Raw genomic sequence first — 44,638 nt, forward strand, 5'->3', positions numbered from 1 at the left:
TCTTTAATAATGATCGGCTATCTAATCCGAATTATGATATTCCACCGGTAACAAGTTTTGAACGACAAACCCATTTATTCTCAAATGGGTTCTATATTACTGTCACAGTCATCGCACTTGTCGCATTATTTTCATTTAAACTATATAAACATTATTATTACCGCTTGTTTGCGATCATGACTTGGATCATGTTAGTCGGTGCGCTCACACCTTACTTTGACAGTATGTTTAATGGCTTTTCTGTACCGCAAAAACGTTGGATATACATATTTGCACTCTCAACGGCAGTACTCGTTGCGTTGATGATACAACATTTAGCAGAACTGTCACTCAAATCCTATGTTTTGGCATGTCTACCAGCACTTTTCATCATGATCATCGCAAATCTCTTTGTAACAGAAGAAAAACTCACTTGGATGATCCCGTGCTTTATTCTAATGATCATTATCGGATTCATGCTCTGTGAAAAATCTCTATTTCGTGAAACGTGGACTTGGGTGGTACTCGTCGGATTATTTATCGTTCAACAATTCGTCTTATTAGAAGATTATCACTATAATAATCTCATTAAATATGAGTCTACCCGACAAGCGATGGATGAAGCAGATTATCGCAGCCCTGCGTTACAAAATAAAATAGATGATATTCAGTCTACCCATAGAGATGACCCATTATCCAGAATCGATTATATGTCTACATATGGATTGAATAGTCCAATGCTTTATCATTTTAATGGCATCGCACTCTATTCAAGCATTTTCGATGGCCATATCATGAAATACTATGATGATCTCATGCAAATTAATATGCATACAGATAAAAATAGCACCTATAGACTCTTATCCAATCGTGCCAATTTACTAGCCTTGTGGAATGTGCAAGATCGGATTCGAGAACAGCCAGATGACAATCAGCCCTATGGATTTAATGAGGCTGATCAAGTCAATCATGGGGACAGTCATACATTTATACATGAAGAAAATACGGCAGATTATCCAGCGGCACATTTTACCGATCGCGTATATAATAGTGAAGATTTAAAATCACCTTTAGATAGAGAACAAGCGATGTTACAAGGGGTTGTGCTTGAAGATAACAAGCATGCCAATCAAACTTTCAAATCTAATCCGAACTTGAAATCAGTAGCTTCTGTGAAATTGAACGATGCACATGTGACGAACAATGACTATTTAAAAGTGACTCAAAATGAGGGTGGCGTACAGTATCGCTTACCGAAAAATATCGCCGACCAATTCGAAGATCTATATGTAGAAATGGATTTAGAACTACTGACACCAGACAAAGAACACAACGTCAGCGTAAATGAATACACACAAGAACGTAATAAGTTAACCTATAAATACCGCCGTTTTGTTACGCCCGTGACCTATAGAGTGTCAGCAGATGAACGCTTGAACTTGAAGTTAGATAAGGGACTTTACCGCTTCAAACTCAAAGGCATATACGGTGAAAATTATCAAACGCTAAAACAAGCTTCACAAGAAGTCGACAATGTTAAAGTTACGCAACAAGATAATGGACAATATCGCATCACGAACCTGCCTCATAAAGATGGGTATGTCGTTTTACCAATGGCTTATCGAGATGGCATGAAAGCGACGAGTGGCGGTGAATCACTGGACGTACAACGTGGTAATGGTGTGATGACCGTCGTACCTGTCAACGCTGATACTTCAGAAATTAAACTCAGCTATACGCCACCACACTTTTGGTTACTAGCCATATTGTCACTCATTGGCATTATTTTAAGTATGGTATTTAGCTGGTGGATTCGGCGTAAAAGTAAATAATAAATGCATATATAGAGGACCTTGAGCCGTAACTGGAGGTCCTCTATTTCGTTCTGCAGAAAATGCGTACGCGATAATAACCCTTGAATATGTAATCAAATAAAAAAGCCAACTTCTAACCTACTCAGGTCAGAAATTGGCTTTTTCTTTTTACACTGAAACTGTGGAATCTCAGCGTCTACATTGCTTTGTTCATTATATTTACGGTTCTCAAACTGCTGATTAGCGAGCTTCTTGGATACGAGCAGCTTTACCACGTAAACTACGTAAGTAATATAATTTAGCACGACGTACTTTACCGCGACGTTTAACTTCGATTTTTTCAATTTTAGGTGTGTGTACAGGGAATGTACGTTCAACGCCTACACCTGAAGAAATTTTACGTACAGTGAAAGTTTCTGAAATACCTGCACCACGGCGTTTGATTACAACACCTTCGAAGACTTGGACACGTTCACGTGAACCTTCGACGATACGTACGTGTACACGTAAAGTATCTCCTGGACGGAATGTTGGAATATCATCACGTAGTTGAGATTTTGTTACTGCTTCGATTAATTTGTGATTACTCATAATTTATTCTCTCCTTCGACCTATGTTCTTGCCTAGACAAATATATAGCAGAGGACCATAGTGATTGTTCGTGCATTGCACATTTAATTATATTAGCATATCAGTCTTTACTTTTCAATTGCTTTTTGTATGTTTTCAATATTTGTTGATCTTTTTCTGATAAGGGATATCTTTCTAATAAATCGGGTCGTTTTTCGTACGTACGTATCAATTTTTGTTCATGTCGCCATGCTTCGATCTTCGCATGATTCCCTGACAATAAAACATCCGGAACTTTTAAATCGCCGTATTCTCGTGGTCGCGTATATTGGGGGAATTCTAGCAAACCATCTTGAAATGAGTCATCTTCGTGGGATTGTTGATTACCTAGCACACCAGGTACTAAACGAACGATCGCATCTGTCATCGTCATTGCAGGTAATTCGCCACCGGTTAACACATAATCGCCAATTGAAATTTCGTCAGTGACTAATTGTTCACGAATACGTTCATCATAACCTTCGTAATGGCCGCAGATAAACACAATATGTTCTGACTCACTTAACGACTGAGCAAGCTGTTGATCAAACGGTTTCCCTTGCGGACACATCAACACCACACGTGTATCCGGTGTCTTCTCAATCGCTTGCATAGCATTGAATATCGGTTCAGGTTTTAACACCATACCTTGGCCTCCACCAAACGGATAATCATCGACTTGATTATGTTTATTTTCGGCATAATCACGAAAATTGATTGTTCTCACTGATAACATGTCTTTATCTTGAGCTCGCTTTAAAATAGAGCTATTCAACACCCCATCGAACATCTCTGGAAATAACGTTAAATAATCAATACGCATTAATCTAACAGTCCTTCCATCGGTGTAATCTGGATGCGACGTCCTGCCACATCGATATCAGTTACGACGTCTTCAATATAAGGGATTAAATACTCTTTCTCACCTTTAACGACCCATACATCATTAGCACCTGTTTCAAAGATTTCATTTACACGTCCAAGGGGTTCATCCTCCACAAACGCAGTACAACCAATAATATCTGAATAATAATATTCATGCTCTGTAAGCTCAATATCACTATGTTCTTGCTTTTGTAACAACGTTTCGCCTTTAAGATATTCGATGTCATTGATATTGTTAATACCTTCAAACGTTAACATGTGAAAACCTTTATGCATGCGATAAGAAGCAATAGTCAGCTCAAGTGGTGATTTCCCTTTAGGCTCAACTTCTAATATCTCACCCGGTTGAAAACGTACATCTGTAAAATCAGAGTTTGATTTTACCTTTACCTCACCTTTGATTCCGTGTGTATTAACAATTGTACCTACTTCCACTTTCATGATATCCTCAAATCCTTTATAACTATTTTAATGAGATGATTCACGTTTCTTACATATAATATAAGTGCGCTCATTTATATCCTAACAACTCAGGATTGTTGTAGATATAAAAAAGGTCAGGACAATGGCGGTGATGCTTCAACAGTAAAGGATAATCGTCAACGTGTGAGCTGACCATTATTTATGCTTATAATTGCTGCTGAAAACAACTGGTTAGAAAAGCATGTAAGCTTTTCTATTTAACCAAACGTACAATGTCCTGACCCTGATCATCGTTATTTAACGATTATTTTTGTTCATCAAATTTTTTCAAAATACCTTCTCTTGATAAGATATTGTGAACAGTGTCTGTAGGTTTAGCACCATTTTTCAACCATTTAAGTGCTAATTCTTCATCGATTTTAACTTCTGGTGCATTGACGTGACCAGGGTTGTAAGTACCGATTTGTTCGATGCTGCGACCATCACGAGGTGCACGTGCATCTGCTGCTACGATACGGTAGAATGGATTTCTTTTAGAACCTAGACGTGTTAAACGTAATTTAACTGCCATTTATATTCTCTCCTTTATATACATTGTTTTATTTTCTACAAGAATTAATAATAACAGCTTACTGATATTTTGTAAAGAGTTTATTCTTTACCTTTTAGAAAAATTTAAATGATCACCGTAGACTTCTCATATTGAGTGTGGCTGCAAACAAAAAAGAAGCAGCACAGCGCTCCTTCCGGAAAACCACTATGCTACTCCTCTATCACTTTTTATTTTAAATTAATAAACAATTAGTCGTCTAAATTATATCTTAAATGCATCAGATACATGCCTTTTTCTACTAATGCACCGAGTGCTTCAGTTGACCGTTTCATGTAGATATCAGCCAGCTGTTGATTCTGTTGTTCTAAATATTTTTCTACATCCGTTTGATGATCGATTTGGTCATCTGTATCCATTTGCACACGTAAACACTGACTTGTCACATCATCTTCATAATGGTCCCGAATATCTAGATAGCTGCTGTAGTTAGCATCGCTGATTGTAGATAATGTACGGCTTAACCAATATGCATGATTCGGTGAATACGTCGTTGTCGTATCTTTAAATGCTGCAGGTGTATCATTCACATTCGCGTAGAACGGAACGAGCGCATTAAAGGTATTAGGCCCATATGCAAGCCAGTGAATACCCGCAACTGCATCTGAGACATCGTTACGTATTTGTAGCACATGTACTTCCTGGTTGCGATTGATACCGATAGGACGATATTTTCCTTGTCCTTCACTATCGAAGTCATACATGTCATACGGTGTGTTTTGATAGTGTGAACTGAGCACAAACTTGATATCTGCGACTGATATTTTGAAATCTGCACGGCGGATAAACGGAAAATCACTGTACTCTGGATCATTTACAGTATCTTGATTGAAATAACGTTGGCCATACCATGTTCTTGCATTGTTATACAACGTATCTTTCACCGTATCACTACCAAAAATATGTCTTAAATTCACACGGTTATAATCTGGATTTAAATGATAACGTTCAATCAATGATTTCAAATCATTAGAACAATGAGTATCCTCAGATTCGAAATCAAAATCATCGATATTAAAACGATTGGGAGCAACGACATAACTATCATCTGGAATACGTACTGCGGCCCAATGGTGACCACCTATTGTTTCCAAATACCAAACGCTATCTTTATCTGAAAAAGCGATGCCGTTGAGTTCATATGTGCCATATTGTTCAAGCAACTGACCTAACCGTAAGACCCCTTCTTCAGCAGAATGTATATACGGTAACACAATTGTCAGCATATCTTCTTCACCAATGCCATCTTTAACTAATGGGTCAATGGCATGCGTCATCGCATTGGAAGTGATTGTTTCACAAGCAGTCATCGCAATATTTTCTTCATTAATACCTGATCCTCCCCAGATTCCTTGTCCTTGATCAAAATCAGGAGTAGATGTGTAGCGTAGAGGGTGTTTCGGTAACTCTATCTTCACGCCAGAAATTTTAGATTGATAGGTTTTCGGTTGATCTTCAGGTTGCACAACTACAAAACGTTGCGGGTTCGATTGTTCTCCCCCGTCTTCATTACGTGCAATCATCGTAGAACCATCTATCGTGGCATCTTTTCCGGCAAGTATGGTTGTACATGTTTTAATTGGTTTTTGTGTCATAGAAACATCCTTTCAAAATGAGTTTATTTGTATCAATGTCACCACTTTTATAGTTGGATGCATAACAAACCTTTCACTTATCATAACACAAGTATATACCTAAAGATGCTCCCACGATTTTAATGAACTATTGCTCGACAAATATATTAGTAACTTTGCTAAAAACGCAAAAACCACTAGAAATTTATAAATACATTTTAATCATAATACAAGATAAATATATCCCTTTTAAATAAAGGGGAGTTAAATAATGTTAATCGATCAACATGTTCATTGTCATTTATCATACGATTGCTTAGAAATACCAGAAAGTTATTTGAATTACAGTAATGATTGACATATATAAACTTATATCAATTTAATTGAAAACCTATACCTTAATCTTTGACAAAAAATTATAGTTAAAATTGAAATAAAGTCAGAAAAAATCAATGTTGATATAATACTATACTTCATATTCAGTGTATTTCTCAATTTCAAAATTAACATGTTTTTCTTGAAAATATCGAAGTCCTCTGCATTATTAAACGTAATTATAAACCCACGATCGTCATACAAATAAAACAAAATCCCTTTATCTACATTAATGAAGTAAATAGATGAAAACGTTTCTTTTTGGTTAATATTAGGCACTAAATTAGGAAAGTCTTGATTACAGATTGCCTTTATCAACTTTCGGTATTTAATATCATTCTTTGTGCATTGATATTCAAATACATTAACTATCCTAAATATATCATCATCTCTAATGATTTGATTATATTTATACGATGAAGCAATTTGCTTAGATAGAAATTTTTCAGAAAATCTACTTTTGCGGGGAGTGACATAGTTTGTAGAGATTGAATGAATAAGCCTAATATGATCTTTTGAATCAAATATTTCATTAAAAATGCCAATCGCTTTGCGATAGACAATTTCGAAATAAACGTTATTCGTATTTATGCCATCCTCTTCTATTTGAGACAATTCATTTTCTAAGTATACATTGTAAGTGTTTTTTAAATTATTAAAATTAATATCTTTAATACTATTTATATGGGTCACTTTATTCATTTTTAAATCTACTTTCTTAATATTTTCCACGTTGAGTTAAAATTGCTATTCTTTTTCCTCTTCTATTTATCAATTTATAATAGCTTCACCGTGTTCGTTACCACTATATTACATTATTATCCAACCAGCATTCGGATCTTTTCAATTTTTTGTCCTATAATTTTTGAGTTAATACATTCTTATTAATATCTTTAACTATAACATGCTTATTTGATCTCATAGCTTTTTCACCATATTTTTAGCTCTTTTTATACCAAATCAAGCAGTCATTACTGCCATGACAACTAAAGATACTGCTGAACCTTTAGAAAAAGGACTCAAAGTTTCTTATCACTTTGAGTCCTTAGTTCGTTATATTCATTTAAAACGGTAAGTTCATACCTTTTAACATGTTTTGCATTTGTTGACGTTTGCCTTTTTTACCTTTGCCGCCGCCAGTGAATTGTTTCATCATTTTTTTCATTTCATTAAATTGTTTCATCAAGCGATTGACTTCTTGTAAGGAACGTCCAGAACCCAAGGCAATCCGTTTCTTCCGTGACACATTGAGTTTATCTGGATCACGTCGTTCTAACGGTGTCATAGATTGGATAATCGCTTTAATATGATCGATTTGTTTCTCGCTCATATTAAGCTTATCTAAGCCTTTCATTCGATTCATACCTGGAATCATTTTCATGATATCATCTAACGGACCTAAGTTTTTCACTTGGTCGAGTTGTTCTAAGAAATCATCTAACGTAAAGGATGACGTACGCATTTTTTGTTCTAAATCTTTCGCTTTGTCAGCATCAACATCTTGTTGCGCTTTTTCAATTAAGCTCAATACGTCACCCATACCGAGAATACGAGACGCCATACGTTCAGGATGGAATAATTCTAAACCGTCTAGTTTTTCACTCATCCCAACGAATTTAATTGGTTTTTCAGTGACCGCTCTGATAGAAAGTGCAACACCACCACGTGTATCACCATCTAATTTAGTGAGCGTCACCCCGGTAATATCTAATTGATTATCAAATGATTCGGCCACATTCACCGCATCTTGCCCTGTCATCGCATCTACGACGAGCATAATTTCATTTGGTTTAGTGATTTCTTTTACATCACTGAGTTCTTCCATCAACGCTTCATCGACATGTAGACGACCTGCTGTATCGATAATGACGAAATCTAAATGTTCTTCCTTCGCATGTTGAATCGCATGTTCAACGATTTCTTGCGGTTTAACTTGATCACCTTCAGTATAAACAGGCACATCTAGTTGTTTACCGACTGTTTGTAATTGATTAATGGCAGCTGGACGATAAATATCGGCAGCTACAAGTAATGGCTTTTTATTATATTTTTTACGCATGAGGAGCGCTAATTTACCTGCAGTTGTGGTTTTACCTGCACCTTGTAGCCCCACCATCATCACGACAGTAGGTGGTTTATTTGCCATATTAATCGTTGAATTGTCTCCACCCATCAATTGAGTGAGCTCTTCTTGAACGATCTTGATGACTTGTTGACCTGGTGTTAGTGATTTCATGACGTCTGACCCTAAAGCGCGATCAGAAACTGTTTTAATGAAATTTTTAACTACTTTAAAGTTTACGTCGGCTTCTAGTAAAGCGAGCCTTACTTCACGCATCATCGCTTTGATATCGGCTTCAGTTACTTTACCTTTACCGCGGATTTTCTGCATCGTTTCTTGTAAGCGATCCGATAATCCTTCAAATGCCATACGCAATCACCCTCCTTTATTCATTTCCTATTCGAGTTCTTCGAGTTCATCGATATATTTTTCAATTTGTTTTGCATCGTCTACATGATCACGCATTGCGTTATATATCTCTCGACGCTTCTCAAAATTTTTATATAATCCTAATTTTTGTTCATAATCTTCAACTAAATCGCCAGTTCTTCTTATATTATCATAAACTGCTTGACGACTCACATCAAATGTATCTGCAATCTCACTTAATGAGTAATCTTGTAAATAAAATAACTCTAAGTAATTGCGTTGTTTTTTCGTTAATAAGGATTGATAAAAATCAAACAAGTAATTCATGCGTAACGTTTTAACTAAATCATCTTGGGCCATGGTCATTACCTTCGTTTTCTACGGTATCCACTGTTTCTGGTTCATCATTTGCGTCTGCGTCAATCTCATCGACATCGACGTTTTTCTCAATCATGTCTGCAAAGAGACCATAAACATAACTTTCAGGGTTAAATGGTTGAAGGTCATCTAGTTTTTCACCTAAACCAACGTATTTAACTGGAATGTGAAGTTCGTTACGTATCGCAAGCACGATACCACCTTTAGCCGTACCATCGAGTTTTGTTAATACGATACCTGTCACATTTGTCACTTCTTTAAATGATCTTGCTTGAGATAACGCATTTTGACCTGTCGTTGCATCTAAGCATAAGAGTACTTCATGTGGTGCATCTGGAACTGCACGACCAATGACGCGTTTCACTTTTTCTAACTCATTCATTAAGTTAGCTTTATTTTGTAAACGTCCTGCGGTATCACAGATCAGGATATCTACGCCTTTATTTTTCGCTGCATTAATCGCATCATACATGACCGCTGCAGGGTCTGATCCTTCACTTTGGCTCACGACATCGACGCCGACACGTTCACCCCATACTTGCAATTGTTCAATAGCACCTGCTCTAAATGTATCACCAGCTGCAAGCATGACTTTTTTACCTTCTGATTGGTAGCGATGTGCGAGTTTACCAATTGTAGTGGTTTTACCGACACCATTTACACCAACCATCAAGATGACATTCAAACGATCTTCTTGAATATCGACAGCTTCAGAATTTTCATCGTCTTGATGATATATTTCTACGATTTTTTCAACAATGACTTCTCTTAAGTCTTCTGTTTCTTGAATGTTTTGACGACGTGCTTCGTCTCTTAACTCATCGACAAGTTCCATCACAGTATTGAAACCAACATCTGCAGTAATCAACATTTCTTCAAGTGCTTCAAAGAAATCTTCGTCGACTTTACGATAACGAGCAATTAAATTATTTAACTGTTCTTGGAAATTTTGACGTGATTTTTCTAAACCAGCTTTGAATTTAGCACCGAGTTTTTGAGCTTCGATTTCTTCAAAGTCTTCGATAGAAATTAATCCATCTTCATCAAAATCTGCTTCACTTAATTTTTTAGGTTTCTTCTTCGGCGCCTCTTCTTCCGACTTAGCCTCTGTCGCATCACTTTCTTCGTCTTCTAAAGGCTCAAGCGTCTCTTCTTGTTCAGATTTATCTTCAGTTTGACCCGTGAATTTTTCTTTTAAACGTTTAAAAAAGCTCATTCAGTTACTCCTCCTTCATCACTTCATCTACCGTATTCAGGTTGACACTTACCAAACGTGATACCCCAGATTCTTGCATCGTTACACCATAAAGTCGATCAGAATATTCCATCGTACCTTTGCGGTGGGTAATCACGATAAATTGCGTTTGATCCGATAAAGCTTTTAAGTATTGTGCATAGCGAATCACATTGGCTTCATCTAACGCTGCCTCTACCTCATCTAGTATAACAAATGGTGCAGATCTTACTTTTAATATAGCAAATAATAATGCAATCGCACTTAATGCACGCTCGCCACCACTTAACAGTGATAAATGTTGTAATTTCTTACCGGGCGGTTGGACGATGATATCCACCCCTGCAGAGAGATAATCGTCATTCGTGAGTTGTAATTCAGCTTTACCACCGCCAAACAGCTGTTTAAATACTTCAGTAAAATGACTTTGAACTTCGTGGAACGTGGTTTTAAAACGATCTTTCACTTCTTGATCCATCTCATCAATGATTTGTTCAAGCGTAGCCTTCGCATCGCGTAAATCTGTCCGTTGTTCATTTAAGAATGTGTAACGTTCATTGATTTCCTCAAATTGCTCTATCGCATTTAAATTGACTGGACCTAATTCTTCAATAGACATTTTCGTCAGTTTAACCTTTTTACGTAAATTGTCAATCTCATCATCTAATTCATATCGTTCTTGTGCACGTTCAAATGTGAGATGGTAGTCCTCACTTAAGTGATCAATCGCATGATTAATGAGCACATCTAAACGTGATTGTTGCGTTTTAATATCTTGATATCGATTCTCTATCGATAGTATATCACGATGTGTTTCTTGAAGTTGGGCGTCTTTTTGTTCAATCGTCTCATTGACTTCCGTACGACGTGCTTTGTGTGTTTCTAAATCAGCCGCATAACTCGCTTTATTATTTTGATGTGTATCGATTTGTTGCTGGATTTGGTCGTACGCACTTTGTCCCGTCACTTCATCTGAGTTAAATAATTCAATTTGATCCGCCACTTTTTGTTGTTGTTGTTTTGTATCGTCAATTTGACGTTCAGTCCGTTCGAGAGATTGGCGATTCGTTTTCAACCGTTCTTTAATCACTGCTAAGTCTGATTGTTTTTGGTGCAATTGTTGTTGAACAGCTTGGGAATTAGCTTGTCCTTCTTTAGATAGTTGTGTATACGTTTCAATATCTTTTTCTAATTGTGTCAGTTGCTGTTGGATACGCTGTTGATCTTGTTGTTTTTCTTCAAGTGTGTGCTTACTTTTATCACTTTGATAGCCATCGTTTTTCTCGAATTCAAACTCTTCGTGTTCGTCTTTAATGCGTGACTCATTATCGCGCAATCGATCGAGTTCAAGTGATTGTTCATGAGCTTGTTGTTTCACTTGGTTATACGTTTGACTTTGATTGAAGTAATCATCACTTAATTGATCGACTTGTTCTTTCACCGCTTTATAATCTGCTTCAAATGTCCGTGTTTGCTGTTCATAGGAAGCGAGCTGTTCTTTCATCTTAGTCAATTCATCTTTTTGTGACAAAATGCTTTTCGTTTTACGTTGGCCGCCACCTGACATGGATCCACCCGGATTAACGACATCGCCTTCTAACGTTACAATGCGTGTGCAGTAGCGTATTTGTCTGGCTAGCGCATTGGCATGTTTAAGGTCGTCCACAATAATCGTATTGCCTAATAAATTATCAATAATATGTTGATATGTACTAGACACTTGTACTGCTTCAGACGCAATATTGATAAAACCTTCTGCTTGTTGTGCAGTTTGTTTAATATCCGAAGCTAAGTATCTCGGTTTAATGACATGAAGGGGTAAAAATGTTGCTCTGCCTAAGCCATTCTGTTTTAAATATTGAATGGCTTGTCTACCATCCTTTTCGGTTTCTACAATGACGTGTTGAAGAGAGGCCCCGAGTGCAGTCTCAACTGCTTGAGTCAACTCAGAAGGCACGTCCATCACTTCTGCCACTGCACCATGAATACCTGATAATTGCTGATTTTTTGCTTGGAGTATGTGTTTCACACCATTAAAAAAGTAACTATAATCTTCTTGCTGTGTTTCTAAACTATCGATACGTGATTTTAACTTTTCATTATAACGATAAGCTTGGTGTAGTTTTGACTCATGCTCATTTTGTGAAGCTTTCGCTTGTGTTAATTGACGTTCATATTGTTTCAATTGTGCATTCAACGCATCAAGTTGTTGCTCTGTCTCTTGATATGCTGTTTCAGTATCGTTGATTTGTGACTGAATCGATTTTAATTGTTCATAAGCTTCAACAAGTCGTGAATCTAAACGAGATTGTTTGGATTCATTTTCTTCAATAGAATGTTCTAAAAACCGAATATCGTTATTCACATCAGATAGTTGAGATCTCAACGTATAATATTCATCTCTGATTGACTCAAGTTTTTCTGCATGCGTATCGCCATCCATATTGAGTTGTTGTTCAAGCTCATGGATTTGTTGTGTTAACGTTTGTTGTTGTGCTTTCAATTTATCAATCGTTTCTTGGGTCTCACGTTTTTCAGACTCTAATGTATCAAGTTGGTGAGCTAAATTAGCTTGATCTTCTTCAAAACGCGCATTGGTTTTAGATTGATTTTTCTTACGTTCTTCTAACACATTAAGTTGTCCTGTATATTTTTCTACAGCTTCTGTCGCTTCAACTAACTGTTGATTTAACTGTTCAACTTGTTGATCTAGCTGGTTACGTTCATTTTTATATTTAACTAAAGCTTGATTGAGTTGCGTTTTTTCTGCATCTTTATTTTCCTGTTGGCTCTTCAATTCATTTAACTCGTTATCATGCGATTGGATTTGTTCATTATATGTCTCAATATCATGAACGGTAACAAGCACATCACTTTTTTCCATTTCTTTGGAAAGGGTTTGATATTCTTTCGCTATCGCCGCTTCTTCTCTTAGTGGTTCGACGCGACCTTCTAAATCATACAAGATATCTTCGACACGGGTTAAATTATCTTCAGTTTGATCTAACTTTTCCACCGATGTCGCTTTACGCTTTTTATATTTTAAAACGCCAGCAGATTCTTCAATAATTTGTCTTCGGTCCACCGGTTTCGCGTTCAATATTTCATCCACGCGTCCTTGAGAAATAATGCTAAACGCTTCTTTGCCCAAACCTGAGTCTAAAAATAACTCAATGATATCTTTTAACCGAGCACGTTCATTATTTAAATAATATTCACTGTCCCCATTACGATATAAACGTCGAGTCACAGTGACGGTTGTAGCATCGACTTGTAAATCACCGGATTCATTATCTAATGTCAATTTAACTTCTGCATAGTTTTGTGCATGTCGATGTTCGGCACCAGAAAAAATGATGTCTTGCATTTTTGAGCCTCTTAATGATTTCGCAGACTGTTCACCGAGCACCCACTTGATCGCATCTGTGATATTACTTTTACCACTGCCATTAGGACCGACGATTGCCGTGACACCTTTATCAAATTGCACCTCTGTATGGTCCGCAAATGATTTAAAGCCAAATGCGTCAATCGATTTCAAATAAACCATGATTTACTCCTTCGTATTCCTATATAACTGGTGTAGTTGATTAAATCTGCATTTGAACTACTGCTTCATAGATTTATAAGCACGTTCAGCTGCTTTTTGCTCTGATTCTTTCTTCGTTTTCCCTTGACCTGTCGCTACAGGTTGATCGTCTAGCATCACTTCTGATGTAAATAAACGATGATGTGCAGGTCCTTCTTGTTTCACTAAACGATAGGACACTTCGCCGCTATTTTGACGATGCACAAACTCTTGAAATTGGGTTTTAAAATCAACCACGCCTTCAAGTTCGTCTTCTTCGACAAATGGGAAAATCACTTTTTCAGAAAAGCGTTGAACGGCTTCAAGACCTTGATCTAAATAAAGTGCACCAACAAAGGCTTCAAACGCATCTGATACGAGTGAAGGTCTCGTACGTCCTCCTGTTTTTTCTTCACCTTTTCCTAATAAAATGAGTTCGTTCAAATTAATTTTATTCGCAAATATTACAAGTGAGGGTTCACAAACAATTGCTGCTCTCATTTTAGTTAAATTACCTTCTGGTAAATTAGGATATTTATCAAACAAATAGCGTGATACCGTCAATTCTAATACTGCGTCTCCTAAAAATTCTAATCGCTCGTTATGATCCAAACGATTCATATTAAAATCATTGATAAAACTAGAGTGGGAAAAAGCTTGTTGGTATAACTCAATATCATCTGCTTGCAATGACAATTCTTCCATTTTTTTGGCGAATTGCGCTCTGAATTGGGTTACCATTTCACTTTTCTTATGTTGACTCACTCCATCTCCTCCTTACTTTCGATATGTGATTTGTGCATACGGGCACATAGTCTATATTTTACGTGAATTTAAGATAAAACTAAAGCGAAAAAGTGAAAGCTTTCGTTAAAAATGCAAAAAAACTGAGCCGTTATCAAGCGACTCAGTTTATCGGTTTTATTATTTTTCAAGGCTGTTGATATATTTAACAGCGTCACCAACAGTATTGATTTTTTCTGCTTCTTCATCAGGAATTTCTGTACCAAATTCGTCTTCTAATTCCATAACTAATTCAGCAATATCAAGTGAATCAGCGCCTAGATCATCTTTGAAAGATGCGTCTTCAGTTACTTTGTCAGCATCTACACCTAAACGGTCAACGATGATATCTTTTACTTTATCGAAGTTTTCCACGTCGAGTCACCTCCTTTAAAAGTATTTTATATTAGAGACTTTTATATTTTCCCATTTTCTTAATTGAAATACAAGCCATATTTGAACTCATCAGTGTTGATATAACTCAAATCATCACAAATTACACATTTGATCAGAGTTGAGGCCCTTACATGAACATACCGCCGTTTACATTGATGACTTGTCCTGTAATATATTTCGCTCTATCAGAAGCTAGGAATGAAACTGTATTAGCGATATCTGTATCTTCACCTAGACGACTAAGTGGAATATTTTGTAACATTTGGTCTTTTACTTCATCGCTAAGTGCATCTGTCATGTCAGAGACAATGAAGCCAGGCGCAACAGCATTCACTGTGATATTTCTAGAAGCAAGTTCTTTCGCAGCTGATTTTGTTAATCCAATCACACCTGCTTTAGACGCAACATAGTTCGCTTGACCTGGATTACCAATTTCACCGACGATGCTTGTTAAGTTGACGATAGAACCTTGTTTTTGTCTCAACATGTGAGGTGTAACTTTTTGGATACAGTTGAAAGTACCTTTAAGGTTGGTATTGATGACTGCATCCCAGTCTTTTTCTTTCATGCGCATAAGTAAGTTATCACGTACTATACCTGCATTGTTAACTAAGGTATCAATTGTACCGAATTGTTCAACCACTTCTTTAATCATGCTTTTAACTGCATCACTATCTGATACGTCAGCTTGAATTGCAAAGCTTTCAACGCCTTGTGCTTTGATTTCTTCTACAACTGCTTCTGCTTTATCTTTACTGCCTGCATAGTTTACTGCAACGTTGAAACCATCTTCAGCAAGTTGTAAAGCAATTCTACGACCGATACCTCTAGAAGCACCTGTTACTAATGCATTTTTAGTCATTTTCATTCCATCCTTTCACATCTTCAAGCGTTTGAATTGATGTCACAGTGACATCTCGATTTATTTTTCTAATCAAACCTGCTAAAACTTTTCCTGGACCAATCTCAATGAAATGATAGACACCTTGTTCGATGAGCCATTCAGTAGAAGCAATAAATTCAACAGGTGAATACAACTGTTTAATCATGTTCTGTTTAATCGCTTGGGCTTCGGTTTCGCCTTTTGCGTTAAAGTTTTGTACGACAGGGAATGCAGCATCGTGCCATTCAAACTGATCGATAAATTCAGCAAAGTCTGTTTCAATGACTTGCATCATAGAAGAGTGGAATGGACCAGATACAGCAAGTGGTTTCGCTCTTCGCGCACCATAGGCTTTAGGATCTTCTACTAATTTGTCGATTAAACTTTTATGACCTGACACTACAATTTGTCCTGGCGCATTGATGTTGGCAGGCTCTATTTTTTCATCGTCAGTAGATAGTTTTTGGCAAAGTTCATCTACTTCTTCATAGTCTAAACCAAGTACGGCTGCCATACTACCGACACCATCAGGAAACGCAGCTGCCATCAATTGACCACGTTTACGTACAATTTTGACTGCATCTTCGAAAGAAAGTACGCCTGCTGCAACTAAGCTGGAATATTCTCCTAAACTATGCCCCATTGTATAATCAGGGTTAATCTCTTTCATCGCTTTAAATAGTGCCACACTATGTGTTAACAGTGCAGGTTGCGTATTTTCAGTTTGTCCTAAGATCTCATTGGGATCGTTGAACATTGTATCTAACAAATCAAAATCTACTGCGTTTTGCGCTTGATCTAAAACTTGAGTAGCTTGTTCGTCTTGTTGATATAAATCTTGCGCCATACCTACTTTTTGGGAACCTTGTCCCGGAAAAATAATTGCTGTTTTACCCATTAAGATTCACCAACCGTTTCTTTCATTGTTTCTACTACTTTTTCTTCAGAAGCAATTTTCGCTTGTCTAATTGCCGAGTAAAAAGCTTTCGCATTGGAACTACCATGCGCTTTAACGACGATACCATCTAAACCTAGTAAAACTGAGCCACCATATTCAGCATAATCCATTTTTGCCATTAACATCGTTAAATCTCTTCTGATCAATAATGCGGCAACTTTATTTTTCATACCTCTTAGTAAAGTGGTTTTTAACATTTTACCAATTGATTTAGCGGTACCTTCAAGGTTTTTCAAAATCATATTGCCTGTATAACCGTCAGTAACGACGACATCAGAAGCGTCTTGCATTAAGGCTTTCGCTTCGACGTTACCAGCGAAGTTAAAGTCATTTTGTGCTGCCATAAGTTGATATGCTTTTTTCGTTAGCGCATTCCCTTTGGCAGGTTCTGTACCGATGTTTAATAAACCAACGGATGGTTCTTTTATACCACGTAATTTCTGTGCATATACATTACCGAGTTGTGCATATTGTAATAAGTGTTCAGCCTTCGCATCTGCATTCGCACCCACATCCATGAAGACGAAGCCTTTACCTGAAATGGTAGGTAATGTAACTACAAGCGCTGGGCGTACAACACCTTTAATACGTCCGACGATAAAGAGTCCTGCAGACATGAGCGCTCCTGTATTACCTGCGGATACACAACTATCCGCTTCACCATTTTTAACGGCTTCAGCTGCGCGAACCATAGAGCTATCTTTTTTACGTTTAATCGCTCTAACAGGTTCGTCTTCCATCGTAATTTGTTCTTCACAATGTCTAAAATCAATACGTGGATGATCTAATGTATATTGAGATTGATCTCCAAATAATATGATTTCTAAATCACTGAAATCATTCACTGCTCTTTCAACAGCTTCAAGCACAATTGCTGGTGCGTCATCGCCACCCATCATATCTACAGCTACTTTAACCATTTTCTGTTTCATCCTCACTTGTATAATACATTTTGAATGTGCCTTCAAAAACTTGTGTTTGTTGCACATAAGATTTAACTTCAATATAAAAATATTTGTCATTCACTTCTAAAACGCGTGCCTTCGCATGTACATTATCATGCAATTTCACTTGTTTCACAAATTTAACGCGGCTTTCTCGGGTCAACACAACAGGTTTATGTATCAGTGCCACACAAAGCGAGTTCGCTTGGGCAAATAACACGTGTCCACGCGCAATTTGATTTCGCGTAAACACGGAATCTTCATTGATTTGTATGACCGATGTTGCTGTCTCATTCGGCACGATATCAATCACGTAACCGATGATTTCGTTCGCTTCAATGGATTGAATGCGTTCATGATTCTGTTGTGCCACCATTTTAATGCGCGTTCTTAATTCCGGAATGTTTAACTGAGACCGATCAAGTCTAATCGTTTGGATACTCACATGAAAGCGTTGACTGAGTTCATTATCGGTAACAAAGGGATTCGCTTCGATTTCATTTTCGATCGCAGCTTGTCGATCTTGTTTTTTCATCTTCATGCATTTCATTCTCCCTTTTTAGTACCTAGTCTTAAATATCCTTAACATATCATAACATTTTCTAAAACAGATACTCAACAAATAACGCAATGGACGCATTGGCATTTGGGTAACATTGTAACCTGATGGATACATTTTCTGAGATCCTTTCTTAAAGGTGACTCACGATTTATCTTTAATCAGTCAAAGCTTGTATAGAGTAAGTGTTCTTCGATAAATGTGCGCAATCTCGTATAAGTCTCGCTGAAAAATTCACCAGATTGAATTAATTCACCTGCTTCATTTCTCGCAACTTCTAACATTTTGTAATCTTCTACAACATCTGCAACTAAGAAATCAGGTAAGCCGCTTTGTTTCACACCGAAGAAATCCCCAGGGCCTCGCATTTCGAGATCTCGTTCACTCAGTTCAAAACCATCTGTGGTTTGCGTCATAATAGTCATCCGTTCAATGCCTGTTTCTGTTTTAGGAGAAGCGATGAGCACACAATAACTTTGATGTTCGCTACGTCCTACACGTCCCCGTAATTGGTGAAGTTGTGACAATCCAAAGCGATCCGCATCATAGATAATCATGAATGTCGCATTTGGCACATTGACCCCAACTTCTACAACCGTAGTAGCGACGAGTATATCTATTTCCTTATCACTAAACTGAGCCATAACATTGTCCTTGTCTTCTGAACTTAACTTACCATGAAGTAAGCCGACATTGTAATTAGGATAACGCATTTTCAATGACTCAAATAACGCGATGACGTTTTGCACATCTTCGAGATGTTCAGAACTCTCAATTAATGGACAAATGACATAGGCTTGTCGTCCCTTTTCTAACTCTGACGTCATTTGATTAAGCACTTGATCATAAGACTCATGTTTCGCCCATTCTGTAATGATTGGTTTTCGACCCTTAGGTAATTGCTTAATAGAAGAAACGTCCATTTCTCCGAAGACAGAGATTGCGAGTGTTCTTGGTATTGGGGTTGCCGTCATGAATAACACATTCGTCATAGCCCCTTTTTCTCTTAATTTCTGACGTTGTTCAACGCCAAAACGGTGTTGTTCATCCGTGATAACTAAGCCGATTTGATCAAAATAAACATCATCTTGTATGAGCGCATGAGTTCCTACTAAGCAATCAATTTCGCCATTTTGTAGCTGTTCTAACAGTACTTTTCTCTTCTTACCTTTTACTGAACCAGTGAGCAGTGCGACGTTCATTCTATCGCCAAATAATTCTGCTAAACTTTCAGCATGTTGTTCAGCTAAAATTTCTGTCGGAACCATCAAAGCAGATTGATAGCCGGCCGTTTTTAAAGCATACATACATATAGCAGCAACTACCGTTTTACCAGAACCTACATCACCCTGTAACAGACGGTGCATGCGAATCGGTGCTTTTAAATCTCGGAAGATTTCATTCACACTTTGTTTTTGGGCATCAGTCAATTCGAAAGGTAATGAATCAATAAACGCTTTGACTAATGATAAATCATAGTCGACCTCGATGGAATCATCGGATGATTTCTCAAGACGGTTTAACCATTGCATGCGCAATTCGAACATGAAGAGCTCTGTAAACGCATAAGTTCTTCTTGCCTTTAATAACGATGTTTTATCTGGCGCATAATGCAAAGTGCGAATCGTATCTTCCAATGATTCTAGTTTATATTTGGATTTCAATTCTTCTGAAAGCCATTCATGAATTTCTACTTTTTCTAAGACTTGTCGTATCATATCGCGTAACGGCTTTTGTTTAATGCCTTCTTTAATACGATAGACCGGTTCTAGCTGGGTTTCACCATTATTTTCTACATTAAAAAACATGCGTTGACCGGTAATCTCTTGCTTTCTTCGGTGCCATTTCCCTTTGATTGTTACCATTTCGTTGAGCTGAATTTTATTTTTTAAATAGGGTTGATTGAAAAACACACATTTAACCGCAATTTGATTCACCATAATATGTACAGTCAATTTAGACTTATTTCGTCCAAAAAAAGCGACAGATGGAGAAGTATAGACTTCACCCACTACTGTCACAGTTGATTCGTCTTCAGCTTGGTTCAAATCCACCACGGTATTGTCTTCATAACGGGTTGGAAAATATAACACCAAGTCTTCAATTGTATGAATATTAAGTTCGTTTAACACTGCAAGTCGTTTGGGCCCCAAACCTTTAACATCAGAGAGCGGAAACGGATTTTCAATCAAGTTTACTTTTGACATTTTTTAATCACCAAATATTTGTTGTTTTAAACGCTGACCCGTAGGCGTACCTGCCAAACCACCTCGTCCCGTTTCACGTAAGGCAGAAGGCATCGTTTGTCCGATTTTGTACATAGCCTCAATCACTTCATCCGTTGGTATCCGCGATGTGACACCTGCTAGCGCCATATCAGCGGAAACAATCGCATTAGAAGCTCCAGCTGCATTCCGCTTCACACAAGGCACCTCTACGAGTACAGCGACTGGATCACATACTAAACCTAGCATATTTTTCAAACAAATTGCAAAAGCTTCAGCTGATTGTTGTGGCGTACCACCTGCGAGCTCAACCGTTGCGGCAGCAGCCATCGCAGCTGCAGAACCTACTTCCGCCTGACAACCTCCAGCTGCTCCAGAAATAGAAGCATTGTTCGCTACGACAAAACCAAACGCACCAGCTGTTAACAGAAAGTTCAACATATCTCGTCGCGTTGGATGTAGCCTCGGTTCTAATCCGAAAAGCACACCTGGCACAACACCTGCCGATCCTGCTGTAGGCGTAGCGCAAATTTTACCCATTGCTGCATTGACTTCATTCGTCGCCACTGCTTTACTCACTGCATCTAGTAATGTCACGCCAGATAAAGCTTGTCCTGTGGCTAAATAACGTTTGATAAGGACTGCATCACCACCTGTTAATCCTGTTTTAGAAGAGACCCCGTTTAACCCTTCTTCTAACGCGTGTTCCATGGTTTGTAAGTTCTTATCCATATATGCATAAACTTCGTCACGTGTTAATCCAGACACGGACATTTCTTGTTCTAGCATCACTTCATGAATCGCTTTATGTTCGTTGTCGCATTTCTCGATTAGTTCTTTCACATTCTTAAACATTGTCATCCCCCTTGGTTATGCATCACCCATCATCGTCACTGTAACAACACCTTCTACTTGTCTTATTTTTTCTAAAATCGAAGGATTGATTTTCTCATCCAGTTCACAGGTCATGAGCGCATCGTCACCCTTTTCTTTTCGCGACATCTGCATGCTACCGACATTGATACTCGCTTCTCCTAATATATTCGCGACGCGCCCAATCGTGCCAAATATGTCCTTATGAAATACAAGTAGCGCAGGATAATTGCCACTCACTGCGATTTTAAAGCCATTAATTGCCACAATTTCAATCTTTCCGTCACCGATAGATACACCTTCTACAGATAACGACCGATCACCTTTACGCATGTCTATCATCGCTGTATTTGGATGTGACCGTGTTTCTTGCATTTCGATAAATCTGACTCTCATACCAACCGCTTCTGCAGTCGTCAAACTATTTTGAATTCGATCATCATCTGTATCATAACCTAATAAGCCTCCAACTAATGCCACATCCGTTCCATGTCCTTTATACGTTTCCATAAACGAACCATAGAGATAGATATCAACTTGATCAGGTTGTATTTTAAATAAGTCTCTTGCGACTAGACCAATCCGTACCGCACCTGCAGTGTGAGACGAAGATGGCCCAACCATTGTAGGACCGATAATATCGAATACACTTTTATATTTCATTGTCATTACCCCATTGTTTTATTGTTTGTAAATGCGCTTACATAGTGAATCTCACTCATTATAACAGATTAAAATTTTATTTGAACAATTTTACCCGTAGAACAATTTTTTAAAATTTTGATTGATTTTCCTAAGAATGTAGGTGAGAAAATAAGGCGCTTACACATAAAAAAGAGTCGAGATAATCGCTTGAGGTTATGACACCTCATAGCTGATCTCTCAACTCTTTCACTCAATAACGTTTTATTCCACTGCAAATAAATAATGGTACACCGGTTGTTGACCTTCATGTTGATCGATTTCTACATCTTCGTAGTTTTCTTCTAGCCATTCAACCACAGCATCGGTCACTGAATCGGTAGCATCTTCGCCAGTGATCATTGTGACAATTTCACTATCGTCATCTAACATGTCTGTAAGGAGTGCTTTTATGGTATCTAGTTGTTCTGGATGACTTGCGATAATTTTATCTTCTTTCAGACCCATGAAAGCATCTTTTTTAATTTCAACATCATCTATCGTCGTATCTCTGACCGCATATGTGATAGCTCCAGAAGTCACCATTTCTATCGCTTCAACCATACGAGCTTTATTGTCCGCCAGAGAATCAGAAACATCAAAATTGAATAATGAACTAATCCCTTGTGGAATCGAACGCGTTGGAATGACAACGACTTCTGCATCTACAATTTCAGCAGCTTGTTCACTTGCCATTAAAATATTCTTGTTATTTGGTAAAATAATCGCGCGTTTACATTGTGATTTTTCAATGACATCCACAATATCTTGTGTAGATGGGTTCATCGTTTGACCCCCACTAATCACGTGTGTAGCACCCATTGATTTAAACAATTCTGAAATGCCATCTCCCATTGAAATCGTAACAACGGCAGTTTCAACTGTTTCTGGTGTTTGTTGCATAGATTGTTGCTCTTTACGTACAACTTCTCTGTGTTGTTCACGCATGTTTTCTGATTTCAGTTTAATCAATTCACCGTATTGTTGACCGTAATTGAACACTTCTCCTGGTGTTTCCGTATGCACATGTACTTTGACAACTTCATCATCACTGATGACGAGGAGGGAATCACCGAATGCACTGACATCTTCTCTAAATTGTTGTTCATCAAATGGTTTTTTCTGTTTATCAAAACGAACCATCATTTCAGTACAATAACCATAGATAATATCTTCAGTACTGATTACGCCATGGAAATCATGCTCATCATTCACGAAGTTTTCAGTATCGACTTTACTACTTTCTTTATTATCAGCAATCGTTTCCCCTTTTAACGCAGCTAAAAATCCTTCATAAACGAGAGTCAATCCTTTACCCCCACTGTCTACTACACCGACTTCTTTCAGCACTGGAAGTTGATTCGGTGTATTGTCTAATGATTGTTTTGCAGCTTCGATCGTTTGTGCCATTAATTCGATGCAATCTGTTGTTGATTGAGCGATTTTGACTGCTGCTTTTGCTGCATCTCTCGCAACGGTTAAAATTGTCCCCTCTACTGGTTTCATGATCGCTTTATAAGCCGTCTCCACACCGGCTTCTAAGCCTTTTGCAAATTGCGCTGCATCGATTTCCTCAAATGTTTCTATGTATTTACAAAAACCACGGAATAATTGAGAAAGGATGACCCCTGAATTACCACGTGCTCCCATCAATAACCCTTTTGAAAATGTTTGACCTAAGGCACCGATGGCATGTGACACATTACTTTCAACTGCTTCTCTACCAGAGGTCATCGTAAGATTCATATTTGTCCCTGTATCGCCGTCTGGCACGGGATACACATTGAGAGAATCTACTAATTCTGCATTATTCGATAAATTCTGCGCGCCTTGTATGATCATGTTGGAAAAAATCTGACCATTTATTTTGCTAACCATTCAAGTTGTCCTCCTAGCTTTTGTTGCCGTTATTTACACGTACACCTTGTACAAATATATTTATGGAACTCACCTTAATCTTCAACGTTTGTTCGAGTGTGTATTTCACAGTGGATTGTACATTATTTGCTACTTCAGTAATTTTAGTACCGTAGCTCACGATGATGTACATATCGACATCGATAACACCTTTATCTTCACGTACGATGATTCCTTTGGCAAAATTTTCATGACCTAATATTTCAGCGATGCCGTCACGTACTTGTTGTCTTGAAGCCATGCCAACAATCCCATAACATTCTACTGCTTTACTCCCAACAACAGATGCTATCACATCATTTGAAATATCTATATGACCGTAGTCATTTTTAATTTTTAAAGTCATAGTGTGACCTCCACCTCATCATAAAATTATTATTCTCTTACATTTAGTGCATATCTAATCTATAACTACTTCTACTGAGTTTGGATATGGTTTAGTTTGTTGTGAATTCTAGCTCATTAATTTAAACTGTATGTTATTAATACGATGCAATCGATTTTTCTGATGATACCTAGCTCATTGTAGTTACATTAAAATGAAAGATTCAAAATAATTTTACATAGACGCATATAAAAATTTAGGATCTGATCATTTATTTTACTTGCCATTCAATATAACTACTCGGCTCAAAGCAATATTATAACATAATAATCACATAACTAAAGTATAAACACAAACGAAATAAGAAATATGTATTGCTATGAAGGTACGAATATGGTACATTATTTGAGTATATAGTAGTTAAGTGTATTTATATTTATTAAAGGAGGTACTTTTCATGGGTAAACAATGTTACGTTACAGGACGTAAAGCTTCAACAGGTAACAAACGTTCTCACGCATTAAACTCAACTAAACGTCGTTGGAATGCTAACCTTCATAAAGTTAGAATTCTTGTAGACGGCAAACCTAAAAAAGTTTGGGTTTCAGCTCGTGCTTTAAAATCTGGTAAAGTTACAAGAGTTTAATAAATATAATGCACTAAAGGCTCATCCTTATGTGGAGGAAGAGCCTTTTTTTATGCCTTCTTTTAATCCCTACTGCGGAACATTAACAAATGTCCTTCATTGATAGTCACTTCGCCGTCACGATCTGTCAGTTCATTAGAAATCGTTAACGTCGAACCTAGAGTTAACGTCGTCTGATCCAAATTATATTTAAAGTGTTTAAGCGAGATCGTCGTCGGATATGTCACAGGTACGAATGAGATGTATTGATATGTCTCATCGTTTTCAATGCGATGATGTCCCTTTGTTATTAGCATAATTTGGTTTTGATCATCGAGGATGCGAATCGTTACCCCTTGTTTTGCATATTCTGGTTTTTCTAAAACTTGTAGCGCACCCATAAAATGATCGAGGCGACCCCCAGTAGCACCATAAATATCAATCTCCGTGTAACCTGCTGCTACAGCTTCCTCTACACCTAAGGCGAGATCCGTATCATCTTTCATTGGGTTTAACGGATTAATATCGATATGTTGAGCTAGTTGCTCACGTTCTGAATCGTTAATCGAATCAAAATCACCGACTGCAAACTGTGGAGTCACTCCATGTTGCACGAGAATGAGTGCACCTTTATCGATACCAATCCAATGCGCATCTGTTTGTTGTTCCCACAAACCTATTGGTAGATGTCGATCGCTACATAATAAATTCACTTTCATAAAAATCAACCTTTCAATTGATTGGTTACTGCCACATAATCTGACTGTTGGAAGAAATGAGAACCCACGACCAACATATCTGCACCGTGTTCTTTAACTACAGGTGCTGTTTCATCATTGATTCCCCCATCAACTTCAATACTAAATGAGAGTGATTGTGACGATTTAAGTTCCATAAGTTGGTCGATTTTTTCGATACAGTTCTCGATAAAAGGTTGCCCACCAAAACCAGGATTCACCGTCATCACTAATACGTAGTCCACATCACGTAAAACGGGCACTATCTCTGAAACAGGCGTTCCTGGATTGATGACCACGCCTGCCTTCGCATCATGCTGTTTAATGAGTTGAATTGCGCGATGAATATGCGGTGTTGCTTCAACATGGACGGAAATCAAATCAGCACCGTGTTCTGCAATGGTTGGAATATATTGTTCAGGATGTTCAATCATTAAATGAACATCAATAGGTAATTGTGTCCCTTTACGTACAGCATCGAGAATCGGTACACCAATTGAAATATTGGGTACAAATTGTCCATCCATCATATCAAAATGAACTCCGTCAACCTTCGCATGTTCTAGAGCTTCGAGTTCATCATTCAACGTTAAAAAATCAGCAGATAATAATGAAGGATATACTTTTACTTGAGTCATTAATATTTTTCCTTTCTGTTCGCAAGTTCTTGATAGAGCTGCACATAATCATCATATCTAGATTGTGCGATCTCTTCATTTTCGACTGCAGTTTTCACCCTACATTTAGGTTCATTCATATGATTGCAGTCTCTGAACTTACACTGTTCTCCAAATTCATCTATTTCCAGAAAATAGTGTTTTAACATATCTTTGCTAATATGATCAAAATCTAACGCACTAAAGCCTGGCGTATCAGCGATATAACCTGAATCGCGCTTAAACAATTCCGTATGGCGTGTCGTGTGTCGACCCCGATTTAAAGATTTTGAGATATGTTGAGTTTCTATATCTAGTTCAGGGTATAGATGATTTAAAATCGTTGATTTACCTACACCCGATTGACCACTTAATACCACCAAACCATCCGACCAGTCATCGCACATGGCTTGATAGTCATCATCTTGGCCAATGCTTTGAACGAGATAATCCATTTCACGATAAATGTCTAACTGCGCATCCAATGCTTTCTTTTCTGCATCTGATAATAAATCACATTTCGTTACTAGGATGCTTGGTTGCAACGCATAAGAATGCGCAATGACTAAATAACGATTTAATAATTGAGTTGAAAATTGAGGTTCTACCGCGCTCATCACAATAATGAGTTGATCGATATTACTTACAGGCGGTCGCTTTAATTCATTTTTTCTATCATGGACATGTTGAATATAACCTTCAGAAACATTCTCTACTTCAAAATCTACAACATCTCCAACCAATGGTGAAAACTTTTTCTTTCTAAATAATCCTCGTGGTTTTGTATCATAATAACTTCCCTCAACATCTACTTGATACACGCCACTTAATAGTTTTACAATTCGCCCTGTTTTCAACGTCGCACCTCGCTTTATATACATATACATCTTTATTATATCAAAGCTGACTATGTTTAAATATATTTTTAACTAAAATAATAGTCATTCATTAAGATCAAATACTTCCTGGCATTTAGCGCTATATTCTCACATTTTTAAATCAAATCAAAACGATGGATTTGCTCTTTCAAAATAAAAAGCCAATCACCATCCTCAACGGATAGCAATTGGCATCAAATGTAACTTGTTATTTATCGTAAGGAATATCTTTATCGGCAACAACTTTGCCATCGACACGAACTGTATAGCCAGCTGTCTTATCTTTTTCGATTTCCAGCGGTATTTCTATCGACTTATCGGATTTGATATTGTACGTCTGGCTCGGTTCGTTACCTACTTTGTTTTTATCTCGTACAAACACTTCAACTTCTTGTGATTTATCATTTTTTCCTGAATACGGGACTTCAACCGTTTCTACATAATCTTTTGTAGCAGCTGACTCAGGACCTGATGATTTGTTATCGGAATTATTATCGTTATCTTCATCATTTTGTTTACTGTCATTTTTACTTTCTTTTTTATCATCTTTTTTCTCTTTATCTGAGTCTTTGTCTGATGATTGATCTTTGTCAGAAGCTTTGCCTTCTGAGACTACAAAGTTAATGGTTGAACCTTCATCCACTTCTTTATTTTTAGGTGATTGACTGATGACATCGCCTTTTTTCACAGAATTACTGTTTTCTTTTTCTGTAATATTGACTTTAAATCCTTTATTTTCTAATTCTTGTTTCGCCGTATTATAGGATTTATTGATGTAGTTTCCAACGTATACTTGTTTCACACCTAATGACTCAGTCAAGATGACGTTACCGCCTTGCACCTTAACTTTACTACCCGGGTAAACATTCTGCGATTCTATGAAACCTTTTGAAATACCTTGGGTCGTATAGGCTTTGTTGACTTTCACATCTTTGATGCCAAGTTCTTCTAATCGCGTCACAGCCTCTTCACGTTTCATCCCGCAAAGATTAGGCATCGTCACTTGTTTCACACCTTTAGAAACGACGATGTCTATCGCTGAATCACGTTCGACACGCTCACCACTTTCAGGGTTGGTACGAATGATTTTATCTTTCGCATACTTGTTACTATAATCATGCGATACTTTACCTAATTTAAGTGATTGTTCCTCTAGCGCTTGTTTAGCTTCTTGTTCTGTTTTACCAGATACATCTGGGGTTTCTGCATATTTATGGCCGAACATGCCCCATGCTCCGAAACCAATTAACCCGATGAGAAGAAAAATGAAGATCAATGCGAAAATGATTTTTTTAAATGGTGAGCGTTTCTTTGTCGGTTCAACGTAAAACTGAGATTCGTTACTTTGTAATTTTAACTGATCGACGACTGGAATTTGCATCGTTTGTTTTATATTTTTCGCTTTAGCCTCGTCATCTTTCAATTTAGACTGTAGGGCTTGCTTATCAATGACCATCGTTTGGTTCTGATCTTCATATAAATCCAGTGGCTGTTCGTCTTTACGTGACGGATCTAACGCTGTAGCGAGATCGTCGCTCAGTTCTTTCACACTTTCATAACGTCGATCTCGTTCTTTAGCCGTTGCTTTTAAGATGACATTACTCAATGCTTGTGGAACATCTTCTCGGTAATCTGATACATTAGGCATCGGATCTTGAATGTGTTTGATGGCGATACTAATTGCTGTTTCTCCAGTAAAAGGAGGTTCTCCCATCAACATCTCATAAATGACGACCCCTATAGAATAAATATCTGTTTTATAATCCGTTGACTCGCCACGGGCTTGTTCAGGTGAAAGATATTGTACCGTACCAAGCACATGATTGGTTTTCGTCATCGTTGTTTCACTCAACACTTTAGCTATGCCAAAATCAAGTAACTTCAACTCATGATCATTCGCGAATAAAATATTTTGTGGTTTAATGTCTCGATGCACGATGTGACATTCGTGTGCGTGAGCGATACCATCTATAATTTGATTCGTGAACTCAACCACTGTTTCTACTGGGATGGGATGATTCGATTTAATATATTGGGATAATGTTGGGCCTTCAACATATTCCATAACTAAGAAGAAACATTCGTCGTCTTCTGTGATGTCATATACATCAACAATGTGATCGTGTGCCAATTGTGTTAAATGGTGCACTTCTCGTTCAAAACGTTGAATTGTTTCTTCTTGTTCTCCTGATGGTATAGAGATGGCTTTGATGGCCACTTTACGTTGTAAAATCGTATCCTGAGCTAAGTAAACGGTACTCATGCCTCCGCCGCCTAATTTTTCTAAGACGTGGTACCTTTCGTTAATCATTTTACCTATCATACTTGCTCACCTTCAATCTCAGCTAAGATAATACTGATATTGTCCTTAGATGAAGCTGCTTCTGCATGTTCTAATAATTTTTCACCTTGCGTATGTAGGTCTTCCTTTTCATCGCTAAGTAATTGTTGCAACGTATCATCACGTACGTAATCCGTTAAACCATCAGTGGCAAAAAGTAAGTAATTATATAAGCGTGTTCGTTTTACGAAGATATCCGCTTTCACAAATTTATCTGTGCCCATCACTTTTGTAATGATATTACGCTGAGGATGATTAAATGCCTCTTCTTCAGTGATTTCACCTATCATAAGGAGATAATTAACAAAAGAATGATCGTGGGTAACTTGTTCGATCTTTCTACTATTGATGAGATAAGCACGAGAGTCACCTATATTGGCGATGACAACATGGTGATCATACACTAAAGCACAGACACAAGTCGTTCCCATACCATGATATTCAATTGACTCAACAGATTGTTGGTAGAGTTCACGATTCACTTGTCCAAGTGTCGTTTGGAGCCAGTCCTCAGCTTGAGATTCTTCGATGTAATTTTCCGCTTCAAAACGTGTTTTTATGGCGTCGACGACAAATTGACTTGCGACTTCACCTGCGCGATGTCCACCCATGCCGTCACATATCACTAATAATTGTTGTTGTGTTTGGTTGTAGTAAATCCCGCCTGCATCTTCATTTTTATCACGGAATTGACCTGTGTTCGTAAAGAATTGTGCATTTAGCATTTGTTATTACCTCGTTTCCACTTTGCGTTCCTTTGCTCGTAACTGACCACAAGCTGCGTCGATATCTGCACCTTGTTCACGACGAATCGTTACATTGACACCGAGTCGTTTTAATTCTTTTTCAAATTTGAAAATGTCATCTTTTGGCGTTTTCACATAATTTCGTTCAGGGACATGATTGACCGGAATGAGATTGACATGGCAATTTAAATCTTTGATGAGATGTGCTAAATCTCTAGCGTGTTCAACCTGGTCATTCACACCACCAAATAATCCATATTCAAATGTGACACGACGATTCGTCTGTTGTTGATAATAGTGTATCGCTTCTATTAATTTATCAACATTGTAAGCACGATTGATTGGCATTAAACGAGATCGTATCTCATCTTTAGCAGCATGTAAACTCACCGCAAAATTAATTTGAATATCTTCTTCAGCGAAGTCATAAATGCGCGGAATGATACCAGACGTTGATACAGTAATATGTCTTGCACCAATGTTCAATCCATGATCGTGATTCACGATGTATAAGAAATCCATCATCTCGTCATAGTTTTCAAACGGTTCGCCAATGCCCATGATCACGATTTGAGAGACACGTTCATCCGTTTTATCCAATGCTTTTTGCACTGTGAGCACTTGTGCAACGATTTCTCCAGCCTCTAGGTTTCTCTTTAATCCACCAATTGAAGAGGCACAGAATGTACAGCCAATACGACAGCCGACTTGAGTCGTTACACATACTGAGTTGCCGTATTCATGACGCATCAATACCGTTTCTATCGTATAACCATCTTGAAGTTCAAATAAAAACTTAATAGTTCCATCTTTACTTTCCTGTTTAACGACCACGGATAACGTCGTAATCGCAAAATTTTCTTTTAATAACGCACGTAGGTCTTTCGATAGATTGGTCATTTCATCAAAATGATCGACACGTTTGTCATACAACCATTCAAAGATTTGTTTCGCTCTGAATTTAGGTTGGCCTTGTTCGATTAACCAGGACTGTAATTCTTCAAATTTCAGTGAATAAATAGACTGTTTGTCGAAGTCTGGTAAAAATTTATTCTTTTTCTTCTTTTCCGCAGTGATCATTCCACACTTTCCTTTCTTTTTATTCGGGTGATAAAGAATCCATCTGAATTAACGTCTTGAGGTAACAGTTGCATCGTCTTAACCATTTCACCTGTCACCGGATGTTTAAACGGTTCAAATTCAAATGCGTCGTTTTGTTTTAAAAATGTATATATCACATTTTCATTCTCCATTTGTTCAATCGTACAAGTGGAGTATACAAGGGTTCCACCGGGTTTCACATTTTCTTTTACATTCTCTAAAATCTCTAATTGTAAATCAACTAATCCTTCAATCGATTGTTGGGTTTGCGTATATTTGATTTCCGGTTTATGTCTTAACACGCCTAAACCACTGCATGGTGCATCTACTAAAATTTTATCATAGATTGCTTGATATTGCTGTGTCGCATCGTGTTGATATGCATGAACATTATTAAGCTGTAGTTTATGCTTATTGTCGTTGATTAAGTTAATTTTATGGTCATGAATATCTGTTGCATCGACTTTACCCGTGCCATCTAACCGTTCAGCTATGTGGCATGCTTTACCTCCAGGTGCACTACATGCATCTAAGATGGTTTCATCTGTTTTAGGCTCTAAAATGTGTGCAACAAACATAGAGCTTAAATCTTGAATCGATATAAAACCTTCTTTAAATGCTTGCGACTCAACAACAGGATGACCTGATACATGTAAACATTCAGCTAAGTATGGATCTTGTTCCACACGATACCCTTCGTTCGCTAGTGCTTCTTTCATATCAGCTGGCGTGACGCGTGTCGTATTTACACGAACAGTCTGAGCCACAGGATGCATCAAATTATCAGCAATAACTTCTGTTTTTTCTATACCATAATGGGTCATCCAGTGTTCTACAATCCACATCGGTAAACTGTAAGCCGTAGCAATTCTCTGTTTGTCATTTTGTATTGCGTTTACATCTGGTAATTCTGAGCGCATCATTGTACGTAATATCCCATTAATGACGTTACCGTTATGGGGACCACCCTTAACTTTAGCAATCGTCACCTCTTCATTAATAATGGCATGTTCAGGTACCTTATCTAAGTAGACGTATTGATAAATACTCATCCATAACAACGACCGCATCCAACCTTTAAGCTTCGTTTTCACAAATGGTTTTAAGTAAAAGTCTAGCGTATATTGGCGTTTTAATGTACCGTACACAAGTTCTGTTAAGAGACCTTTGTCTGCGTTACTTAAGGCGTGTTCAGATAATGTCTGATTAATAGCGATATTGCTATAGGCGTTTTCCTTTCTAACGCGCTGTATCGTTTCAAAAGCAAGCTGACGCACACTAGGAGATGTCATACGAGCACCTTACCTACGAGTGACGTTTGAACCCCACTTAAATAATTTGCAACTTGCATGCGTTTTTTTCCTGCTAATTGGATTTCAGTTAAGGCAATGGCATCTTCAGACCCTGTACCGACGATGATCGCTTTTTTCGTCGTTTCAATAATTTCTCCAGGGTTGCCTTGCTTACCTTTTTCTACACGCGCTGCAAACACTTTGAGGTTTGTGTCATCCATGGTCGTATATGCGACAGGCCATGGTGAAAGTCCTCTAATATGGTTGTGAATCGCTTCAGCTGGACGCGACCAATCTAAGCGTTCATCTTCCCTTGAAATATTAGATGCAAATGTAGCCTCACTTTCATCTTGCGGTGTTGCATCTTGGGTACCATTGATAATATCCGGAAGGGTTTGTTGTAATAAATTAGCACCTAAAAAGCTCAATTTATCATGCATGCTACCTACATCATCTTTGGATTCTATCGCAATGGCTTGTTGCGCAATGATATCGCCAGCGTCTAATTTTTCAGCCATATACATGATCGTCACACCCGTTTCTTTTTGTCCATCTATAATCGCTTGATGGATAGGCGCACCGCCACGATATTTCGGTAATAGTGAGGCATGTACATTGATAGCGCCATATTGAGGTGCATCGAGTAATGCTTTAGGTAACAATTGTCCAAATGCAGCAGTCACAATCAAATCTGCATCCATGTCAATCAGTGTTTGTAAATCGTCTGATTGCGCTAGTTTTTCAGGCTGATAAACCGGTAAACCATGTTCTTCAGCAAGTTGTTTTACTGGGGGTGGTGTGAGTTTACGTTTTCTACCCACAGGGCGATCGGGTTGAGTCACAACTGCGATCACGTCATGTTCAGCGATCAACATTTCTAATATTTTAGTAGAGAAATCTGGTGTTCCCATAAAAATGATTTTAGCCATGGTTAAAGTATTCCTCCATTTCTTCATCTGTTAAGATTCGTTCTGCACGTTCAGTAAATAACACGCCATCAAAGTGATCCATCATATGTAAAATCATACGTGCAACATCATCATAGGCAGTGAGCTCGACTTCGTTTCCCTTTTTGTCGTTGCTTTTAACGACAATCATTTGGTTTCTCGTAACCTCACCATACACTTCTGGTAAACTAACGGAACCTTCCAAATCTGTCACCGTTTCGTCAGATTGGCTAACAATCTCAGGATTGATCAATTGAAGTAGCCCATCTAATTCCATGTCGATGATAGCGACTTGTTGATTTTCACCAATTTGAGGGGCCGCAACAGCTGCAGCTTCTTCGTGATACATCGTATCTTCTAAATCAAGTAATAATTGTTTTAACTGATCATCAAATTGTGTCACAGGCTTTATTTTTTGATGCAAAATCGGTGATGTTTCAGAGATAAGTGATTTCACTGTCATATTTATCGGCTCCTAATAAAAATTCATCATATTATTATAACTTAAATAGCGTAAAAATGCGACACGTCATAGACATTGGTTCGTGCAAATCCACTTGTAATTCAACCTGTGACCGACACCGCATGATATTTGATACGTTTCTATCATATAAAATACACATCTTTATCGCAAAGATTAGTCGAACGTCACATATTTCCCACATAATCTTTTTCCTACGTAAATCGTCTGTGAGAATGACAATTTATTTACGAAAGACACAGCACTCAACCAGGGACTTTAAGTTGGAGAATGATAAAAAAATGCCGGAACGCAAGGTTGCGCCCCAGCCCATAAAGTGTGTTTAAATCATATTTTATCTATAAATGTACGGTTTCCCTTACTCATACCATATTGTAAACAGTCCCAACATTACATCATAATTTGTGGGCCAATATCGATTTTTAACGACAGCTTGTCTTTCACATATTGATCATGATAATACTCATCTAAATAAGTTAACGCCTCATGAAGCGCAGGCTCCCGTTTATATTTGATGAGTATCTGGAAGCGATATTCGTTATTAATTCTCGATAGTGCTGCGGGTGAAGGCCCGAGTACGAGTGCCTGTTCAGATAAGTGTTGTAAGAGCACTTGATGAATGTTTTTCGATGCTTCCATCACTTTTTTCATTTCTTTATGTGAAATAGTGAAATTAATTAAATAAAAATAAGGCGGATATTTGCCCATTTGGCGATATTGCATTTCTTTACGATAAAACGCCACATAGTCGTTTTCTTTGACATCTTGAACGGCATAATGTTCTGGGTTATAGGTTTGTATAATAACCTGCCCTTCTTTTTCATGACGACCTGCACGACCAGACACTTGAGTAAGTAATTGATATGTGCGTTCACTCGCACGAAAATCAGGTAAGTTAAGCATCGTATCTGCATTGAGCACGCCGACAAGGGTAATATTTGGAAAATCAAGCCCCTTCGCAATCATTTGGGTACCGAGAAGAATATCTCCTTTACCTTCTCCAAAGTCATTGAGTAGTTTCTCATGGGCCCCTTTTCGTGAAGTCGTATCGACATCCATACGAATGATATTCGCTTCAGGGAACTGATGTTGTAGTAATTCTTCGACACGTTGTGTGCCTGTACCCACTTGGCGGATATGTTCACTTTCGCAGTTTGGACATTGGTTCGGTGGCGTTGTTTCGTAGCCACAATAGTGACATTTCAGTTTATCGGAAGACTTGTGATAAGTTAACGAAATATCGCAATTGGGACATTGCGGTACATGGCCACAATCCCGGCATAACATAAATGTTGCATAGCCACGTCGATTTAAAAACAATACGATTTGTTCTTTTTTATCTAACCGATCCTGAATGGCATCATACAAGTCATTAGAAAACATAGAGCGATTTCCATTCGCAAGTTCTTCTCTCATATCGATAATATTGATACTTGGCATCGCTTGTTGATTGACACGATGAGGTAACGAAAGCAGTTGATACACCCCTTTATCTGCACGTGCATAAGATTCTAGACTCGGTGTCGCACTGCCTAATACGAGTGGGCATTGGTGGTATTCGCTACGCCATTGTGCAATATCTCTTGCGTGATAACGCGGTGTATCCTCTTGTTTATATGAAGCTTCATGTTCCTCATCTATAATGATCATCCCGAGATCTTTAAAGGGGGCAAAGACACTAGAACGTGCACCGACACTTACACGGGCACGGCCATCCCGTATCTTCTGCCATTCATCATAACGTTCGCCCCGTGATAATCCAGAATGAAGCACAGCGACATCGTCACCGAAGCGCTGTTTAAATCGGAGTACCATTTGTGGCGTGAGTGCGATTTCTGGCACGAGCATCATCGCTTGTCGATCATAAGATAACGCAACCTCTATCGTTTGTAGATAGACTTCTGTTTTACCGGAGCCCGTTACACCATGAAGTAAAAATGTTTGTTGTTCGTGCTGATTGATTGATGTTGTTATCGCGTCATAAGCTTGTTGTTGTTCATCAGTCAGCGTCTGTTTTTCTTCCTGTTCAAATACGCGTTCCGCAAAAGGATCCCGTTCTACGACTGCATCATATTTTTCTAGATAACCTTTTTTAACAAGCGTATCAATACTACCTTTAGAAAAGTCCATTTGTTCTAATTCTTTGATAAAAACATCGCGATGTTGCTCATCAGCGAGAAAGGCATAAACATCATATTGTTTCGGTTTCTTTTCTAAACTACCGAGCACTTCATCGATATCCAATGCATCGACCACACGGACAGCACGTTGTTTTTTCTTTTTGATATTTTGAGAAAGTAAGGTGACTTCTTTAATACTACCGTCATTAAGTAACGGTAAGAGTTCATCTAATTCATCATTTTGTTGCGCCATTTTATATGGATAATGGCCTTCGCTATCAAATCTTTTTAATATATCTGCTGATATTTGACTGTCGTCTACAATTTCGAATACTTTTTGGTACTTCGCTTTTAAAGCACTTGGCAACATTACCTCTAAGATAGAAATCCGTTTCGTCACAAAATAACGGCTATACCACTCACTTAACTTGATAAGCTCAGGAGTCAATTCTGGTTTAATATCTTGTATCTCTTGAATTTCTTTGAGCTTAGAGATATCCATTTGTGCTTCAGCATCATCTTCGATAGACATGACATACCCTTGAATCGTGCGTGACCCAAACGGTACCACGACACGCATCCCTACTTTTAACATCGTTTGTAATCGCGAAGGGATGATATAGTCAAACGTGAAATCCACGTTTTTAGAAGGAATGTCTACGATTACTTTTGCTATCATTTATTGCCACCTAGTTTCCAATTCATCTAATATTAAATGTGCGAGTTTTGCTTTAGAATGTTTGCCTAAAGCAGCTGTAGATTGATCTTTAAAATGCATCGTATAGTCATTATCATCTGAACTAAAGCCGATTGTACGGTCACCTACGTTGTTCGCTATGATGACATCTGCATTTTTCCGTTGCAATTTGGCTTTGGCATAGTTATCAATATTTTGCGTTTCAGCTGCAAAGCCAACGAGATATTGATGTGTTTTATGCTCGCCGAGATACTTTAAAATATCAGGGGTACGTGTAAATGTGACTTGTAAGTCTCCATCTTGTTTTTTTAATTTATGTGTTAATGGCGTTGCAGGCGCGTAATCAGAGACTGCAGCCGCTTTAAATACGATGTCTTGGTCATCATAACGCTCGGTTACCGCTTCAAACATCTCTTGAGCACTTTGAATGTTCACGATATCTACACCTTCGGGTACAGCTAAATGTGTAGGTCCTGAAACTAACGTGACTTGAGCGCCTCTTTCAACTAACGCTTCTGCAATTAAATACCCCATCTTACCTGATGAACGATTGGATAAATATCTCACTGGGTCTAGCTCTTCAACGGTCGGACCTGCTGTGACAAGCGCACGTTTTCCAGCAAATGTACTCTCAACATGTTGTTTGGGTTCTTCCGCTGTACTATCTGTCGCAAAGCGATCGATAGTAGAAACAATATCTAACGGTTCAGCCATACGTCCTTTTGCGACGTAACCACACGCTAAAAAGCCTTCTCCTGGCTCAATAAAGTGATAGCCATCACCTTTTAATACCTCAATATTATGTTGGGTTCTTCGATTTTCATACATGTGCACGTTCATAGCTGGGACTATAAATTTCGGCGTCTCTGTCGCGAGTAACGTCGTAGTGACAATGTCATCAGCAATGCCTGTACTTAATTTGGCAATCGTATTCGCTGTCGCAGGCGCTACGATGATGGCATCTGCCCAGTCTCCTAATGCGACATGTTGAATTTCTTGTGGATTTTCTTCAATGAATGTATCTGTGTAAACAGGATTTCTGCCTATCGCCTGGAATGATAAAGCAGTGACGAACTTCTGGGCATGTGATGTTAACATGACGCGCACATCATACCCCGCTTGGGTTAATTTACTCGTTAAATCTATCGCTTTATACGCTGCGATCCCGCCTGTAACAGCTAGCAAAATATTCTTCATCTATATTGCTCCTTCGACTTCATATCTCTTATTATGACAACGTGATCAACTTCACTGTTCTGCCTCATGTGTTTGACATTTACTCGGGCATTTACAAAATTGAGTTTACTCATTGTGTATCTTTTTTTATGGATTACATCTTTTATAGTATCATCATCGGCGTCTTTTTTCTGTTCATATACTTAAAATGATAACCGTAAAATTAACGATAGTCTTTAAAACGTGTAGATTACACTTAGGAAGTTGACGTATGTGAAGAGGCTGGAACCCTCTACGATTCCAGCCTCTTATGATAGAAAATTCATATATAAATGTCACTTTACTTACGCTTTATTGAAATGAGCTGTCATTTGGATGTAATTTACCTGCAGCAATTTCTTCTAACGCTTTACCTACTGATTTATGAGAATCATAACGTTCTAATAGTTGTGATTCAGGTTCACCTTCAATTTCTCTCGCACGTTTAGCTGCTGTAGTTGCGATTAAATAAGTTGATCTAATTTGTGAATTGAGTTGATTTAATGGTGGATTTAACATTATTTTTTGGCCTCCAATATCATTTTTCTATACTTAGCTTCGATGCGTTCGCGTTTCAAATGTTCCGCTTCTACGATGGATTGAATGCGATTCTTAGCGAGTTCCACTTCATCGTTAACAACAACATAATCATATAAGTTCATCATTTCAACTTCTTTGCGTGCTTCACTCACTCGACTTTGTATTTTATCATCTGATTCCGTACCTCGGCCAACCAAACGTTCACGCAAATGATCTAAACTAGGTGGAGCTAAAAAGATAAATAACGCGTCGGGGAATTTTTTGCGTACTTGTTTTGCACCTTCGACTTCAATTTCTAAAAATACATCATAACCTTCATCCATTGTATCTTTAACATATTGAACCGGTGTCCCATAATAATTACCCACATATTCAGCATATTCAATAAACTGATCTTGTTTAATTAGCTCTTCAAATTCCTTTTTCGTTTTGAAGAAATAATCTACGCCATCCACTTCTCCTTCGCGCATTGCACGTGTAGTCATTGAAATTGAATATTTATATGATGTGGCTGGATCATCAAATATTTGTTTTCTAACGGTGCCCTTCCCAACTCCTGAAGGTCCAGATAGAACAATCAGCAAACCTTTCTCATTCTCCATGACTTACGACCTCTCTATGCTATTCTTCTAATATTTATATATGATACCATAGTTTTCATTTAATTGTATAGGATAACCCTACAGAAACTTTGTTTATGACTAGATTCGGTGTGCATGTTACAATATATTGAATGAAATGATTTAAGGGGGCTGTTACACATGGCATACGATGGCTTATTTACACGTAAAATGGTTGAGTCCCTCCAATTTTTAGAAAACGGCAGAATTCATAAAATTAATCAACCAGAAAATGATACATTAATCATCGTTATTAGACAAAATCGTAAAAATCATAAATTATTACTCTCTATACACCCAAGCTTTTCAAGAATGCATCTCACAGCGAAAAAATATGATAACCCGTTTAACCCACCTATGTTTGCGCGCGTCTTTCGTAAACATTTAGAAGGTGGCATCGTCAAAGCGATAAGACAAATCGGCAATGATCGACGGGTCGAAATCGATGTGCAAAGTAAGGATGAAATTGGCGATACGATTTATCGTACAATCATCCTAGAAATTATGGGTAAACACAGTAATTTAATTCTCGTCGATGATACGCGAAAAATTCTCGAAGGCTTTAAACATTTAACACCTAACACGAATCAATATCGTACGGTTATGCCTGGATTCCAATATGAAGCGCCACCTGCTCAAAATAAAGTGAATCCATATGAAGTGCAGGGTGAAGATGTTAACCGTTACATTGATTTCAACAGTGGTAAACTTGAGCGTCAATTACTGAATAACTTTGAAGGCTTTAGTCCTTTAATCGCAAATGAAATCGTTCACCGTAGACCCTTTATGACGACGGAGACTTTACCAGAGGCTTTTGAAGAAGTATTAGCGGAAACGGAAGGCCCAACTGTACCTATTTTCCATAAAAACAATGAGACAGGTAAAGAAGATTACTATTTTATGAAATTACAACAGTTTGATGATGAAACTGTGATTTATGATTCCTTGCATGATTTACTTGATCGTTATTATGACGCACGTGGTGAACGTGAACGAGTGAAACAGCGTGCCAATGACCTCGTTAAGTTCGTACAACAACAGTTACAAAAAGATCGTTCTAAATTGACAAAATTGTACGATGAACTTGAAGGAACGAAAAACAAAGATGATCAACAACTTTACGGTGAGCTGATCACAGCGAATATTTATCGCATTAAACAAGGTGATGAATCCGTTACCGCTTTAAATTATTATACGGGGGAAGATGTCACAATTCCGCTAGATACGACGAAATCTCCTTCAGTGAATGCGCAGTATTACTATAAACAATACAACCGCTTAAAACGTAGAGAACATGAGTTAACCCATCAAATTGAATTAACTAAAGAAAACATCAGCTATTTTGAAAATATTGAACAACAATTGACGCACATCACAGTAGACGAAATAGATGATATCCGTGATGAATTAGCTGAACAAGGTTTCTTAAAACAACGAAAACATACGAAGAAAAAACAACAAGCTAAAATTCAATTACAAACGTATCAATCTACGGATGGTGATACGATTCTCGTCGGTAAAAATAATAAACAAAATGACTATCTCACCAATAAAAAAGCTGGCAAACAGCACATCTGGTTCCATACGAAAGACATCCCTGGTTCACACGTGGTGATCCTCAATGAAGCACCATCTGACACCACTATAAAAGAAGCTGCCATGTTAGCAGGCTATTTTTCAAAAGCAGGTAATTCTGGACAAATACCGGTTGATTATACACGAATTAAACACGTGCATAAACCAAGTGGTGCTAAGCCTGGTTTTGTCACATATGATAATCAGAAAACACTGTATGCAACGCCAGATTATGATCATATTCAACAAATGAAACAATCTTAAACCATCACATATCAAAAAGCCGATTGAATGTCACTTTTTCAATCGGCTTTTTAATATGTTTTTCAATTTTTATTCCTCTAAGAATGCAAGTTGGAAATTGACTCCGTATTTATCCTGTATCCACGCGAACGCTTTAAATGGTGGCATTTCCGTCACCGGCATGAGAATAGCCCCTTCTTTTTTCAAGTGATTAAATAATCGCTCCATCTCTTCTGAACTATCCACATTCACATAGAGTGACATCGCTGGATTCATTTCGACGGGCACGCCACCGTTTACATTATCAATCGCCATGAAAAACTGATCTTTGAGTCTAAAAATGGAATGCTGAACATATCCTGCAGGTGCTTCATCTGCCTCTGTATATTTTTCTAAAGTGAGAATTTCAGCATCTTCGAATGCATCTATATACGTATGAATTGCTTCTTCTGCTTGACCATTAAACATTAAAAAGGTCGTGATTTTGGGTAATGCCATAAGTTGACCTCCAGTTATGTAAGAAATTAAAGTTTGCTTATATTGTCGCATATGAAGTAGCATCACGTCTTGAAAAACGCATTGTCTAACCCCTTGATTAAATCTATTCAGACATAGTGATAACACTTGATTAACTAATTATATAAACCTGTTGATTTGCGTTATCATATGACTGTCGGTAAAATAAAACTAAAACATTGAGGAGGTCTCATACAGCTATGGCTTTAGCAAGTTTCTTCTTGATTCCGGTTCTCGTGCTTGTGATCGTCTTCTTAATCGGTTGGTTACTTATTAAATTATTTATTCGCTAATTGAATATTCACATTATGATGAAACTGTATCTTCGGAGGATATCGTTTTATTTCTTCTTTCGAAGACATATAAATAATGAGTCATCTGTTGTAGTCTTTTACCGCAACAGATGGCTCATACTTATATAAAGAGACTATTGAATATAGCCCTTATTTTTAATTGTCGATTTTGCTTTTTTATAAATATTTTGTTCTGCTGCATTAGATGTAGCGTCATCCATTACAGCGTTGTCATTTTTATGTCTGTAGTCAGCGTTTTGTTTTAAAAATTGATTGACGTGCGCAAATTTACGATAATTTGCGTCATGTCTCATTTCGTTCATGAAATCCCCTCCAACTTAGATTTTATGCTAGGTTGTTTTTCCATTCAACCAAAGTACTTATATCTTTTTCATCAATGTCTCCATTTTTACGGGCTACTTCGATAAGTTCATCGTAATTACTTAATGTGTAGAATGGCACGCCTGCTTGTTCAAATGTTTCGTTCGCTTTATTTAAACCATAAGTAAAGATAGCAACCACACCAAGGACCTCAGCACCACTTTCTTTTAACGCGTCAACTGCATTGATAGATGAACCCCCTGTAGAAATGAGGTCTTCCACTACGACGACTTTCTTACCTTCGCTATTCGCACCTTCGATTTGGTTTTGTTTACCATGGCTTTTACTTTTAGAGCGCACATAGTTCATCGGTATATCTAATTGTTCAGCGACGAATGCAGCATGGGGGATACCTGCTGTAGCTGTCCCTGATACGATGTCTACTTCGTTAAAATGATTTTGAATTAATTCAGTTAACCCATCACGAATTTGACGACGAATTTCAGGATAACCTAACGTCACGCGATTATCACAATAGATTGGAGATTTAATACCTGAACTCCATGTGTATAAATCGTTTGGAGAAAGGGTTACTGCTTCGATATCTAATAATGCTTGTGCAATTGATTTTGCCATATTATCCTAACCAACTTTCTTTAATTTTTTGATAGCTTGCGACTGGATCATCACTTTGCGTAATCGGACGGCCCACAACGATATGTGTAGAGCCCAATTGTTTAGCCTCTTCCGGCGTTGTAATACGTTTTTGATCATTTTGTGCTGCGTCTTTAGGTCGAATACCTGGAGTGACTTTTAAAAATGATTCACCGAGTGCTTCGGTTAAAATGTTTGTTTCTAATGGCGAGCACACGACACCATCTAAGTTTGCTTGTTGTGCTAACTTCGCGTAATGAAGTACTGCTTCTTCGATGGTCGATTGTATGTTTTGTTCGTTGTGCAACATCTCTTCTGTTGTAGAAGTGAGTTGCGTAACTGCGATAATTTTCGTTTCAGGATTGTATTTTCTAATACCGGCAAGTGCTTGTTCCATCATTTTCACACCACCAGCAGCGTGAACGTTCACCATGTCCACATTCAATTTCGCTAATCCTTCCATCGCTTTATTTACCGTATTCGGAATGTCATGTAATTTTAAGTCTAAGAAAATTTGATGTCCTCGTTGTTGAATTTTTTTAATGAGTTCTGGACCCGTTTGATAAAACAGTTCCATCCCTACTTTCACGAATAACGGTTCATCAAATTGATCTAAAAATGATTCTACCTTTTCAGTTGAATCAAAGTCTAAAGCTATGATGGGTAATGTATCCATCGAATCACCTCGTTCATATGTTTAACGCCCATTTGAGACAGCTATGTAACAGCATCCAATCAACTTGTGATAACAGGATGAGGTGAATGAATACCCCATCCTATTACAAGTTGTGGTGTTAATTACATCGTATGCATTGAAAATGTCATGCTTTCAATCACTGTTGTTAACGCATCAGCGGTATCGAGTGAAGTGAGACATGGCACTCCATTTTCAACTGTAGTACGACGGATTTGGAAACCATCGCGTTCGACTTCTTTACCTTTTGTCATCGTATTCACAACGATTTGTACATCACCATTTTGGATGCGTGATAATAAATCATCTTCGCGACCGATTTTACCTACTACTTCTGAAGGGATTTGATGATGAGCTAATTGACGTGCTGTTCCCTCAGTGGCTAAGATTTTATAGCCAACTTCATTTAAGCGTTGAGCGATATCTACAATTTCTTCTTTATCTTTATCACTAACTGTAATGAGCACTGTACCGTGGTCTTTCACTTCCATACCACTTGCAGTTAATCCTTTGTAAAGTGCTTTTTCCATTGTGAGATCTTTACCCATGACCTCACCCGTAGATTTCATTTCAGGTCCAAGGGTAATGTCGACATTTTTAAGTTTATTGAAACTGAAGACTGGTGCTTTAACGAACACACCTTCTGAATAAGGTTGAATGCCTGGTTGATAACCTAAATCGCTGAGTTTTTCACCGATAATGGCACGCATTGCTAATTGCGCCATTTGAATGCCAGTAATTTTACTCAAGAATGGTACTGTACGGCTTGAACGTGGGTTCACTTCTAGGACGTAAACCCCATCATTGGCAATAACGAATTGGATGTTAATGAGTCCGACGATATTTAAGCCTTTTGCTAAGCGAATGGTGAAATCTTCTAACGTATCGATATCTTCTTGAGACAATGTTTGTGGCGGATAAA

The 44,638-nt window shown here is 37.9% G+C and carries 42 protein-coding genes (1 of these 42 running past the window's edge); 3 read left to right on the forward strand and 39 right to left on the reverse strand.

The window, feature by feature from the left end; translation table 11 throughout:
• A protein-coding gene (locus APS80_RS02365) for a YfhO family protein (RefSeq protein ID WP_373364593.1) crosses the window boundary here: on the forward strand, positions 1-1,811 show its 3' portion. Its footprint begins 808 nt before the window's first position; 1,811 of the gene's 2,619 nt are visible here — the last part of the coding sequence; the start codon falls outside the window, past its left edge; its stop codon occupies positions 1,809-1,811.
• A gap of 222 nt (positions 1,812-2,033) precedes the next feature.
• Here APS80_RS02365 and rplS read toward each other — a convergent pair whose 3' ends face one another.
• The 21 genes from rplS to APS80_RS02470 form a co-directional block, all read right to left on the reverse strand.
• A complete protein-coding gene (rplS, locus tag APS80_RS02370) occupies positions 2,034-2,384 on the reverse strand; it encodes a 50S ribosomal protein L19 (protein WP_059106685.1) in 351 nt (116 codons plus the stop codon).
• 100 nt (positions 2,385-2,484) lie between these two features.
• Positions 2,485-3,225 (reverse strand): tRNA (guanosine(37)-N1)-methyltransferase TrmD, encoded by a 741-nt coding sequence (gene trmD / locus APS80_RS02375; RefSeq protein WP_059106686.1) that lies wholly within the window; start codon positions 3,223-3,225, stop codon positions 2,485-2,487.
• Positions 3,225-3,728, reverse strand: a complete 504-nt coding sequence (gene rimM, locus APS80_RS02380; RefSeq protein ID WP_059106687.1) for a ribosome maturation factor RimM — start codon at positions 3,726-3,728, stop codon at positions 3,225-3,227. Before rimM ends, trmD begins: the two co-directional genes overlap by 1 nt.
• Positions 3,729-4,014: 286 nt before the next feature.
• On the reverse strand, positions 4,015-4,281 hold the full coding sequence (gene rpsP, locus APS80_RS02385; protein ID WP_059106688.1) for a 30S ribosomal protein S16: 267 nt from the start codon (positions 4,279-4,281) through the stop codon (positions 4,015-4,017).
• Between the two features lie 230 nt (positions 4,282-4,511).
• Entirely contained in the window at positions 4,512-5,915 is a 1,404-nt protein-coding gene (locus tag APS80_RS02390; RefSeq protein WP_059106689.1) for a C69 family dipeptidase, read from the reverse strand.
• Between the two features lie 348 nt (positions 5,916-6,263).
• Positions 6,264-7,001, reverse strand: coding sequence for a DUF3885 domain-containing protein (locus tag APS80_RS02395; protein ID WP_059106690.1), 738 nt, complete (start codon positions 6,999-7,001; stop codon positions 6,264-6,266).
• A 331-nt stretch (positions 7,002-7,332) separates the two neighbouring features.
• Positions 7,333-8,700: a signal recognition particle protein gene (ffh, locus tag APS80_RS02400; protein WP_059106691.1), complete on the reverse strand. Its 1,368-nt coding sequence runs from the start codon at positions 8,698-8,700 to the stop codon at positions 7,333-7,335.
• A gap of 27 nt (positions 8,701-8,727) precedes the next feature.
• Positions 8,728-9,060, reverse strand: coding sequence for a putative DNA-binding protein (locus tag APS80_RS02405; RefSeq protein ID WP_059106692.1), 333 nt, complete (start codon positions 9,058-9,060; stop codon positions 8,728-8,730).
• Complete coding sequence (gene ftsY, locus APS80_RS02410) at positions 9,047-10,294, reverse strand: signal recognition particle-docking protein FtsY (protein WP_059106693.1); 1,248 nt, start codon at positions 10,292-10,294, stop codon at positions 9,047-9,049. Before ftsY ends, APS80_RS02405 begins: the two co-directional genes overlap by 14 nt.
• A gap of 4 nt (positions 10,295-10,298) precedes the next feature.
• The gene (smc, locus tag APS80_RS02415) at positions 10,299-13,862 is read right to left on the reverse strand and encodes a chromosome segregation protein SMC (protein WP_059106694.1); all 3,564 of its coding nucleotides are present in this window, start codon (positions 13,860-13,862) and stop codon (positions 10,299-10,301) included.
• Between the two features lie 57 nt (positions 13,863-13,919).
• On the reverse strand, positions 13,920-14,645 hold the full coding sequence (gene rnc, locus APS80_RS02420) for a ribonuclease III (protein WP_059106695.1): 726 nt from the start codon (positions 14,643-14,645) through the stop codon (positions 13,920-13,922).
• A gap of 159 nt (positions 14,646-14,804) precedes the next feature.
• Complete coding sequence (locus tag APS80_RS02425; protein ID WP_001830184.1) at positions 14,805-15,038, reverse strand: acyl carrier protein; 234 nt, start codon at positions 15,036-15,038, stop codon at positions 14,805-14,807.
• Positions 15,039-15,186: 148 nt separating this feature from the next.
• Positions 15,187-15,921 carry a 3-oxoacyl-[acyl-carrier-protein] reductase gene (fabG, locus tag APS80_RS02430; protein ID WP_059106696.1) on the reverse strand — a complete coding sequence of 245 codons (735 nt, stop codon included), beginning with the start codon at positions 15,919-15,921 and terminating at the stop codon, positions 15,187-15,189.
• Positions 15,914-16,840, reverse strand: a complete 927-nt coding sequence (gene fabD / locus APS80_RS02435; protein ID WP_059106697.1) for an ACP S-malonyltransferase — start codon at positions 16,838-16,840, stop codon at positions 15,914-15,916. Before fabD ends, fabG begins: the two co-directional genes overlap by 8 nt.
• Positions 16,840-17,820: a phosphate acyltransferase PlsX gene (gene plsX, locus APS80_RS02440; RefSeq protein WP_059106698.1), complete on the reverse strand. Its 981-nt coding sequence runs from the start codon at positions 17,818-17,820 to the stop codon at positions 16,840-16,842. The genes fabD and plsX overlap by 1 nt, the downstream gene beginning before the upstream one ends.
• Positions 17,813-18,385 (reverse strand): transcription factor FapR, encoded by a 573-nt coding sequence (gene fapR / locus APS80_RS02445; protein WP_059106699.1) that lies wholly within the window; start codon positions 18,383-18,385, stop codon positions 17,813-17,815. Before fapR ends, plsX begins: the two co-directional genes overlap by 8 nt.
• A 179-nt stretch (positions 18,386-18,564) precedes the next feature.
• Positions 18,565-20,610: an ATP-dependent DNA helicase RecG gene (gene recG / locus APS80_RS02450; RefSeq protein WP_059106700.1), complete on the reverse strand. Its 2,046-nt coding sequence runs from the start codon at positions 20,608-20,610 to the stop codon at positions 18,565-18,567.
• A gap of 3 nt (positions 20,611-20,613) precedes the next feature.
• A complete protein-coding gene (sdaAA, locus tag APS80_RS02455) occupies positions 20,614-21,483 on the reverse strand; it encodes an L-serine ammonia-lyase, iron-sulfur-dependent, subunit alpha (protein ID WP_059106701.1) in 870 nt (289 codons plus the stop codon).
• A gap of 15 nt (positions 21,484-21,498) precedes the next feature.
• Positions 21,499-22,164, reverse strand: coding sequence for an L-serine ammonia-lyase, iron-sulfur-dependent subunit beta (gene sdaAB / locus APS80_RS02460; protein WP_059106702.1), 666 nt, complete (start codon positions 22,162-22,164; stop codon positions 21,499-21,501).
• Between the two features lie 243 nt (positions 22,165-22,407).
• On the reverse strand, positions 22,408-24,060 hold the full coding sequence (fakA, locus tag APS80_RS02465) for a fatty acid kinase catalytic subunit FakA (protein WP_059106703.1): 1,653 nt from the start codon (positions 24,058-24,060) through the stop codon (positions 22,408-22,410).
• A 13-nt stretch (positions 24,061-24,073) separates the two neighbouring features.
• Positions 24,074-24,445 (reverse strand): Asp23/Gls24 family envelope stress response protein, encoded by a 372-nt coding sequence (locus APS80_RS02470; RefSeq protein WP_059106704.1) that lies wholly within the window; start codon positions 24,443-24,445, stop codon positions 24,074-24,076.
• A gap of 436 nt (positions 24,446-24,881) precedes the next feature.
• Here APS80_RS02470 and rpmB point away from each other — a divergent pair, with 436 nt between their 5' ends.
• Entirely contained in the window at positions 24,882-25,070 is a 189-nt protein-coding gene (rpmB, locus tag APS80_RS02475) for a 50S ribosomal protein L28 (RefSeq protein ID WP_059106705.1), read from the forward strand.
• Positions 25,071-25,132: 62 nt separating this feature from the next.
• Here rpmB and APS80_RS02480 read toward each other — a convergent pair whose 3' ends face one another.
• The 13 genes from APS80_RS02480 to gmk all read right to left on the reverse strand — a co-directional run bounded on the left by APS80_RS02480 (position 25,133) and on the right by gmk (position 39,402).
• A complete protein-coding gene (locus APS80_RS02480; RefSeq protein WP_059106706.1) occupies positions 25,133-25,768 on the reverse strand; it encodes a thiamine diphosphokinase in 636 nt (211 codons plus the stop codon).
• Between the two features lie 5 nt (positions 25,769-25,773).
• Positions 25,774-26,424 (reverse strand): ribulose-phosphate 3-epimerase, encoded by a 651-nt coding sequence (rpe, locus tag APS80_RS02485; protein WP_059106707.1) that lies wholly within the window; start codon positions 26,422-26,424, stop codon positions 25,774-25,776.
• Positions 26,424-27,299 carry a ribosome small subunit-dependent GTPase A gene (gene rsgA, locus APS80_RS02490; RefSeq protein WP_059106708.1) on the reverse strand — a complete coding sequence of 292 codons (876 nt, stop codon included), beginning with the start codon at positions 27,297-27,299 and terminating at the stop codon, positions 26,424-26,426. The genes rpe and rsgA overlap by 1 nt, the downstream gene beginning before the upstream one ends.
• Before the next feature lie 229 nt (positions 27,300-27,528).
• A complete protein-coding gene (gene pknB / locus APS80_RS02495; RefSeq protein WP_059106709.1) occupies positions 27,529-29,643 on the reverse strand; it encodes a Stk1 family PASTA domain-containing Ser/Thr kinase in 2,115 nt (704 codons plus the stop codon).
• Positions 29,640-30,386, reverse strand: a complete 747-nt coding sequence (locus APS80_RS02500; protein ID WP_059106710.1) for a Stp1/IreP family PP2C-type Ser/Thr phosphatase — start codon at positions 30,384-30,386, stop codon at positions 29,640-29,642. The genes pknB and APS80_RS02500 overlap by 4 nt, the downstream gene beginning before the upstream one ends.
• Positions 30,387-30,392: 6 nt before the next feature.
• Positions 30,393-31,487 carry a dual-specificity RNA methyltransferase RlmN gene (gene rlmN / locus APS80_RS02505; protein ID WP_059106711.1) on the reverse strand — a complete coding sequence of 365 codons (1,095 nt, stop codon included), beginning with the start codon at positions 31,485-31,487 and terminating at the stop codon, positions 30,393-30,395.
• Positions 31,484-32,800 (reverse strand): 16S rRNA (cytosine(967)-C(5))-methyltransferase RsmB, encoded by a 1,317-nt coding sequence (gene rsmB, locus APS80_RS02510; protein WP_059106712.1) that lies wholly within the window; start codon positions 32,798-32,800, stop codon positions 31,484-31,486. Before rsmB ends, rlmN begins: the two co-directional genes overlap by 4 nt.
• The gene (gene fmt, locus APS80_RS02515) at positions 32,797-33,729 is read right to left on the reverse strand and encodes a methionyl-tRNA formyltransferase (RefSeq protein WP_083498149.1); all 933 of its coding nucleotides are present in this window, start codon (positions 33,727-33,729) and stop codon (positions 32,797-32,799) included. The genes rsmB and fmt overlap by 4 nt, the downstream gene beginning before the upstream one ends.
• Complete coding sequence (locus tag APS80_RS02520; RefSeq protein WP_059106714.1) at positions 33,722-34,210, reverse strand: peptide deformylase; 489 nt, start codon at positions 34,208-34,210, stop codon at positions 33,722-33,724. The genes fmt and APS80_RS02520 overlap by 8 nt, the downstream gene beginning before the upstream one ends.
• Before the next feature lie 408 nt (positions 34,211-34,618).
• Positions 34,619-37,027: a primosomal protein N' gene (priA, locus tag APS80_RS02525; RefSeq protein WP_059106715.1), complete on the reverse strand. Its 2,409-nt coding sequence runs from the start codon at positions 37,025-37,027 to the stop codon at positions 34,619-34,621.
• On the reverse strand, positions 37,028-38,242 hold the full coding sequence (gene coaBC, locus APS80_RS02530) for a bifunctional phosphopantothenoylcysteine decarboxylase/phosphopantothenate--cysteine ligase CoaBC (protein ID WP_059106716.1): 1,215 nt from the start codon (positions 38,240-38,242) through the stop codon (positions 37,028-37,030). It abuts the gene before it with no gap.
• Between the two features lie 330 nt (positions 38,243-38,572).
• The gene (rpoZ, locus tag APS80_RS02535; protein WP_059106717.1) at positions 38,573-38,779 is read right to left on the reverse strand and encodes a DNA-directed RNA polymerase subunit omega; all 207 of its coding nucleotides are present in this window, start codon (positions 38,777-38,779) and stop codon (positions 38,573-38,575) included.
• A complete protein-coding gene (gene gmk / locus APS80_RS02540; protein WP_059106718.1) occupies positions 38,779-39,402 on the reverse strand; it encodes a guanylate kinase in 624 nt (207 codons plus the stop codon). The genes rpoZ and gmk overlap by 1 nt, the downstream gene beginning before the upstream one ends.
• Before the next feature lie 159 nt (positions 39,403-39,561).
• On the opposite strand from gmk, the gene APS80_RS02545 reads away from it, so the two are divergent.
• Positions 39,562-41,259 carry an Rqc2 family fibronectin-binding protein gene (locus tag APS80_RS02545; RefSeq protein WP_059106719.1) on the forward strand — a complete coding sequence of 566 codons (1,698 nt, stop codon included), beginning with the start codon at positions 39,562-39,564 and terminating at the stop codon, positions 41,257-41,259.
• Positions 41,260-41,328: 69 nt separating this feature from the next.
• On the opposite strand, the gene APS80_RS02550 is transcribed toward APS80_RS02545, so the two are convergent.
• The 5 genes from APS80_RS02550 to APS80_RS02570 form a co-directional block, all read right to left on the reverse strand.
• Positions 41,329-41,736 (reverse strand): VOC family protein, encoded by a 408-nt coding sequence (locus APS80_RS02550; protein ID WP_059106720.1) that lies wholly within the window; start codon positions 41,734-41,736, stop codon positions 41,329-41,331.
• Between the two features lie 445 nt (positions 41,737-42,181).
• Positions 42,182-42,370: a hypothetical protein gene (locus tag APS80_RS02555; protein ID WP_225309964.1), complete on the reverse strand. Its 189-nt coding sequence runs from the start codon at positions 42,368-42,370 to the stop codon at positions 42,182-42,184.
• Between the two features lie 22 nt (positions 42,371-42,392).
• A complete protein-coding gene (gene pyrE, locus APS80_RS02560) occupies positions 42,393-43,004 on the reverse strand; it encodes an orotate phosphoribosyltransferase (protein WP_059106721.1) in 612 nt (203 codons plus the stop codon).
• 1 nt (position 43,005) lies between these two features.
• Positions 43,006-43,698 carry an orotidine-5'-phosphate decarboxylase gene (gene pyrF, locus APS80_RS02565; RefSeq protein WP_059106722.1) on the reverse strand — a complete coding sequence of 231 codons (693 nt, stop codon included), beginning with the start codon at positions 43,696-43,698 and terminating at the stop codon, positions 43,006-43,008.
• 122 nt (positions 43,699-43,820) lie between these two features.
• A partial coding sequence (locus APS80_RS02570; RefSeq protein WP_211259537.1) for an ATP-binding protein occupies positions 43,821-44,638 on the reverse strand: 818 nt, incomplete at its 5' end.

Source organism: Staphylococcus auricularis (genome assembly GCF_001500315.1).
Classification (GTDB): Bacteria; Bacillota; Bacilli; order Staphylococcales; family Staphylococcaceae; genus Staphylococcus; species Staphylococcus auricularis.

What these genes read in the sequence shown, in the direction of transcription:
- rplS (WP_059106685.1), bottom strand. Translation starts at nt 2,384, where the DNA reads ATGAGTAATCACAAATTAATCGAAGCAGTAACAAAATCTCAACTACGT.
- trmD (WP_059106686.1), bottom strand. Translation starts at nt 3,225, where the DNA reads ATGCGTATTGATTATTTAACGTTATTTCCAGAGATGTTCGATGGGGTG.
- rimM (WP_059106687.1), bottom strand. Translation starts at nt 3,728, where the DNA reads ATGAAAGTGGAAGTAGGTACAATTGTTAATACACACGGAATCAAAGGT.
- rpsP (WP_059106688.1), bottom strand. Translation starts at nt 4,281, where the DNA reads ATGGCAGTTAAATTACGTTTAACACGTCTAGGTTCTAAAAGAAATCCA.
- APS80_RS02390 (WP_059106689.1), bottom strand. Translation starts at nt 5,915, where the DNA reads ATGACACAAAAACCAATTAAAACATGTACAACCATACTTGCCGGAAAA.
- ffh (WP_059106691.1), bottom strand. Translation starts at nt 8,700, where the DNA reads ATGGCATTTGAAGGATTATCGGATCGCTTACAAGAAACGATGCAGAAA.
- APS80_RS02405 (WP_059106692.1), bottom strand. Translation starts at nt 9,060, where the DNA reads ATGGCCCAAGATGATTTAGTTAAAACGTTACGCATGAATTACTTGTTT.
- ftsY (WP_059106693.1), bottom strand. Translation starts at nt 10,294, where the DNA reads ATGAGCTTTTTTAAACGTTTAAAAGAAAAATTCACGGGTCAAACTGAA.
- smc (WP_059106694.1), bottom strand. Translation starts at nt 13,862, where the DNA reads ATGGTTTATTTGAAATCGATTGACGCATTTGGCTTTAAATCATTTGCG.
- fabG (WP_059106696.1), bottom strand. Translation starts at nt 15,921, where the DNA reads ATGACTAAAAATGCATTAGTAACAGGTGCTTCTAGAGGTATCGGTCGT.
- fabD (WP_059106697.1), bottom strand. Translation starts at nt 16,840, where the DNA reads ATGGGTAAAACAGCAATTATTTTTCCGGGACAAGGTTCCCAAAAAGTA.
- plsX (WP_059106698.1), bottom strand. Translation starts at nt 17,820, where the DNA reads ATGGTTAAAGTAGCTGTAGATATGATGGGTGGCGATGACGCACCAGCA.
- fapR (WP_059106699.1), bottom strand. Translation starts at nt 18,385, where the DNA reads ATGAAGATGAAAAAACAAGATCGACAAGCTGCGATCGAAAATGAAATC.
- recG (WP_059106700.1), bottom strand. Translation starts at nt 20,610, where the DNA reads ATGTCAAAAGTAAACTTGATTGAAAATCCGTTTCCGCTCTCTGATGTT.
- sdaAA (WP_059106701.1), bottom strand. Translation starts at nt 21,483, where the DNA reads ATGTTTAAGAATGTGAAAGAACTAATCGAGAAATGCGACAACGAACAT.
- sdaAB (WP_059106702.1), bottom strand. Translation starts at nt 22,164, where the DNA reads ATGAAATATAAAAGTGTATTCGATATTATCGGTCCTACAATGGTTGGG.
- fakA (WP_059106703.1), bottom strand. Translation starts at nt 24,060, where the DNA reads ATGGTTAGCAAAATAAATGGTCAGATTTTTTCCAACATGATCATACAA.
- APS80_RS02470 (WP_059106704.1), bottom strand. Translation starts at nt 24,445, where the DNA reads ATGACTTTAAAAATTAAAAATGACTACGGTCATATAGATATTTCAAAT.
- rpmB (WP_059106705.1), top strand. Translation starts at nt 24,882, where the DNA reads ATGGGTAAACAATGTTACGTTACAGGACGTAAAGCTTCAACAGGTAAC.
- APS80_RS02480 (WP_059106706.1), bottom strand. Translation starts at nt 25,768, where the DNA reads ATGAAAGTGAATTTATTATGTAGCGATCGACATCTACCAATAGGTTTG.
- rpe (WP_059106707.1), bottom strand. Translation starts at nt 26,424, where the DNA reads ATGACTCAAGTAAAAGTATATCCTTCATTATTATCTGCTGATTTTTTA.
- pknB (WP_059106709.1), bottom strand. Translation starts at nt 29,643, where the DNA reads ATGATAGGTAAAATGATTAACGAAAGGTACCACGTCTTAGAAAAATTA.
- APS80_RS02500 (WP_059106710.1), bottom strand. Translation starts at nt 30,386, where the DNA reads ATGCTAAATGCACAATTCTTTACGAACACAGGTCAATTCCGTGATAAA.
- rlmN (WP_059106711.1), bottom strand. Translation starts at nt 31,487, where the DNA reads ATGATCACTGCGGAAAAGAAGAAAAAGAATAAATTTTTACCAGACTTC.
- rsmB (WP_059106712.1), bottom strand. Translation starts at nt 32,800, where the DNA reads ATGACATCTCCTAGTGTGCGTCAGCTTGCTTTTGAAACGATACAGCGC.
- fmt (WP_083498149.1), bottom strand. Translation starts at nt 33,729, where the DNA reads ATGGCTAAAATCATTTTTATGGGAACACCAGATTTCTCTACTAAAATA.
- APS80_RS02520 (WP_059106714.1), bottom strand. Translation starts at nt 34,210, where the DNA reads ATGACAGTGAAATCACTTATCTCTGAAACATCACCGATTTTGCATCAA.
- priA (WP_059106715.1), bottom strand. Translation starts at nt 37,027, where the DNA reads ATGATAGCAAAAGTAATCGTAGACATTCCTTCTAAAAACGTGGATTTC.
- coaBC (WP_059106716.1), bottom strand. Translation starts at nt 38,242, where the DNA reads ATGAAGAATATTTTGCTAGCTGTTACAGGCGGGATCGCAGCGTATAAA.
- rpoZ (WP_059106717.1), bottom strand. Translation starts at nt 38,779, where the DNA reads ATGTTAAATCCACCATTAAATCAACTCAATTCACAAATTAGATCAACT.
- gmk (WP_059106718.1), bottom strand. Translation starts at nt 39,402, where the DNA reads ATGGAGAATGAGAAAGGTTTGCTGATTGTTCTATCTGGACCTTCAGGA.
- APS80_RS02545 (WP_059106719.1), top strand. Translation starts at nt 39,562, where the DNA reads ATGGCATACGATGGCTTATTTACACGTAAAATGGTTGAGTCCCTCCAA.
- APS80_RS02550 (WP_059106720.1), bottom strand. Translation starts at nt 41,736, where the DNA reads ATGGCATTACCCAAAATCACGACCTTTTTAATGTTTAATGGTCAAGCA.
- APS80_RS02555 (WP_225309964.1), bottom strand. Translation starts at nt 42,370, where the DNA reads ATGAACGAAATGAGACATGACGCAAATTATCGTAAATTTGCGCACGTC.
- pyrE (WP_059106721.1), bottom strand. Translation starts at nt 43,004, where the DNA reads ATGGCAAAATCAATTGCACAAGCATTATTAGATATCGAAGCAGTAACC.
- pyrF (WP_059106722.1), bottom strand. Translation starts at nt 43,698, where the DNA reads ATGGATACATTACCCATCATAGCTTTAGACTTTGATTCAACTGAAAAG.